Origin of the sequence: Arsenicibacter rosenii (assembly GCF_001870735.1) — a bacterium.
GTDB lineage: Bacteria > Bacteroidota > Bacteroidia > Cytophagales > Spirosomataceae > Arsenicibacter > Arsenicibacter rosenii.
Genome location: NZ_MORL01000006.1, coordinates 57,672 through 115,342, shown reverse-complemented (window position 1 = coordinate 115,342; position 57,671 = coordinate 57,672). Strand labels below are relative to the sequence as shown.

Below are 57,671 nucleotides of genomic sequence, written 5' to 3'. Positions count from 1 at the left end.
GGCACCGACTGCCCCCGCCGGTGGTATCAGCAGCCAGACACTTACGGTTGGTTTTCCGTTCGCCAAAACCATTCCGTCGTTTACTGACACCTATCCGCTTACTTACAGTATGGCCGGGTTACCGGCAGGGCTGACCTATAATGCAACCACGCGGGTGATTTCCGGTACGCCGGCAATAGTCGGTACGTCTTCGGTTACTGTTACAGCCACGAATACGGCCAATCTGTCAACCAGCGTTGTTTTTACATTATCCGTTATTCCGCAAGGGCCACTGGTGTTGCTTGAGCCTTCCTACAACTGCCTTACCCGGCAATTCGTTTTTCAGTATACCGGGGGTAATACGGAACCGGTTCAGTTTATGTCGGTTGGTGTTACAAACTGGACAACCGCAACAACATTTACGCTGGATGCCGGTTTAGTCAATGACCCTAACCTTGCTCCGCTGGTTATCTTCGCCCGTCAGGGTAATACTAGCCTGAGCCGGACGTTCGACATCCGGACGTATTGTAAAGACAAAACCCCCAACTCCGGCCCTGTTGCCCCGACACTCACTAACCAGAGCGCTACACTTGGCCAGTTTTTTACGTATCTTTTCCCTGAATTCACCGATTCACAACCCGTTACCTATCAGGCTCTGGGCTTGCCAAACGGCATTTCTCTGAATACCAGGCTAATCAGCGGCGTTCCATCCGCTACAGGCGTCTCATCTGTCACAATCGTTGCAACAGACGCAGACGGGTTAAGTACCAGGGCCCTGTTCAATCTGACCGTGTTTGCCTACACCCCACCGTCTCTTTCGGTAATTGCCCCAACTTATAATTGTCAGACCGGTGCCATTAAGTTCAATACGGCCGGCGGTGACGGGACAACCATTGAATACATGGCCATTGGCGTAACCGGCTGGACAACCAACCCGAATCAGGTAGTTGAAGCCGGTGTCCGGAACGATCCTAACTCCAATACCATATTGATCAGAGCCCGACAGAGCAATATCGTAACGAATGCTGAATTTAATATCCGGCAATACTGCATTGCTAATGGTCAGAACCAGCTACCGGTTGCCCCGGCTGTACCTAACCTGACCGCACTGGTCGGCCAGGCATTCAGCTATACGGTACCGGCATTTATTGATGATCAGTCTTTGTATTATTTAGTGGTCGGCATGCCGTACGGGCTATCTTTTAATTTCCAGACGCGGATTATTAGTGGTACGCCAATGTATACCGCCAACTACAATGTCAGCATTACAGCCTATGACCCATACGGTTTGTCTGCCAATATTTCATTTGTCATTTCGGTAGTGTCATCGGCTCCATCGGTATTTACCCTTATTGATCCGCTTTATAATTGCAGTACCAGACAGCTAACTTTCCGCACAACCGGAGGCACAGGTACCACCATTAAGTACATGGCTGTCGGCGTGACCGGCTGGACAACGAATCCGGTTCAGACGATTGAAGCAGCGGTCGTCGCTGACCCGAACAACAACTATGTTATCTTAAATGCCCAGCAAGATGGCAACATCGTTAGCCGGACCTTCAACTTCCGTCAGGCCTGCGGTTCGGCCAGGGAGGCCGTCATAGAACCATCAACCGGTCTGACGATACGGGTGCTGGAAAACCCGACGACGCAGCCCGCCGTTTCGGCGCGTATTGCCGGATCGGCCGGATTGCCGCTCACCGTTGAGCTGCTCGATCTGCAAGGGCAAACGTTGACGGAGCTGCTGGTTAATAATCCGTCAGACGACGAACCGGTCACGCTACGGCTGACGAAACCTGCCGGGCTTTATCTGCTTCGGGCCCGAAACCAACAGCAGGTTAAAACGGTCAAAATCATTAAAGGACAATAGTTCTGAAACAGAAAAGCCAGGCAGATTGCCTGGCTTTTCTGTTTCAGAATGTATTTACGCCACACGTACCAGGATGATTACACCCGACGCCCAGTTCATTTTAAGGCGTTTAAAGCGCAGATCGTTTTCGAGCGTTTCGATCAGGTTCTGTACCTTCTGCGCATGGCCTTCCGGCCAGTTGGGCTGTGGCAGCATATCGTCAATCACATAAAAACCACCGGTTTTTACCAGTTGAAGCGCTTCTTCCAGATGATTGTATTTTCCCGGCCAGGTGTCCGCAAAAACCATATCAAACGCCGACGGTTCCAGCCGGGTTAATACCGCCTCACCCCGCTCTTCCAGTAACGTCAGCCGCGAGTCGTGCCCCAGCAAGGTACGGGCAATACCAATCAGGCCGGCATCAAACTCCACCGAAATCAGGTCCGCATCCGCACTCATTCCCTGCAACAGCCAGGCGGTGGCCCGGCCTGCACCCGTGCCCAGTTCCAGAAACCGACCACCCGGCTTACAGGCCGCCAGCACCTGTAGCAGTGCTCCCGATAAATCATCTGACTTTTGATTAAAGCCTATCGCCTGCGATTGTGCATCAATCGCGGCAATAATTGCCGGGACATCCCGGATGTCGGTTTCGTTCATTCCTGACATACTGATCAACTAAATACGTTAACGGGCGTGAAGTCGTCACGCCGCCGTCAAATGTAACGTTAAAAATCACCGGTAGCCCTATTTCAGCTTAAAATGCCAGCCAACGACGTTGTGTCGTCCCAATAGCAGCGCAGGGCCGGACTCACGGTTCCGTCGAGGTTTTCGTGCATGACCTGCTCTACCTCCTGCCCGCCCAGATGCCGGTATACCTCCCGCGCCCGGATGTTATCGGCATATACCCAGAGATACATATGGCGGGTGCCATACGTTTCGTACATCCATTGCGCGGCGCGCTGAAGCAACGTTCTGCCTAGCCCTGTTCCGCGCGCTTCTTCGCTCACGTGCAGATTGTCGACCAGGCTGCCGTAGACCGGATCATCCTTTCCATATACACAGATGAATCCCTGCAGCTTATCCTTTTCTCCGGCCACCAGCACCCACTGATTTTCGTTGGGGTTCACCAGCCGGCTTGTCCAGACGGCCAGCCGGTCGGCAAGAACACGGTTATCCAGAAAATCGTCGGAGAAAATACCCCGGTAGGTTTGCTGCCAGCTACGGCTATGTAGCCCGGCAATGGCATCAATGTCGGCGGAAACAGCGTTTCGGAAGGTCATGGTTTCGGGTAGTGTTAGTCTGCGAAATAAACAAAAACGGCCCACCATCCGGTGAGCCGCCCTGCCTTTTTTGTATCCGGACCGGTTTAGACCACGGTCTTAATTTTCAGTTCATCCAGTTGCTTGTCAGCAATTGTCGACGGCGAATCGATCATCACATCGCGGCCCGAGTTATTTTTCGGAAACGCAATGAAGTCACGAATCGAATCAGCCCCGCCGAAGATCGAACACAGCCGGTCGAAACCAAAAGCGATACCACCGTGTGGCGGCGCTCCGAATTCAAAGGCATCCATCAGGAAGCCAAACTGTGCTTTTGCTTCTTCGGGCGAGAAGCCCAGCAGATCAAACATCCGCGCCTGCAGATCGCGCTGGAAAATCCGGATTGAGCCCCCACCGACTTCGGTTCCGTTGATAACCATATCGTAGGCATTGGCCCGTACCTGACCCGGATCAGTGTCGATCAGGGCAATATCTTCCGGCTTCGGCGAGGTGAACGGGTGGTGCATGGCAAACCAGCGGCCCTCTTCTTCGCCCCACTCCAGCAGCGGGAAATCAAGTACCCACAGCGCCTTGAATTCATCTGCCTTGCGCAGGCCGAGGCGGCTACCCATTTCCAGACGCAGCTCGTTCAGTTGTTTGCGGGCCTTGCCGGTTTCTCCGGAAATAATCAGCATCAGGTCACCGGGCTCGAAGTTTTCGCCTTCGCTCTTAAAGCGGGCTACCCAGTGCTTCAGCTCTTCTTCAGAATAGAATTTATCAACTGATGATTTCAGGCTGCCATCTTCGTTATACCGAACGTAGATCAGGCCTTTGGCACCAATCTGCGGGCGTTTCACCCACTCGGTCAGTTCATCGACCTGCTTCCGGGTATAACCGGCGCACCCTTTGGCATTGATACCCACTACCAGTTCGGCGCTGTCGAACACGGCGAAGTTTTTGCCCGATGTCAGGTCAACGGTATCGAACGTGCCTTTCAGCTCCACAAAACGCATTCCGAAACGGGTGTCCGGCTTGTCGGAACCATAGAAACGCATCGCGTCGGCATACGTCATCCGTGGTACTTCGGCCATGTCGATGCCTTTTACCGTTTTAAACAGGTGACGTACCAGCCCTTCGAACATGTTCAGGATATCTTCCTGCTCAATGAACGACATTTCGCAGTCGATCTGCGTAAATTCCGGCTGACGGTCGGCCCGTAAGTCCTCATCACGGAAGCATTTTACAATCTGATAATACCGGTCAAAACCCGACACCATCAGCAGTTGCTTAAACGTCTGCGGCGACTGGGGCAGGGCATAGAACTCGCCCGGGTTCATGCGGCTAGGCACCACAAAGTCACGGGCCCCTTCCGGCGTAGACTTAATCAGTACCGGTGTTTCGACTTCAATGAAGCCTTGTCCGTCCATATAAGTCCGGGTTTGCTGCGCCATTTTATGGCGTAGTTCCAGGTTTTTACGGACGCTGTTCCGGCGCAGGTCGAGGTAACGGTATTTCATCCGCAGGTCGTCGCCGCCGTCGGTTTCATCTTCAATCAGGAAAGGCGGCAGTTTTGCCGGGTTCAGTATCTCCAGGTTACTGAGCCGGATTTCGATATCACCAGTCTGGATATTCGGGTTCTTGGATTTACGCTCAATGACCGTTCCGGTAGCTTTTACCACATATTCACGTCCTAGTGAACGGGCTACCGAAAACAAATCTGCCGAAGGAATAGCGGTTGTATTAGCCACGCCCTCATCCAGAATAAGCTGCGTAATGCCATAACGGTCGCGGAGGTCAATCCAGAGAACGCCTCCTTTATCGCGGATGGTTTGAACCCAACCCGTCAAAATTACATCGGTATTTACGTGTTCAAGGCGTAGTTCGCCACAGGTATGTGTACGGAGCATTGCGAAGTATGATTGGGTGACCGACAAATGAGCAACTAACTGACTTACGCACAGTGCAATGGCTCATTTAATCGCACACTCAGTTAATTAGGGCGCAAAAGTACAAAAAAAGCAAACGTAAGTTGTAGACCTTTCCTGTCAAAATGCCAAATATGTCGTTGTTTTTTACCGTTTTTGCTTGTTTTAATTCAAAAAACGCAAAAAATTAACAGATCAACGTGATTATTTGTAATTCGGCTACCAGTGGGTGTCGACCGGGGCCATCAACACGATGTACTGCGTTATGCGGGTTATTTTCGTCCGAAATCTGCCGGGTTTTCGCCCCAGTAATCGGTTTCCCACTTCAGGACCGGATTGGCATAGGCATGGGTAGCCAGCCAGCGCTCGGCGCGGTCAATGAGCTCAAACAACACCGCATTGTGGGGCGTCGGGTCAAGCTTTGTGTTTGCCTTCTTTTTTTTGACCCAGCTGATAGCCGTTCTCGAATCGGAGTATACGGGTATATTGCTTTTCTTCTGATGCAGCAACGCCAGAGCGTGAACAATGGCCAGAAACTCGCCGATGTTGTTAGTCCCGTCGGCATAGGGTCCCATCCGGAAAATATACTGTTTGGTGGCCAGATAGATGCCCTGGTACTCCATGTCGCCGGAGGCTGTATTCCAGGCCGCATCAACGACCATACTGTCTTCGATGGGCTTGCCGGCAAAAGCCGGTAAGCTGGCAGCTGCCGCGGCCCCTTTTGTTGTACCGGCACCGATATGGAGGTGCGGTTTTTCAGAAAATGCTTTCTGCGCCACGGCTTTCGAATCGAACGATTTGTACAACGCTCCGTCAAATCCTTCTACCTGTTGTCTGCAGTCGTCCCAGCTGTCATACACACCGCTTTGCCGGCCCCGCCAGACAACGTAAAATTTAGGCTTTTTGGCCATAACATGTCACTTGGTATCCGGCAAAGATACAGCCTCTTGAGAATGGATTAAAATTTCTTTACAATTCACTGATTTACAGGTAATTAAAAATACGTTAAAGCATTGCATTCCCCTTGCGGATGCTGTAATTTTGAGGAACCAAACCCACCCCGCAAAGGTTATTCAGATAGCATATACGATGAGTTGGGTTTTAAGCGTTATTTGATTGATTTAACCACTAGATACTGTCGCTTTTGCGATCCGATACAATGAAAGTCAAAGCCATAATTTCCAGTTTATTCATTGCGGGCATGATGGCGGCTTGTTCTCCAGCCATCACCGTACAATACGACTACGACCCGAAGGTCAATGTCCGTCAGTTCGCTACATACCGGATTGAAGCAGATCGTCAACGCAATGCCGACCCGATTGTGGGCAGCAACCTGAACCAGCGCCGTATTGCCGACGCGCTCGACCAGTCGTTGAAAGGCCGTGGCTATAAGCCGGTGCAGGATGGTGAAGCGGACCTCGTTGTCCGGTTCTTTACCGACTCACGGGACCGCCAGCAGGTACAGTCAAACAATACATGGAGTCCCTACTGGGGTTGGGGCTGGGGAATGCCAAACAATCAGGTATATACCCGTAACTACGAAGAGAACCGCGTTGTCATTAATGTCTATGATGCCCGTACGAATGACATCATCTGGCAGGGCTGGGCAAAAGGTCAGCTGAATACCAAAAAAGAACGCGAACGCGATACGGCTTTCCGGGAAACCGTAGCCAGCATAATGAAAAACTTCCCTGAAAGCGCGGGACAGGATTACGGAGCTGCTCGCTAACTTTTAAGCCGGAAAATTGATAAAAACCCCGACTCTGGCGAGCCGGGGTTTTTATTTCGTCTCAGGTTTTGTTTTTTTGAGGCTGATTATCAACAACTATTCATGGCAATACCGACCAAACGTCCCTTCATGTACTCACTCCTTGCAGCATTAGGCTTGCTGTTGCTGGGTCTGGCGGGGTTGCTATGGATCAGCTATTTGCGCGAACAACGCTATCAGGACGAAGTGAAGAGTCTGCAGTTTGAACTCTCCCGAAAACAGGACAGCCTGCAACGGTTACAGGAGCAGTTACTGTTTCCCTTACCGGATAAACCCGCCCGTGATACCAGCGATGGCTGGAATAATCCGCCGGAATCGGCTAAGCTTTCGGTGGATAAATAAAGGAACCCATTTGTTTTTCGCCTCCGAGTTGTATTTTAGGCCTTATTTCCACCTTAAAGTAACTTGCTTGCCTGACTATGTTCAGCTACCAGTTTGCGGCACAAACGAATATCGGCGGTCGTAGGGAAAACCAGGACAGTTACGGTTCCGGTATGACCCCCTATGGTTTCGTCGTGACCGTGTGCGACGGCATGGGAGGAGCGGCCGGTGGCAAACGGGCGGCCGAGACCGCCGTGAACCTGATCATACGCGATCTGAAGACCAGTGCGCATGATACACCGGCACTCGCCATTGTGGCTGCCGTCGAGACCGCGAATCAGGCTATTTTTCAGATCAGCCGGTTAAAAACCCACCTCCACGGTATGGGGACTACGGCGACGGTTCTGCTGGTTAACAAAGAGGCCGTCTATATTGCCCATGTCGGCGACAGCCGGATTTATCATCTTCGTAATCAACAGATTTTATTCCGGACGTTTGATCACTCAGCTGTTTTTGAACGGGTATTAATGGGCCAGATGACCGAAGAGGAAGCCCGCCTCTCCCCCGAATCCAATATCATTCTACGTGCCCTGGGCGTGGATGCGGAAGTCGATATTGACCTGCATGAATCAACCTGGCGACCCGGCGACCGCTTTGTGCTCTGTACGGACGGGGTATCGGGCATTATGCCGGAACCGGAACTACTGGCCCGGCTCACTCAACCCAAGATTCCGGCTCGTATCGCCGATGAGCTTACCGAACACATCAACCACATTGGCATTGCGCAGGGTGGCCGCCACGACAACCTCACGGTTGCGGTGATCGATATGGGCTAATCAGAGCCTTATCCAGCCAACCATCCGGTTCCGCTGCCGGATAAGCTGGTATCCGTTAAATGCCCCCAACACATCCACTACAGCGCCGGCCGGTAATCTGTCTACCACGGCGGCCGAAGGAACAGCGGATTCAACCAGATCGGTCGGTTTGTTCAGTGTTAGCTGCCGCAGGCTACGGGCAGCCGTTTCTACCGCATTATTGCTCAGGTACCCAGTGATTCCATCCGGCAACGCTACCCGGAGCCAGTCTGCTGTTCCGCCCAGAATAGTCAGCGCCGCTGTTTTAGGCAGGCTGCGGACAATGAGCCCGTCTCCATGGGGTGCATTCCGCAGAAAGGCCTGGTTTACCGCTACCCTGACCGAGTCACCTAACCGGCCTGCAGCCAGTAACGGCTGACGGGCAGGGCCAGACCCCAGCCGGATAAACGGCAGCGGATCGACCGCTCCTTCTCCACCCGAATAAATACCGAAATGAAGGTGTGGGCCTGTAGTACGCGCATTGCCGGTATTACCGACAAACCCGACCGTATCCCCTGTGGATACGCGCTGCCCGTCTGTGACATGCCAGCGGTCGAGATGAGCATAGTATAGCCGCTGATTCCGGGCGTTATCCGACAGAAACACAATATTCCCGCCCAGTTCGTTGACACCCACCCGCGAGATAATACCATCTGTAACGGCCAGGGCGGGGGTGCCGCGCGGCGCAAAAATGTCTACCCCTTCGTGCCGGCGCTGGCCGCCGTCGCGGGAGGCGCCGAAAAAGCTGCTGATTTGCCGGCTGGTTCGGCCCTGAACCGGAAAGCTCAGCAGGGGCTCACGGCTTATGGCAATCGTATACCGGCCACTGCGCAACAACTCCGGCTGAATCCGGATCAGGTGCATCCGCGTCCGCCGTACCTCCCATTCCAGTTGATTAGTGTCGGCCTTCGACGAAACGACCAGATTCGGGCGATTCGCCGGAGCGCGGTCATCCAGTTCAAAGACGTCGATAAATACCTGTCCTTCTTTCTGCCCCTGGATATCAACCCGGATAATGAGTTTATCCCCTCGCTGTGCATTGAGGCGGTAGCCGACCGCAAAGGGCCTTCCCGCCGCGAAATACCCTGATTCCCGATAAGGAATCGAAATTTGTAACGAGTCACGCAGCGCCCGTTGGGCAACATCCAGCCAGTCAATGCCCAAAGCTGTCCGGTCCAGCTTTGCTGATTTCAGCGATTGTTCATATTGTTCATGTGGGGACGTACTACGGAATAACCCTGTGGCCGGTCCGACTCCGTTACAAGCCTGCAGCAAGACAATTGCACCCGGCACCGCGAATGATACCAGTTTATGTAATAAGACATATCTGCTCCTGTTTTTCATACATCATTGAGTAAGCTTATAAAACCGAAACCAAAACAGATACGTATGGTTGATAATGTTCCTGAAAAACATTGAGTATTATAGCCACAAAAGCAGGTGTGGAAAGAAGTACACAGTTCCCCGAATTTATGTTCTGAGGGCGCTAAGCAGCTCTTTTGTATGCATGTTTCCGGCTTTTATAGACATGTTTTTTTTGCAACAAACGAATATCTGTACTTATTCACATAACACATAACCCTAATAAATAACTAAAAATCAGATAATTATATATACAAGTTTATCTTTTCAAAGAAAAGTAAAAAAAATATCTCTAACTGCTATTACATTTCCTATTAGTTGTGTAGATTTGTACACATAATTCTACAATATGGGGAAAAAACTCCCCAATGTGTCTTTTTTTATCTGCCGTATTTGATTTTCATCCATCGTAACCATATACAAAAAGCCGTCTTTGAGAGACGGCTTTTCTTATGTAGACCAATTACACAAAAATTTGATATTGAGGCTATTATCTCAAAACGGGCATTGCATTTGTTAAAAAAAAGGCAAAAAAATAAGCTGGTCAATGTGCCAGCTCTTTTTTTACCCACCGTAACTTGTACTATTGTATTATTTAGAATCGCAAACCCCGTGCCAGTCACATTAAGGGGTTAAATTTATTTTTACGCATTACTGCGCTTTGTCCAGATATATACCGGAATGCCTAATCCGGCGATCAGTAAGCCCATACCGGTATTAAATGTTTTTGTCCACAACAGAATACCGCAGATGGTTAAACCGGCAACAATATAAAGAGCCGGCACCAATGGGTACCCAACAGCTTTGTAGGGCCGCTCGGCATTGGGTTCTTTACGACGGAGAACAAAAATACCCGTAATGGTCACGATATAAAACACCAGCGACGCAAAGGTACAGTAATCCAGCAAATCGCCGTAGGTACCCGATAAGCAAAGCAGCGAGGCCCACAGGCATTGCAGCCACAGGGCGCGGCCAGGAACCGCATTGCGGTTCAGGTGCGAGGCTTGCTTCAGAAACAGACCATCCTGCGCCATGGCATAGTACAACCGCGCTCCGGCCAGAATCAATCCGTTATTGCAGCCAAAGGTAGAGACCATAATCAGGGCGGCCATAATGCCTACCGCTACATTCCCGAAAATGGTCTGCGCCGCCGCCGTAGCGACCCGGTCAAACTCCGCAAACTGAATCCCGCGGCCAATTACGTCTGTAGCGACCGGTGACCCCTTCAGTGGCAGAATTGACAAGTACGAGACGTTAGCCAGGGTATAAATCACGGTGACCATCAGCGTACCGAAAAACAGGGCTAACGGAATATTTTTGCGCGGATTCTTGATTTCGCCGGCAATAAATGTCACGTTGTTCCAGGCATCAGCCGAAAACAAGGACCCCACCATCGACGTTCCGAACGCCAGCACCAGCGCCATGCCAGCCAGCGGCATCACCGACCCGTCGGCCGATGTGGTGGTGGCCTCCCAGGCATGCTGCAGGTTGGCACTCAACGTATCCTTGCCTAAACCCACCCCGATACCCAACAGGATAATCCCGAACAGGGCAATCAGTTTAGCCGAGGTAAATACGTTCTGAATGATTTTGCCGCTCTGAATCCCCTGGCTGTTGATCCAGGTCAGCAAGACCAGGCTACTGATGGCAAACAACTGCCCCAGCGATACCTTAATGGCCCCAAGGGTAAACAATACGTTCTGGGGATTAAACGCCGGAACAAACACCGCCGTGTAGCGGGCAAAGGCCACCGCAACCGCCGCAATCGTTCCGGTCTGAATAACCATAAAAACGGTCCAGCCATAGACAAACCCCCACAAAGGCCCGAACGCCCGCTGGATGTATACGTACTGCCCGCCGGCCTTGGGCATCATCCCCGCCAGTTCGCCGTAGCTGAGCGCCGCCGTTACGGTAATGATACCGGTTAAAACCCACAAAAGCAGCAGCCATCCGGACGCACCGAGGTTACGGGCCATGTCGGCTGAGACAATAAAAATACCGGACCCAATCATGGAGCCGGATACAATCAGGGTTGAGTCGAGCAGACCCAGTGAGCGTTTAAAATCGGTCTTTTCGTCGGTAGAGGCCGGGGTCATAATGTCTTGCGGTAATAGGAGATGTTTGTTGAACGGAATGATTATGGGCACTAATCAGTGCAAGAAACAACAAAAGTGGTACTTTTGCCAATTCGTTATACATCATCAACGCGGAATTTTTACGTGCAATTTGCTTAATTTGATTCATTCGTTTTCATGATTATCCCTCTTGCCCATCGCGCAGGACAAACGCAGGAATACTACTTCTCGGTCAAACTGGCCGAAGTCCGCAAACTCCTGGCCGCCGGCCACGATGTCATTAATATCGGCATTGGAAATCCTGACATGATGCCGTCAGTGCAAACCCTTCAGACATTGGCTGATGCAGCCTATCGTCCGGACTCACATGGCTATCAATCGTATAAAGGAACGCCCGCTTTACGGCAGGCCATTGCCCGTTTTTATGCACATACGTATGGCGTTGACCTGGAGACAGAAACGGAAATCCTGCCCCTGATCGGCTCTAAAGAAGGGATCACGCACATTTCCATGACGTTTCTGAACGACGGCGACGAAGTGCTGGTGCCCGAACTAGGTTACCCTGCCTATCGCGCGGTAAGCCGCATGGTGGGTGCCGTTGTTAACGAATATCCGCTCGACGAACAACGCGGCTGGCAACCGGACTGGGATAGCCTGGAGGCCCGCGTTTCGGATAAGACAAAAATCATCTGGCTCAACTACCCGCATATGCCTACGGGCGCTCCGGCTTCGCGCACACTGTTTGAGCGGTTTGTCCGGTTTGCTCATGACCATCAGGTACTGCTTTGCCACGATAACCCGTATAGTCTGGTCCTGAACCAGAAAGCTCCCATCAGCCTGTTATCGGTTGACGGGGCGCGGGAAGTAACGATTGAACTTAACTCCATGAGTAAGTCGTTCAACATGGCGGGTTGGCGGATCGGCTGGATAGCCGCCGACAAACCGTACATTGATGCCGTGCTGACCATCAAGAGCAACGTCGATTCGGGCATGTTTAAACCGATGATGGATGCTGCTGCCGTAGCCCTGGGCAACTCCGACGAGTGGCACGCGGAACGGAATGCGGTGTATGCCGGCCGTCTGGAAGCCGTGCATGCGTTCCTGGACGCGCTGCACTGTACATACGCCACCGATCAGGAGGGTATGTTTATCTGGGCCAAACTGCCGGAATCGGTTCCGTCGGCCGAAAAGCTGGTCGATGATCTGCTGTATCAGAAACACATTTTTATTGCACCGGGCTTTATTTTCGGGCCCAAAGGCAACCGGTACATCCGGATTTCGCTTTGTATGCCCAAAGAACGCATTTGGGAAGCCGTTAACCGTCTGAAAGTATGAACGTTTCGATCATAGGCATTGGTTTACTGGGTGGATCGTTTGCCCTGGCCGTCCGCGAAAAATACCCGAAAATGCACTTCATCGGCGTTGACACCTCGCCGGTGCATGGCCAGCTGGCCATTGCCAAAGGCATTGTTGACGAGTGCCTGCCACTGGAAGAAGCCGTTGCCAAATCCACGCTGGTATTGCTGGCCACCCCGGTAAATATCATCACGGATATGCTCCCTAAGCTGCTCGATCTGCTGCCCGAAGGGGCTACACTGACTGATCTGGGGTCGACCAAGGAACTGATCTGCGATGCCGCCGATCAGCATCCGAAGCGCGCGCAGTATGTAGCTGCTCATCCGATGGCGGGCACCGAAAACTCGGGGCCGGGCGCCGCATTCCGCGACCTGTTACCAGGCAAAAACCTGATTATCTGCGACCGCGAAAAAAGTGCCCCCGACAGCATTAAACTGGTCGAAGCGCTGTTCCGCGACATCGGGATGAAGATTTTCTACATGACCCCGAAAGAACACGACCTGCACCTGGCCTATGTCTCGCACCTGAGCCACGTGAGTGCATTTGCGCTGGGCCTGACGGTTCTGGAGAAAGAAAAAGACGAAAATACGATTTTCGAGATGGCCAGTACGGGTTTTAGCTCAACCGTACGTCTGGCAAAGAGCTCGCCGCAGATGTGGGCACCGATTTTCGATCAGAACCGGCAAAATGTATCAAAAGCCCTCGGTGATTACATTGAGTTTCTACAGCAGTATAAAGCCATTATCGACAATCAGGATATTGCCGGTTCGCTGGATTATATGCAGCGGGCTAACGTCATCCGGCGGGTGCTGGAAGGAATTGAGAAAAAATAAATCCTGCTGTTATGTTAGAGTATGAGAGCCTTGCCCGAACCGGCGAGGCTTTCTTTATAAGCCTCAAGCGTCTGACCGGTATACTCAACAAACGCTTTTTTAAAGGCCTTCCGGCTTGCAAAACCGCACTCATGCGCCAGCAGGAACAAGTTCATTTCCGCCATTTTCGGATTCTTCAGCAACACTTTCATAGCCTCTATCCGGTATTCTGCCAACAGCCGGTCGAATGGTTTACAGATGCCGCGCATCAGTACCTCCGCCAGCTGGCAAACTGTCATTTGCGCGTGGGCCGCTAAGCATTCCGGGGTCAGTTCCGGATTAAGGTATAACAACTCGCGATCGAGTACATCCTGCAACCGGCCCGATAAAACCATAAGATCAACCTCCGTTAAACAATTGGTCATCGGTTGCTCCTGTTTTGCGGATCCGGCCTGCGACACACCCTGCCATATACCGGCGGCATACTCCCGGACGGAAAGCACTGTCTTGTAAAAAGCGGTACCCAAAAGTGACTCTGCCATGACTGGAAATGAAACGTGCATATATTTTGGATGCTTAACGGGCTGTAAAGGTTGTAAACGTTATGACAAATTTCATACCGCCTTTATATTCACCTATCTATCAATTAATTACGCAAAACAAAGCAACTTTAATATGTTCGGTTCCGAACAAAATGTGTACGAAACCGAACACCTTTTCCTGAAAAACCGTTGCCTCATCAACAGGCTGGTGCGTATGCCGCCATGCTAACGATAAGCTTACCAACACTCAATTCACTCTACCATGAAAGTAAATATTGGTATCAACGACAACAACCGGCAGGCGGTTGCCCATGAGCTGTCTAAATTGCTGGCTGACGAATATGTGCTTTACACAAAGACCCGTCATGCCCACTGGAATGTAGAAGGCCCTGACTTTTACGACAAGCACAAGTTTTTTGAAAGTCAGTACGAACAACTGGATACGTTCATTGATGATATTGCGGAGCGCATCCGTGCAATTGGCCACTATGCACCGGCCTCACTGAGCAACTTCCTGAAAATGACCCACCTGACAGAAGAAATCCGCAGCGAAAACAGCAGCAAGGGGTTTATTGCCGAGTTACTGACCGACCACGAAAGCATCATTATGAACCTGCGCGGGCTGGCCAATACCTTTGCCGGCGACTACGGAGACCTCGGTACCAGCGATTTCGTTACGGGCCTGATGGAAGAACATGAAAAAATGGCGTGGTTTCTGCGCGCTCACCTGCGCTAGGCCATAACAATAAACCACTCACTTTCAATTTCTTAAATTAAATTACCGCATAGTCACATTAGACCACAAAGAAGATAAAAACTATGTTTTCTGATGTGGCTCTGTGGTAATCCGCACCTTTCCTCTCTCCCTGTGTTTCCATGCTATAACGATAAAGCGGCTTGTCCTGCGTATTTTTGCGGTGCATATCAATTTTCGTTAAGCCAGTGACTCCAACAATCGGCATTTTAGGCGGTGGCCAGCTGGGCCTCATGCTCCTGCAAGCCTCCATCGACTGGAACCTACGCGTTCATATTCTCGATCCTGATCCGGAAGCCCCCTGCCGCCACCTTGCAACCCAATTTGCGGTAGGCTCGTTGCTCGACTATGATACCGTGTATCGCTTCGGTCAGTCGGTCGATGTATTGACCATTGAAATCGAAAAAGTAAACGTTGAAGCCCTGGAAGCGCTCGAGCGCGAAGGCAAAAAGGTATATCCGCAACCGGCTGTCATCCGGACTATTCAGGATAAACGACTCCAGAAAGCGTTTTACCGTCAGCATGGCCTACCAACCGCTGATTTTATCCTGACTGATAACCGCGCCGATGTCGCCGGGTATGCTGATTTTCTGCCGGCATTCCATAAACTTGGCCGCGACGGTTATGACGGTCGCGGGGTGCAGCGCATTGCTTCTGCCGCTGACCTCCACAAGGCCTTCGACGCGCCGGGCGTCCTCGAAAAAGCTGTTGATTTTGAGAAGGAACTGGCTGTCATCATAGCCCGTAATGCCAATGGGGAGATGCAGACCTTCCCGACGGTTGAAATGGTCTTTCATCCCGAACTCAACCTTGTCGAATACCTGTTCGCACCGGCCGAAATTACGGCGGAGGTCAACGAACAGGCCCAGCAGATTGCCCGTCAGACCGCCGAAGCCTTTGGTATCGTCGGACTGCTGGCCGTTGAGCTCTTCCTCGATAAAGACGGGAAAGTGTTGATCAATGAGGTAGCTCCCCGCCCCCATAACAGCGGCCATCATACCATCCGCGCCAACGTGACCTCGCAGTTTGAGCAACACTGGCGGGCCATTCTGAATCTGCCGCTCGGTGATACAGACTTTTACCAGCCCTCGGCCATGCTGAATCTGCTGGGCGAAGACGGCTTTACCGGCCCGGCCAGATACGAAGGTCTGGAGACGTTGCTGGGCATGTCGGGCGTTTTTCCGTTTTTCTATGGCAAGGCCATTACGAAGCCGTTCCGGAAGATGGGCCACGTAACGGTGATGGATACTGACATGGACCGGCTACGCGAAAAAGTCGCCGTCGTTCGCGACAGTATCCGTGTTATCGCCTGATAATTTTGTAAAAAATTGCGGAGTGGCCGCAAGTTTCGGGGCCTAATGTGGCCTAACGATCAGTTAGCAGCATTATTAACCCTGAAATTATCATGAAACCAACCACTCCCGTACTGGCTGGCTGTGCCCTGCTGTCGATTGGCAGCGTGGCACAGGCCGCAACAATGGGCTTGTACGTCTCGCACGCAGACCACGTTTTAGGCACCTCACTCGATCTTAAGCTAATCGCTTCTTCGGAAGCCGGCGCCAGGCGGGCCGAACAGAAAGCGATGCAGGAAATTAACCGGCTTACCGGGATTCTGAGCGGCTATGACACCCAAAGCGAATTCAGCCGGTGGGCCGCTACCCAACACGAGGCCATTCCGGTTTCGGAAGATCTGTTTTCGGTTTTACAGCTGTTTGACCAATGGCACGGCCAGACAAACGGAGCTCTGAGTGCATCAGCTCAAACCATCAGCCAGTTATGGCAACAAGGTGCCATTGACGGACAAACGCCATCGGCAGCCGCAAAGGCAGAAGCCATTGACCTGGCCGGCCAAACTCACTGGCTTCTGGAGCCAGCTTCCCGAACGGCGACCCGCGTCAGCACGGCTCCGTTACGGCTGAACACCTTTACCAAAAGTTATATTATCAACAAGGCGTGCGAGGCGGCCATGACAGTCGATGGCATTGATGCCGTGGTGGTTAACGCGGGTGGCGACATCATCGTGCGGGGTAAACATGCCGCCCCGATTGCCGTCGTAAATCCGCGGGCCAGTGCCGAAAACGACGCGCCAATGGCCCGGCTATCGGTGCAGAATCAGGCCGTAGCTACCAGCGGAGACTATCGGCGGGGAGTACAGATTGATGGCAACTGGTATTCTCACGTGGTTGACCCGCGCACGGGCGAACCGGCGTCGGAGGTGATCAGCGCAACGGTCGTTCATCCGGACGCGGTGGTGGCCGGAGCCTTGTCGACCGCTTTCAACGTAGCCAGTGCTGGTGAACGTGAAGAACTGACCCGCGCTTATCCTGAGGCCGCTTATCTGCTGGTGACCAAAGACGGAAAGCAGCTGAGCAATGCAAAATGGAGCGATCTGGCCGTAACGATGCCCGAATCAACGGCGGTACTGGTTGCCGATGCGTCCGACCGGCTGATGTCGGCCAAAGTACTGGGTATATCCGCCGCCAAACCCTGGAACCCCGACTACGAACTGTCGATTAACCTGGAGCTGGCTAAATTTGAAGGCCGCTTCCGCCGACCGTTTGTAGCGGTATGGGTAGAAGACGAAGACCGGAACCCGGTCCGTAATATTGCGTTGTGGTATAACAAGCCCCGCTGGCTGCACGAACTAAAATCCTGGTATAACAACACCCGGCAGCAGGAAGGCTTTGATCCGGCATCGATTGCCGGCGCGACGCGCTCGCCGGGAGCCTACACCCTGAAATGGGATGGGAAGGATGATAAAGGCCAGTTTGTGAAAGCAGGCAAATATACCGTGGTGATCGAAGTGGCCCGTGAACACGGCACCTATCAGATCATGCGGAAGGAAATGAGTTTCAATGCGAAAGCCAAACAAGAAACCCTGGAAGGTAATGTCGAAATTTCAGCCGCGTCCCTGGACTACCACAAAAAGACAGGCAATCCATAAGGACGGTGTGAAGGCCGCGCATCAACCCGCCTGGAAACGACAACTGGCCTCCGCCGCCCGCTGGCTGCACATCTACCTGTCGATGATCAGCTTTGCGATTCTGCTGTTCTTTGCGGTAACAGGACTCACACTGAACCATACCGAGTGGTTCGGCGAGCACGTAACCACGGTCGGGCACAAAGGGAAACTGGACGCTAAGTGGGTTAATTCGCCGGATACCAACCAGATTGCCAAACTGGAGATCGTTGAATTTCTGCGTAATACGCACGGCATTAAAGGCTCACTTGGCGATTTCCGGATCGATGATCAGGAGATTTCCCTGTCGTTCCGGGGCCCCGGCTATACGGCCGATTCGTTTATCGACCGCGAGTCGGGTGAGTATGAACTGACCGAATCGCGGATGGGGTTTGTGGCCGTGATCAACGACCTGCACAAAGGCCGCGATACAGGAAGTTCATGGTCGCTGGTGATTGATATTTCCGCCATTCTGATGACGGTTGTCTCCCTGACGGGTCTGGTGCTGATGGTCTTTCTGAAGCGCAAACGCCTCGCCGGCTTGCTCATCGCCGCCATCGGTACGCTCATCAGCTACCTGATTTACGCCCTGCTGGTTCCTTGAAAAGAATGAATAATGAATAATGGGTAATGAATAATGGATAATGAGTAATGGGTAATGAATAATGGCTACGCAGCGCTCATTGTACATTATCCATTTTACATTGTTCATTCTACATTACCCATTATCCATTTAATTAGGCTACCGTATTCTCCAGCGTACCGATGCCTTCAATTGAAATGCGGACCACGTCGCCGGAGGCAAGGGTGAAGCTGTCGGGCGGTACGATGCCGGTGCCGGTCATCAGGTAGCAGCCGTTCGGGAATGAACACTCGCGGAAGAGGAAGCCCGCCAGCTCATCGTGTTTACGCTTCATCTGATCTATCGCAATCTGATTTTCAAAGACTACCTCACCACCACGACTGATTTCCAGCCGGATGACGGTCGACGGAGCAATCGGTTCGGCCGGCACGTAGAGACAAGGGCCCAGTGCGGCACTCCCGTCGTAGGTCTTGGCTTGTGGCAGATACAACGGGTTTTCGCCTTCGATACTCCGTGAGCTCATGTCGTTCCCGCAGGTATACCCCACAATTTTACCCGAGCTGGTGATAAACAGCGTCAGTTCCGGCTCAGGCACATCCCACACCGAATCTTTCCGGATACGCACCTGGCCTTTCGGGCCAACCACCCGCGAGGCCGTCGATTTAAAAAACAATTCAGGGCGCTCCGCGTCGTAGACACGGTCGTAGAAATTACCGCCACCGGCTTTTTTTGATTCTTCCATCCGGGCATCACGGCTCCGCAGGTAGGTTACTCCCGAGGCCCATACTTCCTGCTGTCCGATAGGTGCCAGCACCTCCTCCGTTGCCCAGTGGGCGTACTCATCTGACTCGGCCGACGACGGAATGGCCTCTAACAGAAACGAATGCAGATCATCCTGATTAACCAGGTAATCCCAGTCATCGGAAGGAGCACGGTGAAACCGGCCATCATGCTCGACTACCAGTCCTTGGCGGGTTTTGTATAGCTTCATATTAATTGTACGGAATTTATTTTGAAAGGACTATTGACTTATATTTTACTTTTATCGTAATATTGCGATCACAATCATTAACTCAATCATTCAGCATGGGCGTCACCAAAACCGAAGTTTTTACCGACGAGCATAACCGGATAGCGGAGCTGGCCAAGGCCTTTGCGCATCCGGCGCGGGTAGCCATTCTGCAGTTGCTGGCACAGAAAAAAGCGTGCGTCTGCGGTGATCTGGTCGATGAGTTGCCGCTGGCGCAGGCAACTGTCTCGCAGCATCTGAAAGAGCTGAAACGCATCGGCATTATCAAGGGCGAAATAAATCCCCCACGGGTGTGCTATTGCATCAATGAAGCTGTCTGGCAGGAAGCCCGGGAACTCTTCGGGTCTGTGCTTGACACATTTACCCCTAACAACTGCTGTTAATTTTTTTACCCATATCTATCGTATTATTACAATAAACCGATTAAAACTATGCAAACTGACGAACAACTCAAAGCTATTGTACGCGAAAAGTACACAGCCATTGCAGGCCAACCAGCGGAACAAAACGCGGCATCCTGCTGCGGATCAGGACCGGTAAGCTGTTGCTCACCGGCAGATGTCCCGATCATGGCCGATGATTACACCCAGCTGGATGGCTACGTGGCCGATGCCGATCTGGCCCTCGGATGCGGCTTGCCCACCAAATTTGCCCTGATTAAGGAAGGCGATACCGTAATTGACCTGGGCTCCGGTGCCGGCAATGACTGCTTTGTTGCCCGCCACGAAACCGGCCCGACCGGCAAGGTGATTGGCATTGATTTTACCGAAGCGATGATTCAGCGGGCACGTACCAATGCCGAAGTACGCGGGTTCAACAACGTCGAATTCCGTCAGGGCGATATCGAGCAAATGCCGGTGAGCGATAATGTCGCCGACGTTATTGTCAGCAACTGCGTACTGAATCTGGTGCCGAATAAGAAAAATGTTTTTGCCGAAATTTTCCGCGTACTGAAGCCGGGCGGGCATTTCAGTATTTCGGACATTGTTCTGCTCGGCGATTTACCGGCCAACCTGCAACAGGCCGCCGAAATGTATGCCGGCTGCGTATCCGGAGCCATTCAGCGGGCCGATTACCTGCGACTGATCGACGAAGCCGGTTTTACCGCCGTGTCCCTGCAAAAAGAAAAGGCCATTGACTTGCCGGATGACATCCTTCAGCATTATCTTTCGGCCGATGAGATTGCCGCCTTCCGGGATTCCGGCACTGGTATCCAAAGCATTACAGTATATGCCGAAAAACCGGGTGGCCCGCAATCGGGTGCCGCACAATCGCCGAAGCCGAAGCGGCAGTTGGAATCCCTGGCCGGCACATCTGCTGAAAATTGTTGTACACCGGGTAGTGGTTGTTGTTAATGACGATGAAACGAATTCTGGTTCTTTGTACGGGAAACTCCTGCCGCAGCCAGCTGATGCATGGCTTTCTGGCGCAAATGGCCGGCGACCGGGCTGAGGTATACAGTGCGGGCGTTGAAACGCACGGCGTCAACCCGAAAGCCATTGCCGTTATGGCCGAGGCCGGTATTGATATCTCAGGCCATACGTCAAACCATGTAGATGAATATCAGCACATTCCGTTTGATTATGTGATCACGGTATGCGATAACGCGAAAGAACGCTGTCCGTGGTTTCCGACAACGGCTGAGCTGTTCCATCATAACTTTCCGGACCCTGCCAAAGCCACCGGCACGCCCGAAGAGGTAATGAATGTCTTCCGCGAGGTACGGGACATGATCCGGAACTACGCGCAGAACTTTGTAAACGAAACGATTGTCTAACGCCAGTACTGCATGTATATGCCACGACCAGCCCGGTTTTCGGACCGGGCCTCTCTCTGCCAGCTGTTGCAGGCCGTCGGCCTGCCAATCGAGGACTTACCGGAAGACCCCGGCCATTTTTTTGTGCTGACCGACCAGCAGACCGTAATCGGTTCGGCCGGTATGGAACCCTATGACTCCGTAGGGTTATTGCGTTCGGTGGCCATCACACCCGACTACCGGAAAGCGCAGCTTGGCAAGCGCCTGATCGATGCCATTGAGGTACATGCCCTCGTGACCGGGATTCAGCAGCTTTATCTGATTACCACTACAGCCGACGGCTATTTCAGCAAACTGGGCTATTCGCCCGTCGACCGCACGGCTGTTCCACCGGCCATTGCGGCGACACAGCAGTTCAGCGGCCTATGTCCGTCGACGGCACGGGTGATGATGAAAGAGCTGGGGGCAGGGGGATTGCAGCAAAGGGTTTAGTGGTGGCACGACTTGAAGTCGTGCCACCACTACTGTTTCATAAGTAGTATTTATCGTTAATTTTCTTCTACACAATATCTCTTTTATTTACAAAAAGATAACTTTCGTTCACTTGCCGCGTGCGCTGACAATACCAACTTTGTATCGTTATGGCCGATCAGCAGATACTTGATAGCGAACTGATTGCCCGGCTTCGTCAGGACGACGATCAGGCTTTCCGGGTGTTGTATGAACGATACTGGTACCATTTTTTCCTTATTGCCAAACGTAAACTCCGCGACGAAGCCCTTGCCGCCGATCTGACGCAGGAGGTATTTCTAAAACTGTGGCAAAAACGTAACACGCTGCTTATCAGCAACCTCTGTGCATACCTGACTACTTCGCTAAAGAACAGCATTATCGACCATGTCCGTAATCAGCTACAGGGCGAACAATATGCCAGCCATTATCTACAAGCGGTTCCTTTACACAGCACCTGTACTTCAGATGCGGTTCAGTATGAACAGCTTACGGATTCGCTACATCAGGCCTTACAGCATCTGCCCGATAAAACGCGCGAAGTATTTGTCATGAGCCGATTTGAACAACTCTCTATCCGCGAGATTGCCGAGCGGCTCGGCGTTTCTGAAAAAGCCATCGAATACCACCTGACGCGTTCGCTCACCTTCCTCCGCACTCACCTGCACGACTACGCTACCGCCGTTATTGTCGCTACTATTTTCAGTCGTTAACAAATTCTTAATAAATCGTCTTAGGGTATTTACTGAGTTGTCCGTCTAGCCAGCAGTAACGGGGATAAACCCCTGGTTGCTACCGGATAAGCATGGACCCTCATTTACTCCAGACCCTTTTAGCCAAATACCGGAACGGAACGGCTACCGACGAGGAAAAGCAATTTATTGATGCCTGGTATGACGCCCTGGACCAGCAGGCCGACAATGCTCCTGCCCTGTCGACGGCCGGGCAAACCGCCTTCGTAAACCGGCACTGGCAGCAAATGGCAGCGCAGATTGCCCCGGCGCCTGCCCGCCGACTGACCAGTATCTATTACCGTATAGCTGCCGCAGCAGCAATACTTCTGCTGCTCGGTATCGGCTGGTACGGCTACCGGCAGCAAACCGGACCGGCCGGCAACAATGCCGCCATCAGCCAAACAGAACCGGCATCACTTATTGACAGAACCAATCAGGGTAACAAACCCATAACCCTCGCCCTCAGCGATGGCAGCCGGATTACCCTCCAGCCCGGCGGCCGTGTACAATATCCGGCGCGGTTTGCTGCCGGCCAGCGGGTTGTCCGGCTGGAAGGCGTTGGCTTTTTCGATGTACAGAAAGACCCTGACCGGCCGTTTATGGTCTTTGCCAATGGCATGGTAACCAAAGTATTGGGCACCAGCTTCACCATTATCGCCCGAACCGGTAAACCCACCGCCGAAGTGGTTGTCCGGACCGGTCGTGTGGCCGTTTTCCGCCAGACCGACGACCATGCCTCAACCTCGAACCTGGTGCTGAAGCCCAACGAGAAAGCCACGTTCTACCGCACCGACAACCGGATTGTAAAAGCCCTGGCCGACCAGCCGGTAGTCCTGCGGCCCGAAGCGATTAAAACGCATTTTGTCTACAACGACACACCGGTGGCCGAGGTATTCCGGGAATTACAGGACGTATACGGTATTACGATTGTCTTCGATCGGGAAGCATTTGCCAACTGCACGCTCACGGCTAACCTCGCCAACCTGTCCCTGAACGCACAACTCAACATGATCTGTCTTCCGATCGGTGCCCGACACCAGACGCAGGGTACGCAGGTCTACATCGGCGGCCCCGGCTGTCCTTAATCACGCACAAGATTACCCCATCCCAACCCTTCCCCTGATGTCAGGGGAAGGGTTGGGATGGGGTAAGACAAAACGAATTACAACTTAATCCTCTATCAATTAATTACTTAAACAACATGAAAAACTTTTTTTTACTCCTGCTCAGCCTCTTGCTGAGTACCGGTCTGACCCGGGCGCTGCCGGTCACGGCCCAGGAACTCCTTAACCGGCCGGTGTCCATTTCGGCCGAGGGAGAACCCCTCCGCAATGTGTTACAGGAACTGGAAAAAGCGGCCAACGTGCAGTTTGTGTATAGCCCCCGCATCATCGGTGCCGACAAACACATTTCGATCAATGCCCGTAACGAGCGGCTGTCGAGCGTACTGCAACGGTTGTTCGGGTCAATAGATGTATCGTGGGAAGTAGTAAACGGGCAGATCGTGCTCAAAAAAGTGAACGCCCACAGCAGCCTGCTGTCGTTTCCGTCGCTGCAACTCAACACACGGATTATGGCCCCGCAACAGCCGCAGCGTACGGTGACGGGCGTGGTCCGTGACAATACCAGCAACCACCCCCTACCCGGCGTCAGCATCGTGATTAAAGGCACAACGCGCGGCACCACTACAGGTGCCGACGGCAGTTTTTCAATCAACATTCCCGAAGGCGGGGCCGTAACCCTCACGTTTTCATTCATCGGTTACGAGCCTATGGAAATGCCGGTGAGCAGCAGCCAGAGCAATATTACCGTTGCGATGAAGGAATCGAGCAGCGCCCTGAGCGAGGTGGTTGTGGTCGGCTACGGTACACAGAAAAAAGTAAACCTGACGGGTGCCGTTTCGCAGGTACAGGCGAAAGATCTTGAAAACCGGCCAGTCAACAATATGTCGCAGATTTTGCAGGGCATGGTCCCGAACCTGAACATTACGTTCAGCACCGGTCAGCCAGGGCAGGGCGGCAGCCTGAACGTCCGGGGCGAAACCTCCATCAACGGCGGTGGGCCGCTCGTGCTGATTGACGGGGTACCGGGCGACATTAACCGCATCAACCCGGCCGATGTTGAAACCGTATCGGTCCTGAAAGACGCCGCTGCTTCGGCCATCTACGGGGCGCGGGGTGCGTTCGGGGTTATTCTGGTTACGACTAAAACGGCGAAAAACGGCAAGACCAGCGTCACGTACACCAACAACTTCGGCTGGTCGACACCGACCGTCAGCACGAAGTTTATGACCAACGGCTATGAATCGGTCCGCCTCAACGACGAAGCCTTTATCCGCGCTACCGGCAATAGCTACACCCGCTATTCGGAAGAAGACTATAAGGAACTGGAAGCCCGCCGCTACGACAAAACCGAAAATCCGGCACGGCCATGGGTGGTCGTTAAAAACGTGAACGGCAAGGATATTTACAACTACTATGGCAACTACGACTGGTGGAACACGATTTTCAACATGTCGCAGCCATCGCAGCAGCACAACCTGAACATGTCGGGCGGCACCGATAAGGTCAACTACTTTTTGTCGGGCTCCTACTTCGGCAAAGACGGCATCATGCGCACCAACACCGACAAATTCCAGTCGTATACCCTGCGCAGCAAGATCAATGCCCAGCTGACGCCGTGGCTGAAGGTGAGCAACAACACCCAGTATTTCGACTCGAAATATGCCTATCCGGGACTGGAAGGCGGTGCCAATGCCAACTTCGTCGCCATTACGGTGCACGCCTTACCGGCCTATGCCCCGCTGAACCCTGACGGCACGGCAACGTACAATACCCTGAAAAACAACTACTCCATCGGCGACGGCTTGTTTGCCAACCTGCTCAAAGGCGTTGCCGGCGGCGAAAAGAAAGTGCATGAGCTGACAACCATCAACTCGGTTACGATTGATTTCATGAAGAACTGGAATCTGGTGGCCAACCACTCGTACTCGTTCTACATCGCCGATGACTGGTACCGCTCAGCAGTAGCCCAGTATTCGGTGCAGCCGGGTATTCTGGCAACGGTGCCGAACTACAACGTCGATCAGCTGAAGAAAACCATGTGGTTCGACCCGACCATGTCGACCAACGTATTTACGTCGTATAACCACATCTTCGGCAAACACTATGTCGCTGCGACGGCCGGTATTAACTACGAGACCAAAAAACACCAGCGCCTGTTCGGAGCCCGCAAGAACCTGCTCTCAGAAAGCCTGAACGACCTGAACCTGGGCACCGGCGAACAGCTTTCGGGCGGTGATTCATACCAGTACTCGCTGTTCGGGGCCTTTTTCCGGGTCAACTACGATTACCTTGGCAAGTACCTGCTGGAAGTCAATGGCCGCTACGACGGTACGTCACGCTTCGGCGAAGGCCGCCGCTACGGGTTCTTCCCCTCGGTGTCGGCGGGCTGGCGGATCAGCGACGAGGCGTTTTTCTCACCGTTGCGGAACGTGGTTAATAACCTGAAATTACGGGCATCGTATGGTACGCTGGGCAACCAGTTGCCGTCGAATACCAACTCATCGAGCTTTTACCCGTATATCGCCACCATTCCGACTGCCCAGTCGAGCTGGATCAATGGTGGCCAGAAACAGTTCTATGTGAACAGCCCGAACCCGATTTCGCCGGGTCTGACGTGGGAAAAAGCCACCACCACCAACTTCGGTCTGGACGCCGTTTTCCTGACCAACCGGCTGAACCTGTCCGTCGATGCCTATATCCGCAACACAACCGATATGCTGGTGCCGGGGCAGGTGCTGCCATCGGTCTACGGGGCGTCGGTACCGACTCAGAACGCGGGTGATCTGCAAACCAAAGGCTTTGAGCTGGCCCTGTCATGGCGCGATCAGTTTAAACTGGCTAACAAACCGTTCCAGTACAATGCCGCGCTGGTAGTATCAGATTCTAAATCGGTGATCACCAAATTCGATAACCCGAACAAGATTCTGTCAAACCGCTATGTGGGTCAGGTAATCGGCGAAATCTGGGGGTATACCATCGACGGCTATTTCAAAACCAACGAGGAAGCCCAGAGCTACCCTGTTGACCAGACGCTGGTGAACAAACAACGGCTGAGCGCCCCCGGCGACTGGAGCAAAATCCAGGCCGGTGACCTGAAATTCGTTGATCTGGATGGTAACGGCAAGATTGACCAGGGCGCCAATACGCTCGACGACCACGGCGACCTCCGCATTATCGGCAACAGCCGCGCCCGCTACCGCTACGGCATTAGCCTCGGCGGTTCGTGGAACGGTTTCGACCTGTCGTTGCTGGCACAGGGCATTCTGAAAAAGAGCTGGTACCCGGGCAACAACGCCGACAAATTCTGGGGTCCATACTCCCGCCCGTACTACTCGTTTGTTCCGGAGAAATTCGCCGATGACGTCTGGACGCCCGAAAACCCGGATGCGTATTTCCCGATTCTGCGCGGCTACACGGCCCTCAATGGCGGCGGCGACCTGAACGCGGTCAACAACCGGTATATGCAGAACGTCGGCTACCTGCGCCTGAAAAACGTGGTTATCGGCTACACCCTGCCGGAGCGGCTCTCGAAAAAAGTACGGATTCCGCACCTTCGTGTGTATGTCAGCGGTGAAAACCTGCTCACCTACACGCCGCTACGTACCAAATACATTGACCCTGAACAAATCGATGGCGACGGGACCAACGGCCGGACCTATCCGTTCTCGAAAACGTTCTCGGCCGGCTTAAACCTGACTTTCTAACCTTCCCGCAACGTTACGATCATGAAAAAAATAATCAGTCTTTTCGTCCTCACGCTCTGCCTGGCATCGTGTAATCTGGATTTGCTGCCACAGGACGCCATCTCGCCGGAAACGTTTTTCAAAACCGAAAACGACCTGCTGTTATACACCAATTCATTTTACAACGCCCTGCCGTCGGCCGAAGACGTGTATAACGAGGACGTAGACAATGTGGTGAAAAACAGCCTGCGCGATGAGCTTCAGGGCACCCGCGTAGTACCGACCAGCGGCGGCGGCTGGAGCTGGGGAACACTCCGGAACATCAATTACTTTCTCGAAAACTCAAAGAAGTGCCCTGACCCAAAGGCCGTAGCGAAATACAACGGGCTGGCGCGCTTTTTCCGGGCTTATTTTTACTTCGGGATGGTGAAGCGGTTCGGCGATGTGCCCTGGTACTCCCGCCCGATCGAAACCAACGACCAGGATTTGCTGACCAAAGCCCGCGACCCGCGTACGATGGTGATGGACTCGGTCATGGCCGACATCAACTACGCCATTGCCAACCTCGATGCGTCCCGCCAGCTGAATACGGTGACGAAGTGGACGGCTCTGGCGCTGAAATCACGTATCGCGCTGTATGAGGGTACGTTCCGGAAATACCATCCGGAGTTCAGCCTGCCAAACGCCGATAAGTTTCTGGACGATGCCATCGCAGCTTCCGATGAACTGATGAAAAGCAGCGGCTACACCATCTATAAGGCCACCCCGGCAACGGCTTACCTGAAACTGTTTTCGTCGGACAACGCCATCCCCGATGAGATTATCCTGGCCCGCGATTTCAGCGATGAACTCCAGACCTACCACAACCTGAATTATTATACGATGACCGCCTCGTATGGTAAGCCCGGCCTGGAAAAGAAACTGGTCAACAGCTACCTGATGGCCGATGGCTCGCGGTTTACCGACATCAAGGGCTACGAAACCATGCAGTTTTACGACGAAGTGCAGAACCGCGACCCGCGTCTGACGCAGACGATCCGCACGCCGGGCTACACGCGGATCGGCGAAACAACGCCACTCGTGCCCGAATTCGGCGCGACCGTAACCGGCTACCAGCTGATTAAGTTTGTCTCAACGCCGAAGTGGGATACGTTCAACAAGGACATTACCGACATGCCGATCTTCCGGTATGCGGAGGTGCTGCTCAACTTTGCCGAAGCCAAAGCCGAACGGGGGACGCTTACCCAAGCCGACCTCGACCGCTCCATCAAACCAATCCGTGACCGGGTGGGCATGCCGAACATGGATCTGGCCAAAGCCAATGCCCAGCCCGATCCGTATCTGGTGGGCCAGTATACGCAGGTCAAAGGCAGCAATCAGGGCGTCATTCTGGAAGTCCGCCGGGAGCGCCGGATCGAACTGGTTATGGAAAACTTTTTCCGTTGGGACGACCTCATCCGCTGGAAAGAAGGCCAGCTGCTGACGAAGCAGTTTAAGGGCATGTACTTCCCGGGCCCTGGCAGCTACGACCTCGACAAAAACGGCAAGGTCGATCTGGTGATTTACGAAGGTACGAAACCAACTGTTCCGGGGGCGCAGTTGCTGAAACTGGGCAGCGAAATTCAGCTCGAAAACGGCAATAAAGGTGGCAACATCGTGGTAAATGGCCATATTACGAAGAAATTCAACGAGGCCCGCGACTACCTGTATCCGATCCCGAAACAGGAACGCCTGCTTAACCCGAACCTGACCCAAAACCCGAACTGGGAATAAAAACGGGCGACCCCGTGGGGTCGCCCATACAGTTATGCATTCAGACAGACGCGCTTTTTTACAGAAAATGTCACAGGCGGGGGCGCTGAGCCTCTTGCCTGTGACCGGCACGCTGGCCGGTGAGGCTGCGGTCGCCGACGAAAAAAACAGGTTTGTGGTGGGGCCTTACCTCCAGCACATTGGCCCCAATGAGGCCACCATTATGTGGATTACCGGCAAAAACTGCTTTAGCTGGGTCGAATACGGGGCCGGAACCTATACTTCTAAACGCGAATTCGGGTATGTGAACGGGTTGATTGAGGCCAATAACCGCATTAATAAAATCACCCTGACCGACCTCAAGCCCGGCACCGAGCACAAATACAAAATTGTCTCGACCGAGGTGCTGGGTTACAAAGGGTCAAAGGTGGAGTTCGGCGAAAGCATCAGCAGCCCGATGTATGGTTTTAAAACCCCGTCGGACAATCAGGAGGAGGTAAAGCTGGTGATCATGAACGACATTCATGACCGGCCGCAGACGATTCCGCAGCTGCTCTACCGCCACGGCTATACCGGCAACAAGCGCGACTTCGACTTTGTGGTTTTCAACGGCGACTGTTTCGACTGGGTTTCGAGCGAGGAGCAACTAATTGACCACCTGCTGCAACCGGCCGTCGAGGTGTTTGCCAGTGAGGTGCCCTTCCTGCTCACCCAGGGCAATCACGAGTGTCGGGGCAGTTTCTCGCGCCAGTTGCCGGCTTACTTCGGGTATCCTGATAACAAATATTACTATGCCTTTACGCAGGGGCCGGTGCGGTTTGTCGTCATTGACTCGGGCGAAGACAAGGCCGACACCAGCGTCGAATACGGCGGGCTGTCGGCGTTTGACCGCTACCGCGAAACCCAGAAAAAATGGCTTGAACAGGAGATTGACAGTCCGGCGTTCAAAAAAGCGGCGTTCCGCGTGGTGCTGATTCACATTCCGCATTACCATTCCGGCGACTGGCACGGGCCAATGCATTGCCGCGAGGTGTTTGGTCCACTGCTGAACAAGGCGAATATTGACCTCCAGCTTTCGGGTCATACACACAAGTACGGTACCCACGATCCCGACAGCAACCACAATTTTCCGATTGTGATCGGCGGGGGGCCACTGGAAGGCAACCGGACCCTGATCAAGCTGCACGCAACGACCAAAAACCTGACCATGACCATGATCCGCGACGATGGCGAGGTGGTCGGCAAGTACAACCTTCCGCGTAAAAACCGTAATTAACGTCTCAGAACCGAAACCAATATGCTCAACCGTATTTCGTATTTTCTTTTCCTGATTGCCCTCCTGCCCTCACTGGCGGTTGCCTGCACGATTGATGCACCCGCCAGGGTCAAACGCATCACCGTGATGACCTACAACATCCACCACTGCAATCCGCCGTCGGCAGGGGCCAAAATCGACATGGAAGCCATTGCGCGGGTGATTAACAAGGAAAAGCCTGATCTGGTGGCGTTGCAGGAGGTTGATGTCAACACCGAACGGTCGGGCAAGGGCTTGCATCAGGCGCGGGAACTGGCGCGGCTGACGGGCATGCACGCGTATTTTTCGAAAGCCATTGATCACCAGGGCGGCGATTATGGGGTAGCGGTGCTGTCGAAATTCCCGATTGTGGATTCGTCGCGGATTATTCTGCCCATCGACCCGGCCATCGGGGGCGAAGTCCGGACCCTGGCAACCATCACGGTCGATGCCGGACGCGGACAAAAGCTCATCTTTGCCTGCACCCACCTCGACCTGAAAGAAGCCAACCGGCTCACACAGGCCGGCCTGATTCTGAAACATCTGGAAGGGTCTACACTGCCGGTTATCCTCGGCGGCGACTTCAACGCCCTGGCCGACAGCAAAGTGCTCCGGCAGCTGGAGCAGCGGTTTACCCGCACCTGTCAGGACTGCCAGCCGACGATCCCGGTCGAAAAGCCGAACCGCGCGATTGACTTTATCCTGTACAGCAACGGTGGTCGTGTGAAACCCCTTTCGACCCGCGTCATCGACGAACAATACGCCTCCGACCACCTTCCGGTCGTCGCGGAACTGACGGTGAAGTAAAGGACGTATAGTGGTGGCACGACTCAAAGTCATGCCACCACTAACCAGCTATACGCATACGCCTGGCCACCGCCCCGTTCGTGCCACCACTGCCTGTTTACTCATTCCACGCGTGGCCGACCTCTGCCAGCGGCATACAGGCAGTAAAACCGCCCGGCAGCGGATCAAAACGCAGAATTTCCTTACCGACTTTCTGTGAAGTGTAATACCCCAGCAAGGTCAGCTCCTTTAGCCGGCGGAAAAAAGCAGTCGGCGACGGCGGCGCCAGCCGGATGCCCCATACCGATGGTGGCAGTTTGGCCGCTTCCTTGTCCAGCTTCAGCAGCAGTTCTTCCCGTTGTTGTGTTGTCAGCTCTGTGAACGCCTTTCCGTATACGTCTTTGCTGGTGTCGTCTACTTTTTCCAGGCCTGCCACGAAATTCTGCTGCTCTTCTTTCGACAGCAGGTCTTTTACCATTTTGTCGACAAACTGTGGTACGCCCAGCTCCTTTGCGCCCGGCGTTTTGGTTTTCGGCAAAATGGTCTCCGCCATTTCGGCCACCGTATTTGCCTGATTAGTCGACAGAAACTCCGGTTTCCAGTCGAGTTGGGCCTCCCGCGAACAGGCCACAAAGGTTTCGGTCAAGGCCGCAGTCGATACGGCATAGCCAAAAAATAACGCGGTATGTTTGAGTGCTTCTCTTCGTTGCATGTCTTTCTAATGAATGGATAATGTAAAATGAATAATGGATAATGAAGAACCATCTTCCATTGTTCATTTCACATTATCCATTTTACATTTTTAAATATTCCCCTTTTTACTCTCGTTTACGGCGAAATCCACGGCGCGGGCGGTCAGGGCCATGTACGTGATCGACGGGTTCACACACGACGACGAGGTCATACAGGCGCCGTCGGTGACAAATACGTTTGGTACCGCATGAATCTGGTTGTTGCCGTTCAGGACCGATGTTTTCGGATCGCGTCCCATACGGGCCGTGCCCATTTCGTGTACCCCTACCCCGATGCCGCCGGAGTAATCAAACGGCGCTACGTTTTTCAGCCCCGCCGCTTCGAGCATCTCAACCGCATCGGCCTTGATCTGCTCCCGCATCTTCATTTCGTTGTCCTTAAATTCCGCGTCGATCGTCAGCGTCGGCAGGCCCCACTTATCTTTCTTGTCCTGATTCAGCGTCACGTGATTTTCGTGGTAAGGCAGGCACTCGCCGAAACCCACCAGCGACATGCCCCACCCGCCCGGATCGAGCAGTGCGTCTTTAAACGCACCGCCAACGCCTTCGGTATTGACCCCACGGCCCCAGTTACCACGCCCGGCAGCCCCCTGGTAGTCGTACCCCCGCAGGAATTTATCGGTACGGGTGGCAGCGTCGAGGTTGCGGAAACGCGGAATAAAAATACCGTTCGGCCGGCGTCCCTTGTAGTATTGGTCCTCAAAGCCATCGTAGGCACCCATCGCGCCGAGGCGGTAGTGGTGATCCATCAGGTTATGGCCCAGCTCGCCGCTGTCGTTGCCCATTCCGTTCGGGAAGCGGGTTGACGTCGAATTCAGTAAAATGCTGGTTGTTCCGAGGGTAGAGGCGTTACAGAAGATGATTTTCGCGTAAAATTCGATCATCTCCTTCGTTTCGGTATCGACAATCCGGACGCCGGTGGCGCGTTGCGTTTTCTCGTCGAAAATAATGGAATGCACCGCCGAGCCCGGCCGGACCGTCAGGTTTTTGGTCAGGTTAGCGGCAGGCAGCGTGGCGGCATTGCTGCTGAAGTAGGCCCCGTACGGGCATCCGCGTGAGCAGCGGTTGCGGTACTGGCACTGCGCCCGGCCCAGTTCGAGGTGCCACGGCTGCGGTTCGGTCAGGTGCGCTACGCGGCCGACGGTCATGTGGCGGCCCTTGAATTTGCTCTCGATCTGCTTACGAACGTGCTTTTCGAGGCAGTTCATTTCCATCGGCGGCAGAAAATAACCGTCGGGCAGGTGCGACAGGCCCAGTTTTTCGCCGCTGATACCGACAAATTTCTCGGCGTAGGTATACCAGGGTTCGATGTCCTTGTACCGGATCGGCCAGTCAATGGCGATGCCTTCTTTGGCATTTGCCTCAAAATCAAGATCACTCCAGCGGTAGCACTGTTTACCCCACATCAAAGAACGCCCCCCTACCTGATTGCCCCGTATCCAGTCGAAGCGTTTGGTTTCGGTGTACGGTGCATCCAGATCGTTATTGAAAAAATGCTTGTTGGTTTCGTTGACAAAACCGCTCCGCGTCTGCACGTGGTAAGCCTGTTTGTCTTCGTCGGTAAGCGCGCCCCGGTGCGGAAATTCCCAGTGTTCGAGGTTGGCCGTCGGGTAGTCTTCCACATGGTTTACCATGCGTCCCCGCTCAAGTACCAGTGTCTTTAAGCCCTTTTCACAAAGCTCTTTAGCCGCCCATCCGCCGCTGATGCCGGAGCCGATTACAATGGCATCATAGGTATGTGTTTTATTGACGGTGGTATTTAAATTAGACATTATAGGAATTGGTTTAGAAACATATCCCGAAGATAGGAGAAATACTCAATCGAATCTTTACAGAGGTTAGCAAACATTCCGGGCTTTCCGCTAATTTTGAACGTTTATTGAAGCCTAACTGACCAATCCGATACACATCCTACTATGGCTGAACTAATCCGGATGCCCAAAATGAGCGACACCATGACCGAAGGTGTCATTGCCGAATGGCATAAAAAAGTGGGCGACAAAGTAAAATCAGGCGATATTCTGGCCGAGGTTGAGACCGACAAAGCCACAATGGACCTTGAGTCGTACGAAGAAGGTACGTTATTATACATTGGCGTTGACAAAGGACAGGCCGTGCCTATCGACGCTGTGATTGCGGTAATCGGTGCCGAAGGCGAAGATTACAAAGCGCTGCTGAACGGTGAATCAGGTGGCAGTCAGGCACCCGCCGCTGAACCTGCACCCGCTCCGGCTGCCGAGGCCCCGAAAGCAGAAGCCGCTCCGGCTCCGGCAGCCCCTGCGGCGCCGGCCGAAGACGTGAATGCGACGGTTATCCGGATGCCGAAAATGAGCGATACGATGACCGAAGGAACCATCGTGGCGTGGCACAAAAAAGAAGGCGATACCGTAAAATCAGGTGATATCCTGGCCGAAGTTGAAACCGATAAGGCAACGATGGACCTGGAAGCCTACGAAGAAGGTACCCTGTTGTATGTTGGAGTGAAAGAAGGCGAATCTGTAGCCATTGACGCTGTAATCGCCGTGATCGGTGAAAAAGGTGCCAACTACCAGGCCCTGCTGAACGGTGGCAGCACACCGGCACCGGCCGCTGCTGAAGCGCCGAAAGCAGAGGTGGCTCCGGTTGCTGCGGCTCCGGCAACCTCAGACAACGGCGACGGCCGTGTAAAAGCGTCTCCGCTGGCGAAAGCCATCGCCGAACAAAAAGGCATTGACCTGAAACAGGTGAAAGGATCGGGTCCGGAAGGCCGCATCGTGAAAGCCGATGTAGAAGGCTTCTCGCCATCGGCTGCCCCTGCACCGGCCGCTGCAAAACCAGCGCCTGCGGCTGCTCCGGCTCCGGCCGCAGCGCCTGCACCAGCGCCGGTTGCGGCACCTGCCCCTGCCGGCGAGTACGAAGACCTGCCGGTTACGCAGATGCGGAAAACGATTGCCCGCCGGCTGAGTGAAAGCCTGTTTACAGCGCCGCATTTCTACCTGACCATGGAAATCAACATGGACAAGGCCATCGACCTGCGCGGCAAAGTAAACCAGGTAGCATCGGCCAAGGTATCGTTCAACGACTTTGTCATCAAAGCCGCTGCCCTGGCCCTGAAACAACACCCTGCGATCAACTCTTCGTGGCTGGGCGACAAGATCCGTCGCTACAAGTACGTGAACATCGGTGTAGCAGTAGCCGTAGACGAAGGGCTGCTCGTACCGGTTGTGCGGAATGCCGACCAGAAAACATTGTCGACCATTGCCGGTGAGGTGAAAGACCTGGCGGGCAAGGCCAAAGAACGTAAGCTTCAGCCGAAAGACTGGGAAGGCAGCACCTTCTCCATCTCAAACCTGGGCATGTTCGGCATTGACGAGTTTACGGCCATCATCAACCCGCCGGATGCCTGCATCATGGCCATCGGTGGTATCAAGCAAACCGTTATTTTCGACGGTGACACCCCGAAACCAACCAACGTCATGAAAGTAACGCTGTCGTGCGATCACCGTGTGGTAGACGGTGCTTCAGGCGCGGCCTTCCTGCAAACGTTCAAGCAATTGCTGGAAGATCCGATGCGTATGTTGGTGTAACCCAGGCCGATATACATTCCGAAGCCAGATCCTGTGCGGATCTGGCTTTTTTTTATCCCTGTATCAGACCATCTCTTTGTTCTGTTTACTAACAGTTGCGTTGCTGTAACAACGCAACTTATTAAGCGCTTCTTCCGTTGTCTCTCTACCATGACAACAATTCACGCAACTACCGTAGTCGGTATCCGGCATAACGGACAGATCGCTCTTGGGGCCGATGGACAAGCCACGATGGGCAATACAATTGCTAAAAGCAACGTTCGTAAAGTAAGAAGTTTGTTAAACGGCAAGGTACTGGCCGGGTTTGCCGGCTCTACGGCTGACGCCTTTACCCTGATCGAACGGTTTGAAGAAAAACTGAATGCCTTTGGCGGCAATCTGAAACGCGCCGCCATTGAGTTAGCCAAAGACTGGCGGACAGATCGTTACCTGCGCCGCCTGGAAGCCATGATGATCGTTGCCTCTAAAGACGACCTGCTGATTATTTCGGGAACGGGCGATGTACTCGAACCGGATCACGATGTGGCCGCTATCGGTTCCGGCGGTACCTATGCGCAGTCAGCTGCCCTTGCACTGAAAAAACACGCGACGCACTTAACGGCGGAGGAAATGGTACGCGAAAGTCTGCATATTGCCGCTGATATTTGTATCTATACAAATCATAACCTCGTGCTTGAAACCATTAAGTAATTTCAGCAATTTTGTTAACGGTAAATTACATTAATTAAACAAAATTTGTTGATCGTCGCTGCGGTTTTACAGCAATCTACTCACTAACGCTATGAAGGCTCTAACACGCTACCTGCCGGATCAGGCCAGGCAACGGATTGCGATTGGCTTTATTACAGCCATGCTGCTCATAGCTGTCGGGTTTGGTCTGTCGTTTTACAGCTATAACCGCCATAGTGAAGACAATTCGCTGAGCCGCCGGACAGATGTCGTCATCAATGATCTCAACGAGCTGCTTTCTTCTCTTAAAGATGTCGAAACAGGTACTCGTGGTTTTGTACTGACGCAGGACTCCATTTACCTGGAGCCGCGCCACGCAGCACTGCCCTTATTGCCCAAACGCCTGAAACACCTTAATGAACTGATTGTTGATGATCCGGCACAGAAGCAACGCCTTGACTCCCTGGAGAAACTGGTAAAAGCAAACATTTACCGTACCGACCAACTAATCGGCCTCTCGCCTACCCGTGGTAACTGGACACAGGTAAAAAGCTATCTCCTGCTGGGGAAAATGCGGATGGACGACGCCAGACGTTTGGTCGCTACCATGATCAGCGCGGAGCGCGCGCTCACTCAAACGCATGATCAGCAAGCCAGTAAGTCGTTTAATGCAACCATTATTATCATTCTCCTGCTGTCGGTGCTGACGTTTATTGTGCTGATTGTTTCCTACAATGCCCTGGAAGGCGAACTCACCCACCGGCAGCGGGTTGAAGACCAGCTGCGGGGGTATGAAGCCGAACTGAAGGCCAAAATACAGCAGTTAGAGACATCCAACGAAGAACTCGAACGGTTTGCGTTTGTGGCGTCCCATGACTTGCAGGAACCGCTCCGGAAAATTCAGTCGTTTGGCAGCATTCTCCAACAGCGCAGCCAGCAATCGGCGGATACCGAAACCAGTGAGTACATGAGCAAGATCATGCAGTCGGCCGAACGGATGTCGAAGATGATTAAGGATCTGCTACACTTTTCGCGCTTATCTGCCGGTTTGGGAAATGAGCTTAAAACCATCCGGCTGAATGACCTTGTCCGCCGGATTCTGGCCGATAAGGAACTGCAGATCAAAGGCCTCAACGCGAAGGTTGATGTTGGTGCCCTGCCTGTGATCAAGGGCATTCCGTTCCAGATTGAACAGCTGTTCAACAACCTGATTGCCAACGCGCTTAAATTTATCAGACCCGGGGTGGCTCCCCGCATTCAGATTAAGGCAGAGTCGATCGACGGTAATCTGTATCCCGAACTTGTCTCCGGTCAACCTTACACCCGAATCATGATTTCTGACAACGGGATTGGTTTCGATGAAAAGTATTTAACCCATATTTTCCAGATTTTTCAGCGCCTGCACAGCAAGACCACGTATGAGGGTACCGGTATCGGGCTGGCTATCTGCAAACGGGTTATCCAGACGCATAAAGGACACATTACGGCCATCAGTCAGCCCGGTAAAGGGGCTGCTTTTATTATTATTTTACCCGAATATCAACCACTACAAGCGTATGATAGCCCCATTTCAAACGAGGTTTATTCATATCCTGCTAGCTGACGACGACGAAGACGACCGGTTTCTGATTAAAGAAGCCTTTCAGCGTCAGTTTACGAACTGCCAGGTATCCACTGTCGATAACGGCGAAGAACTACTGGATTTTTTAAATGACTATGATCAGGAAGAAGCCTTTAACCGGCAGTTACCGGATCTGATTCTGCTGGATCTGAATATGCCGCGGCTTGATGGCCGTAATGCATTGAAGCTTATCAAGCAGAATCCGGCATGGCGGCACATCCCGATCATTATCATGACCACGTCTGACGCCTCGCCCGACATCGAACTGTCGTACCTTAACGGCGCCAACAGCTTTATTACCAAACCCGCAACGTTCCAGCAACTGACGCATGTCGCCTCCGTCATCGGTCAGTACTGGTTCGACGTCGTCACGACCTGCAATCATACGGTGGAAAAGTAAAGAGCGAAAGATAGAAAGAGCGAAAGAGCGGCTGCCGCCTATAGACAGGCGTTAGCCCGCTCTTTATCTGAACTTGATATTGGCTGCGCGCTGGGCAGGAAACCATGAGGTCAGGATGGTAAACACCGTAACAACAATGCCGGTTACGGCGATATCTCCCCATTCAATTTTTACCGGATAGGCGTCAATGACGGTTTGCTGCGTACCAAATTTTACGAAGCCAAACTGCTCCTGCAAATAGCAGATCAGCAGACCAAGCAGCAGCCCCGTCACGGCACCGGTCATGGCCACGATCACGCCTTCGGCGAGGAAAATGCGCCGTACCAGCTGACGTGTAGCCCCCATCGCAAAGAGTGTTTTAATATTTTCCTGCTTTTCGATTACCAGCATCGACAGCGAGAAGAAGATATTAACCGATGCAATCAGGATGATAAATGCCAGTGTCAGGGTGACAAACAGCTTTTCGATCCGGATAGCCCGGAAAAGGTCTTTATTCAGGTCGTCGCGGGTCTGAACCAGAAAGGTATCCCCCAGCACATCCTGCAGGGTGAGTTTAGCCTCTTCTTCGTCAACCGTGTCTTTAAGCTGAATTTCAACGCGGCTGATCTCATCAGGGCCATACCCTACCAGCTCACGGGTAACCCCGATCGGTGCAATGACGTAGTTATCGTACTGCGCTTCGATGAAAAACACACCTGATACATTCAGGTATTGCTGGTTAAAGGCATTTTCAGACATCAGATTCAGGGTCTTTTGTCCGGGCTTTGCATTGGGATACCACAACTCCAGCGGCGTCAGAATATCCTCGGGTGAAACGCCCAGATCCCGCCGGATGCCGTCGCCTACAATGGCATAGTTAACCCCGTTACGCAGCAGGTAAAAACGGCCTTCGACCAGCACCGAATCCAGCTGACGACGCTTCAGGTATGAATTATCAACGCCTTTCACCCGCACAACCGTTTGCCGGCCGGCATAACGGGCCAGCGCATTGTCCTGAATAACGGGGGTAATCAGCTCCAGTCCCGGTGTCTTGCGCATCGTCGCCCAGAGAGCGGGCGACGCCGTAAACCGCTTGCCGGCTTTCGGCGTAACGGTCAGATCGGCTTCAAAGGTTTTAAAGATAGAACGGTTTAGTTCCTCCATCCCGTTAAAAACCGACAACACAATCACCAGCGCCATCGTACCGACGCCTACGCCCAGCATCGACAGTACCGACAACCAGCTGATAAAACTCCGTTTTTTCCGGGTAAAGAAATAACGTTTGGCAATCCAGAAGGGAAGATTCATGGTTTGTGTGTGATTGCCACCGGAATGGCCGTACAAGAACTTAGAGGCAGCCACTCCGGTGCGACATGCCTACTCATCATCGTCATCATCCGGATCGGCCGGCGGGATGTCGAGGCCGGCAAAGAGTTTTTCCATTTTCTCGGCATACTCGGCCGTATCATCGAGGAAAAACGTCAGATCAGGGACAATCCGCAGCTGGTGACGCACGCGCTCACCCAGATGCTGACGAACGGTTTTGCTTTTTTCACGGATCGTATCCAGCAATCCTTCTTTATCCTTCACGGCCAGGAAGCTCAGATACACCCGTGCCACGCTCAGGTCCGGCGAGACGCGGACACTGGTCACGGTAATAAAAGCCCCGGGGGTAAACATATGCGACAAATCACGCTGAAAGATTTCACTCAGGTCTTTCTGCAATTGCCGTGCTACTTTTTGTTGTCGTTTCGATTCCATTTTCAATTCATTCATCAGGGTCTGTTGTATAACCCGCTGCTCTGACAATAGTTCCGCTGCGGCCGGCAGACGATTCCCTGCCGGTAGTTTGCCTAATGATACTGCAAATATCCGTACCTTTTTTTATTCTGCCGTAAACTAGCGTAAATTCGCATGACAGTCGGGGTAAAATGACAAACCAGTATACGGTCTGCCCCCCCGGCGCTTCACGCATAACTGCTAACTGGCTTTGCTTAGCTTTTTTCGTTCGTACGCTCCTTATCAATACGTTAGCCTGCTGGTGTTATTGTTTGCCATGCGGCTTCCGTTTGTTTTGAAACCGTTGCCGCTACTCATTCCGGAACTGAACTGGATGCTCGTCGGAGAGCAGATGAGTCAGGGGTATTTGCTATATCGCGACATCTGGGACAGTGTCAGCCCGCTCTCGGCGCTGATCTACTGGTTTATTGATACTATTTTCGGGCGCTCGCAGGGGGCTTATCATGTGGCGGCCACGCTCATCGCCATTTTTCAGATCGGCTACTTCAACTATGTCATGAACAGCCGGGATGTATTTCCGGACCGCAGTTTCTGGCCCGGCCTTATCTATGCCCTGTTTCTACACCTCTCGTTCGATTGCCTGACCTTATCACCGGTACTGCTTTCCACCAGTTTTTTGCTCCTGGCTTTTGGCACACTGATCAAACAAATGGACCGGCAAGGGGCCACTGATGAAGTGTTTGAAGTGGGCATTTACATCGGACTGGCCGCACTCTGCTATTTGCCCTCAACGATTTTCGTCTTCTGGGCCGCCCTTTCGCTTTTATTTTTCACGGGAGCTACGTTCAGGCAGCACTCCCTGCTGCTGTTTGGTTTTGCCTTTCCGGTGGCGGCAACGGTCTTTTTCTATTACCTGACCGATAGCCTCGACGATTTTAACCGCAACCTCTTATCGTCTGTGTTTCGTGTCCGGCAGTATGACCTCTCAGATTTTCAGTCGCTGCTGACGTCGTTGTTTCTGCCGTTGACGATGGGAGTTTTAGGTTTTTTCAGCTTGTTTAATACCAACAACCGGTATGTCAATTTCCAGCAACGCTGCCAGCAGATCATGCTGTTATGGTTTTTCGGGGCGGTCCTGACCATCATTCTGATGCCTTATCTGGCGCCGATGATGTTCCTGAGTTTTGTGCCGCCGATGGCTTTTTTTGCGGTACTTTATTTCCAGAACATGCGGAAAGCGTGGCTGGCCGAAATCCTGTTTACGGGTGTTTTCGGGGCCATGATGTTTGTCTTTTATCAGGGTGGCCTTCAACTCCTGCCCGGCATTGATGCAGGACGCCTGACAAGCTTACAAGTTAAACCATCGCCCTTGCCGGGGGGGATTAAAAATCAGAAAATTCTGGTTATCGGCGACGATCTGAGTGCCTACTACGATAATCGCCCCGCAACGCCTTACCTGAACTGGAATCTGGCTCAGTATGACCTTAAAAACCTCGATAATTACGACGCGGTGATTAATGTCTACAACCATTTCCGGCAGGATCCGCCAGCCTACATCATCGACCGCGCCGATGTAGTTGAAAAACTTTTCCAGCGCGCGCCGGCCCTTGGTGCACGCTATAAAAAAACCGGCATGGCCGGCGTTTATCAACGGAAGTAAATCAAGGTTGGTATATGCAGAGCCGCAAGAGCTTGCGGCTCTACAGGCTAACAGCTCATTTTCGCAACACGGCGTTCGTGGCGGCCACCTTCGAATTCCGTCGCCAGAAACAAACGCACACTTTCGATAGCGGTTTCGAGTGACACAAAACGCTCCGGCACACAAATCACATTGGCGTTGTTGTGCTGACGGCTGAGCGGGGCCAGCTCCGGACTCCACACCAGCGCCGCCCGGATACCCTGATGTTTGTTGGCCGTCATCGCTACTCCCTGACCGCTGCCACAGACCAATACCCCCCATTGGGCACTACCTGACTCAACCGCATTCGCCACCGGATGGGCAAAATCGGCATAATCGGCCGAATCGGCTGAATAGGTGCCGAAATCCTCTACCTGATACCCTTGTTCCTGCAACCAGTTTTTAATAGCCTCTTTATAGAGAAAACCGGCGTGGTCTGAGCCAATCGCAATCCGTATATCCATATTGTCGGTATTTCTATTGTTTAGCGAACAAATTTCCGATAAAAATACGTTATTACATTCCCCTCTTTCAGAAAAGTAAAGAACAGGGGACTTAGACAATCGTTCAAAAGCAGAAGGATGACCGGCTTCCGGACAGCTCTTCGCTACACTAAATCCAACAACTATGGAATCTAAAGAAAATGTGTACCGTTCTGAAACACAGACCACAAAAGAAATTTCGCAGCAACTGCCGGAACGTGATGAATTACTGCTTACCCCCGACGAACAGCGCATTAAGGAAGCCTTTCAGGACCGTGACTGGAATGAGATAAAAAGTGCCGATTCCTGGGTAATTTTTAAGGTGATGGCCGAATTCGTGGAAGGATTCGACAAACTGGCGAAAATTGGTCCCTGCGTGTCGATTTTTGGTTCGGCCCGTACCAAGGCTGACAACCCGTACTACAAAATGGCGGAAGAAATCGCGGCTAAGCTCGTACGGCACGGCTATGGCGTTATCACGGGCGGCGGTCCGGGGATCATGGAGGCCGGGAATAAAGGGGCCTTCGAGCAAGGTGGTAAATCAGTTGGCCTCAACATTAAACTGCCGTTCGAACAATCCAGCAACATCTACATTGATCCGGATAAGAGTATCAACTTTGATTTCTTTTTTGTCCGCAAGGTCATGTTCGTTAAATACGCCCAGGGCTTCATCGTGATGCCGGGTGGTATGGGTACGCTCGATGAACTGTTTGAAGCCATTACGCTGATCCAGACCAAGAAAATTGCCCGTTTCCCGATCGTGCTCGTGGGCCGGTCCTACTGGCAGGGGCTCATCGACTGGATTGAAACCGTGATGCTCGGTCAGGAACATAATATCAATCCGGAAGATATGAAGCTGATCAATCTGGTAGATACCCCTACGGAGGCGGTTAAAGTCATCGACGATTTCTACCATAAGTACTTACTGAAACCAAACTTCTAATCACAGAACGGCGCTTTTGACCTTGTCAGAGCGCCGTTTTTGTGATCAGAAGGCCAGATAAGGGGTTAGCCGCTCAATCGTCCGGACATCCAGAACACGGATTGGTTTCAATGACTCCGGCGACGTAAAAGCCCCGTGCTGCTCCCGGTATCTGACAATGATCTCCGCCTGACGGCGCGACAGATACACATGCCGGTCCAGTTCTTCGGCCGATGCCGTGTTGATGTTGATTTTCTTCGGCGCCGACCGGATATGGCCAACGTTTCTGAGTTCTGCCAGTGCCAGCGAATCCAGCCCATAAATATCGCCAAACTGCTCCGTCGACACAAACCCGCCGAGGGCATCTCTGAACTTGATAATCCGGTTGGCCAGCTTGTTACCAATGCCTTTCAGAGCCGCCAGCTGGAGGGTATCGGCAGTATTGATATCGAACGGCTGCACCGGTAGTGGTTTTGTCCGTTCGGGACGGCTGCTGCTCTCAAAGCGCTTACCCGATTCGGCAGAAAAAGGCCGGTTGGCCGCATAGTGTTCCGGCGCGGCAGATCGTTCCGGAAGTGTCATGTATGGTTCAAGCTCCTGATACAGCGCCGGCGGAAAATCGTATATCTTCTGCACGTCTTCTTTCTGCCTGAACTGCCCGCCCCGGCTCCGGTATTTCTCAATCCGCTCCGCCAGCCAGCGCGGTACACCCAGCGCCTGCCATTCTGCCACACTGGCCCGATTGGGGTCAAAGGCATGGAGCGGCATCCGGCGTGCGGGAGGGTCACTGTGCATCTGATTGCCGCTCTCTCCGTCACGATGCAGCCTCGAGGCCGCTGCCTCTTTATCATCGTGTTCCATCAGCGCCACCAGACTATCCAGTTTACGCTGGTCAGCCGCCGTTGTATCCGGCAATGGCTCCGGCTCCCGGAAGCGATACAGAAACGTAATGAGCAGAAATGAAACAGCCAGCAGGATCAGTACCAATGCGCCGCGTGCCTGCCGGTTAGATAGTCCGAAATAATCCCTGAATCCCGACCACATACTTCGTTTTTTATGGTAGGACGCGGGAAAACCGGTTTGGTAATGGGCAAAAGCAAACTCCCCGACGGTTTTAAACCGTCGGGGAGTTGAAAAACCTCCGGGAGGTTCGAAGGTATGAACAGAATATCAGTTCAGAATTCCTGATGTCGGATCGGCATTTTTGCGTTCATCCCGTTCGCGGCGTTTTCGTTCGCGGCGTTCCTGCCGGAGCTGACGGCGTGTTTTAACGGTATCGGCAGCCGGTGCCAGCGGTACGTTAGCCTCTTCCTGGGCTGGCTGAACCGTTTCTTTCGGTTTGGCATTTTCGTCGTTGCCATCCTTGTCACGGTCGCCGTTGAAGAGCCGTTTAAAGAAACCGTCGAGGCCTCCGCCCTCATCCGTCGGATCGGTCATCAGGCTGTCGAGGCCGGCACTGTCGGCCGGCATAATCTGACGGCGTAAGCCTTCACGGAGCCGCACACTATAGAATCCATAGGCTCCGCTATCCGGCTCCGTCAGACCACGGCGAGCCATAATCTTACCGATAATCCGGAAATACCCCCGGACGTTGCGCACCTGTAGCGAGCCATCCGGCTGGAACCAGTTCAGGGCCCGCTTCGGACTTGGAATCACAAAGGCAAGGAAAATACTTTCGCCCAGGTCCAGTTCAGACGGGTGCTTACCGAAATAATACCGGGATGCTTCGCCAATGCCATAAATGTTTTTACCCCACTCGATAAAGTTCAGGTATACTTCATACATGCGCTCCTTCGATACCAGCCCCTGGTTTTCAATCAACCAAACGATCAGAATTTCTTCAACCTTACGCGACAGTGTTTTATTGCGGTTCAGGAAGGCGTTTTTCACCAGCTGCATGGAAATGGTACTGGCCCCGCGCTTGAATTTTTTCGTTTTGAAATTCGTCGCAATCGATACGCGGAAGGCCTTTTCGTTAAAGCCCTTATGGGTGAAGAAGTTAAAGTCTTCAGACGTCAGTACCGCATTTTTCAGATTGTCGGAAATACCCGTTAGCGGCACAAAGTCCGGATTTTCGGGCCCGATGATGATATCACGGACCGGCTTGTCTTTTTCGTAGGGTGTATAGACAAACGAATTATTGATCCGGCGGAAGTCCACCGCACCCATTTGCAGAATCTTAAAGTCAATCGGGGTCAGGCCGGCATCGAACTTTACCGAATCGGGCTGCTCCGCATCAAGGTGTAAGGCCAGATCATACTTCAGTTTACCCGACACCTGCATGCCTTCGAGCGACTCAAACAGGCCCTGCGGAAACGAGTTAAACAACGACTGCGCGTTCAGTTCATCCGTATGCAGCTGAAGGTCATACACTTTCGTCGGATAGATGGTGTACTTCACAAACGGCCGTGCACTGACCTCCCCCAGATAAATAACCGATGAACTGTCGACGCCCACGTAATTTTCCCCGACAAACACATTGGCATCCATGGCAGCGCTCGGCACCAGTACGTCCGTGCGGGCAATGGCCGGATGGTTGACACGCAGGTTGCGTACCGACCCCTTGCCTTCCATATGAAATTCGCCACCCGACCGGTCGACATCTTTCAGCTCCGCCCGCACCGTATCGGCCTGTACTTTCAGGTTAAATTTTTCTTCGAGGTATTTCAGTTCCAGCGGCTTGCCATCGGCATAAAGTGCCAGATCATATTCCCGGCTGCCAGGGTCGGCCGTACCGGTCACGTGCCAGGTCGCTTCATTGCCATTCAGCCGCAACGTCGACGTAACATCTTCATTATCAATTACGGCAGCTTCGGTCAGCAGCGAAATACGTTTTTCGTTATCGGTGAGACGGAAAGCCAGATTCCGGACATTCATGTCGCTCGGAATTTTCGACAACACCTGATCAATCAGGTTTTCGGCCACATCCGACAAATCGGCGCGGCGATCCGTGCTGGTTTCGGTGGAATCCCGTTTGCGGCGGTGCAGAATAAAATCAATGTTGGTCAGTGAATCCCGGCGAATGACCTGCACCATGCCGTTTTCCAGATCGAGGTGCGACAAGGCCACCTTACCTAACAGCAGCGGCCACAAGCTCAGCCCCACCTCTACCTTGTTGATGCGGGCAAGGCTGTCCCGTTCTGCCGGAACCACCGAAATACCCGTAAAGGCAACGGACGATAAACCGGTAAACCGTGCCGATCCGATTTTTACGTCCAGATCATAATCCCGTTTTGCTTTTTTGACAGCTCTTTCTAAAACCACCTGCAACAGACTTTCCCGCTTAGAATAGGCAATACCGACGCCCACACTTCCTAACAAAAACAGCCCCAACAGGGTCCAGCCGACTATGCGCAGTACTTTTCGTTGACGATCCGTCATTCTATGGCTTACAATTGCGATGGTGCAAAGATAGGGAACAAAGAGCGAAAGAGCGGCCGCTTAAGCGGCTAATGAGCGAAAGAGCGAAAGAAGTTCGGACGCTGCGGGAAATAACACGCTCCCCAACTCATCCAGGCTTTCGTTCTTTCACCGCGCGGGGGCCGCTCAATCGCTCTTTCACTCTTTGATTTAAAAGTCCAGGTGGCAGTTTGTCCAGCCATCATCGAAGCGGGTACCGAATTGTTTGTAGAAACCGATGGCAGGCTCATTCCAGTCAAGGACCTGCCACATCATACCGGTACAATTCAGTTCACGTGCTTTTTTGATGGTAGCATCAAGCAGCATTTTACCAATGCCATATCCACGGTGGCTTTCGGTAACGATAATATCTTCCAGATACAGCCGCTTGCCTTTCCAGGTCGAATAGCGGAAATAATATAAGGCGATGCCAACGATTTTATTGGCTTCGGAATCTTCGGCAACCAACAGCTGAAACAACGGCTGAGGGCCAAAACCATCTAATACCATCTGCTCCAGTGAATTTGATACCTGATCGGCAGCGAGCTCATAGACGGCAAGCTCCATAACCAGTTCAAATACCTGAGGCATATCTTCTATGACGCCGGGACGAATTGAAATCATACGCTAAAAGGCTGTTTTTTAGGGTTAGTGACGTTTATTAAAAGCTGCAAAAATAGCTGAATCCTGCGAGCAGACCGAACTAATGCTGGGCAGAAGCGTACAGTTTCCGCCATTTTTCGAGAGCAGCCGTAAAATCAGCCGGTAAATCAGAATCAAACTGCATCCACTCCCGTGTTTTCGGATGAGTGAAGCCCAGCGATTTGGCGTGCAGCGCCTGACGCGGTACCAGCGCAAACGCATTTTCGACAAACGCTTTAAACGAGCCGTTGACGCTGCCGCGCAGAATCCGGTCGCCGCCATACATAGCATCGTTGAACAGCGGATGGCCGATATGCCGCATGTGCGCCCGGATCTGGTGCGTCCGGCCGGTCTCCAGATTACACTGAATTAACGACACAAACTGGAGCGTCTCCAGCACTTTATAATGCGTTACCGACCACTTCCCTTTCGTTTCGTCGTCGTAAATCGTCTGAACCTTCCGGTCTTTGACACTACGGCCGATATAGCCCGTAATGGTTCCCTCAGATGCCTTCGGTACGCCCCATACCAGGGCCTGATACGTTCGTTCAATGGTATGTTCGTAAAATTGCCGGGCCAGATGCGTCATGGCAAACTCGGTTTTGGCAATCACCATAAGCCCCGACGTATCTTTGTCGATCCGGTGCACCAGCCCCGGACGGATTACGCCGTTGCGCGAGGTCGGCAGGTTCTGAAAGTGATATACCAGCGCATTCACCAGGGTACCGTCCCAGTTTCCGTGGGCAGGGTGCACCACCATACCGGCCGGTTTGTTGAGTACCAGCAAGTCATCGTCCTCAAAAACAATGTTGATCGGAATATTCTCCGGTAAAACCTCCGTATCACGCGGCGGATGGGGCAACGAAACCGTGATCACGTCGTCGGGCTTAATCCGGTAACTGGCTTTGGTCAGCTTGCCGTTTACCCTTACCGATTCGGCATCAATAGCCGCCTGAATTTTGGTACGGGTTGCATTGGGCAACCGGTCCATCAGAAACCGGTCGATCCGGACCAGAGACTGGCCTTTATCTACGACAACCCGGTGATGTTCGTATAAGTCGTCTTCTTCCTCTTCTGAGAAATCGTCAATATGCTCTGTCATAAAATTGGTAGAACGGAATACGATTCCGTCTTACACGTGCAGCCGAAGCCACACATTGATTGTTAATTAGCGGTAAAATTACGGTTTTATGGACGAACTCAGGCAGTTGCCCGACCATTTTAGCAACGACACCCCGCTCGAACGGCTCCATGACCCGTTTCCGGAGCCGGTGCCTGTCCGGCTTTATCTCAAGCGCGACGACCTGATTCACCCGCAGGTTTCGGGTAACAAATGGCGCAAGCTCAAATACAACCTGGCCGAAGCGCAACGGCAGGGCCATACGGCGCTGCTTACCTTTGGCGGTGCGTTTTCAAACCATCTGGCCGCAACGGCAGCTGCAGGAAAACTGGCTGGTTTCCGGACCATCGGCATTGTCAGGGGGGATGAACTGCGGCCCGACCAGAACCCGACACTCCGCTTTTGTCAGTCATGCGGCATGCGCCTGCACTTTGTGGGCCGGGAAGCGTACCGGCAAAAAGAAGACGAATCGTTTATTGACGGCCTGAGGGCCGCCTACGGCGATTTTTATCTTATTCCGGAAGGTGGCACAAATGCGCTCGCCATGCGCGGTACGGCCGAAATCATACCGGAAATTACAGCACAACTAGGCTATGCTCCTGAGGCCGTCATGAGTGCGGTTGGTACCGGCGGTACGGTAACCGGCATGGCCCTGGCTGCTCTGCCGCAAACGCGTGTATTGGGCGTTCTGGCGCTCAAATCGACCGGCGCGTTCGCGATGCCCGCGCCCTCTGCGGCCGAACTGCTGTATGAGTATCATTTCGGCGGCTATGCCCGCACCACCCCTGTACTGCTGGACTTCATCCGCGCCGTTGAATCGCGCACGGGCATTTTGTTTGAGCAGGTCTATACCGGCAAAATGCTGTATGCTCTCTACGACCTCGCCCGAAAGGGCTTTTTCCCGCCCGACGCCACGGTCGTCGCCGTCCATACCGGCGGATTGCAGGGGAGGAATTTTTAGTTTTTTGTGGTTCAACCGTCCTTCTGTTGCCGGAAAGTTCTGAACTTTCCGGCAACAGAAGGACAAACCATCATCTGGCCGCCGCGCGGTTGAGGCGGTCGTTGATAGCACGCCCCAGACCATCGTCGGGCAATATTTCAGCATAAATCATCTCTATATTGAGCCCGTCGAGCTCGCGCAGGTAGGCAAACAGATTCTTTGCCGCTTCGGCCATATTACCGGTCGGCGACAGGATACGCTGGTTTTCGGGCAGAATGCCCGGCAGAGGTTGCTTAAACGCCAGTGCACCCACATCACGGAGGCCTTCCAGCGACAGACGCGACCCGTCACTGGCATAATGCGTCGGTAACAAAACCAGCGGTTTGCGCGGGGCATAATGGCTGCTCAGCATACCCGGCGCTTTCGGATTAGAAGAGGAATGACTCCGCACGGTTGCCTTTCCGACTACCTTTTCAATCTGCTCGACAGACATGCCGCCCAGCCGGTAAATCACCGGTTCATTGTCCTCAAATCCGACAATGGTCGACTCCAGACCGATTCCGCAGGCCCCGCCATCGAGGATATAGGGAATCTGGCTGCCCAGCTGATCGGCAACGTGCTGAGCGGTTGTCGGGCTGATGTAGCCGAACGGATTGGCGCTCGGAGCGGCCAGCGGAAAAGCCAGGCTTTCCAGCAAACGCAACGTCAGCGGGTGATTGGGTATACGCACCGCCACCGTTGGTAAACCCGACGTAACCAGATCGGGTATGATTTTTTTCCTGGGTAATAAAATAGTCAGCGGTCCCGGCCAGAAAGCATCTGCCAGACGCAGGGCCGGCTCCGGGATCGTTTCAACGTAGGCGGCGAGTTGCTCCAGCGAAGCAACGTGCATAATCAGGGGATCAAACGCAGGGCGCTTTTTTACCTCAAAGATGGTGAGAACGGCATCTTCATTCAAGGCGTTGCCAGCCAGACCATACACAGTCTCGGTTGGAATCGCTACTACTTCTCCTTTCTCCAAAAGCTCTTTAGCGAGCTCAATATCAGTACCAATTCGGGCCATAGCGCAAAGATACGCACATCAGCCGTCTCCACGTATGATTCCGGCAATACGCCCGCGCAATTCTGCCTGATTGATTTCCTTAATGAGCTGCCCAAACCGCCAGCAAGGCAAGTATGGCCGGTAATGCCTGCACAAAAAAGATGGACTTCTGAGCTGTTAATGCACAGTATATTCCGGCCACTACCACGCATCCAAGAAAAAAGTAAGCCACATTGGCCGACCAGACCGGATCACTAATGAGCAATGACCAGATCAGGCCGGCTGCCAGAAAGCCATTGTACAGGCCCTGATTAGCCGCCAGCACTTTAGTAGGTTCAAAAATGTGTTTGGGTAACGAACGGAACGTTTTCGGGCCACGGGTGGTCCAGGCAAACATTTCAAGCCACAGAATGTAGACATGTTCGACAGCAACCAACCCGACAAGGATTTTAGCAAGGTACAGCATACAGATAAGCGTGTTAAAGGTTGGCTGCAAGTTACATGTTTCCTGCAACCAACCAACTTGCTTCAGGCCCGGATTAATTGCCAGATGGCGCGCGCAGCCCGACGGCCGGTTTCAGCCCCGCCATTCATGTATCCCTGGTAATCGGCGCTACAGTGCTCACCGGCAAAAAACAGCTGACCGGCCGGTTCGGTCTCGGCCCCGCCGATACTGGTCCACTGGCCGGTTTTATAACAGGCATAACTGCCGAGTGTGTATGGATGAGTGGGCCAGTGGAAGCGCTCCACATTCCCGTTATAGCGCAGCAGCGAACCCGGAAAAATCTGATTCAGCAGTGGCAGGTACTGGATCATTTTGGCCTGTTCGGAGCCGTTACCGAGCTGAGCGCCGCGTGAACCACCCAGATAAACCGTATAGCCGCCATTAGCCCCACCCTGCAACTGGCTGTTGTCCCAGCCCGACTGAAGGCCGTTATCGGAGAAAACGTAGCCCGAATAACCCAGATTCCGCCACGGACGGCCCGAAAAGCCCATCATCAACTTAGCGTTGGTACCGTAGCCCAGGTTATTGATTGAATTCTTTTTCACCGACGGCAACGATACATTAATATCCACCTGCCGGAGTTTGGTAAACGGTAAGGTCAGGAGTACAAAATCGGCCCGGACGGCTGGCGCATTGGCAAACCGCAGCTCAATCTTACTGCCCGCCTGGTTAATGGCCTGCAGAACACACCCCGTCTCTATCGAATCCTGATATAGTCTGGTTAATCGATCCGTAATCTGCTGGTTGCCGCCTGCAATCTTATACCGTTCATCACTGTCCCCGAAAATATCAAACTTCCCGCCGCGGGTATCGGTCGAGATCAGAAACAGCAGGTTAATGCACGACTGCTGATCCGGCGAAAGGCCGTATTCCGTTTCATAAGCTATTTCCAGTAATTCCTTGATGAGCCCCGATGCTCCGATCCGCGACAGGTAGGCCGAAACCGACAGCTGGTCAAGCTGCCGGGCGATGCCCGTTGTTGTATAGTCAATGGTATCAGGCAGGCTATTGATATCGGCCTCCATCCGCAGGGCAATGGTCCGGAAGGCCGCGACCACGTCGGCCAGCGAATACATACGGCCATTAAAGTAATAAGCATCCTTAATCAGCGTTAGCTCAGAAGGTGCCTGTGTGTCGAGCAGCGTCAGGCCGAATTCCTGCGCCAGATTCAGCATATCCTGATGGCCGCTGTCAATAAACTCACCGCCAAGCTCGGTTGTCAGGCCGGGTGCCATGATGTTTTTTGCGGTAAACATCCGGCCGCCGGTTCTGGCAGAGGCCTCGTAAATCGTGAAATTGGTAAAGCCTTTTTTCGTAAAGGTATGCGCTGCCATCAAACCGGCGATACCACCTCCGACAATGGCTACAACCGGCGTATTGGTGCCGGTCCGGCCGGCACCTGTTTGCGCAGGGTTTACCGGCTCAAGCGGCGTACGGCAGGCATTTACCGCACTGAGCCCACCGGCCATCAGTGCCACTTGTCCCGAAGAACGCAGAAACGCACGCCGGCTCCTGACCTCTTTCAGCTGATCAATCAGTTCATCGGTCGGGAGGGCATCCGGTTTGTTGGCGGCATGGGCCAGGTTCCAGGCTTGCCGCAGAAAAGCCATTAAGGGGGTTTTAGAGGTAGACATAGGTGTACATTGTTTCTCCGATCAAATCTATATCAATTAGTTAAATTAACACAGTCGTATTATCGTATCTGTTTATTTTATTTTTTCATTATTTTTTATCCTTATTCCCGGCAAAAAATGTGTACACTTTTTCGCCTCTGCGGAGCGTATTTTCAATAGTCTTTTTCATCATTTCTTACGTAACCGTTAAAAAGCGTATAATTTTTGCTTTATAAATAGTATAAGCTATGTTCGCGTCGTTTTTTCGACGTTCATCTGCTTAATGGATACATCCGGCAGGCTGACAATTCGTTTACTCAAACCTTTCGTTAATGAATACATTCCAGATCAAAGAAGCGCCTACCGTTTACGATGTTGCCATCGTTGGGTCGGGTGCCGGTGGCGGTATGGCCGCTTACCAGCTTACCAAAGCGGGCGCTAAAGTCGTGTTGCTGGAAGCAGGGGGTTATTTCGATCCTGCTGACCCTAAGTATATTACCCAGCTGAAGTGGCCCTATGAATCGCCGCGCCGTGGAGCGGGCACCACACGGCCGTTCGGTGATTTCGATGCAGCCTGGGGCGGCTGGGACATCGAGGGCGAGCCATACACAGCAGCCAAAGGCACGGAATTCTTCTGGTTCCGGTCGCGGATGCTGGGTGGCCGGACCAACCACTGGGGCCGGATTTCGCTTCGTTTCGGGCCGGACGATTTCAAACGCCGGAGCCTGACAGGTGTTGGCGAAGACTGGCCGATCAGCTACGAAGACATCAGCCCATACTACGATGCGGTTGACAAACTCGTGGGTATTTTCGGGTCAAAAGAAGGCATCCGCAACGAACCCGACGGCTTTTTCCTGCCTCCTCCGAAGCCGCGTCTGCACGAGCTGATGCTCAAAAAAGCAGCCACCAGCATCGGCATTCCGGTGATTCCGTCGCGTCTGTCGATCCTGACGAAACCGATCAACAAAGACCGTGGCCAGTGTTTCTACTGCGCCCAGTGCGGCCGTGCCTGTCAGGCCTACGCCGACTTCTCGTCGTCGTCGGTATTATGTATCCCTGCGATGAAAACCGGCAACCTGTCGCTGATCAACCATGCCATGGTACGCGAAGTACTGACCGACCCGAATACCGGTCTGGCAACGGGTGTCAGCTACGTGGATACCATCTCGATGCAGGAGAAAACAGTACGCGCTAAAACGGTGATGCTGGCTGCCAGTACGTGCGAAACGGCCCGTCTGCTCCTGAACTCTAAATCATCGCGGTTCCCGAACGGGCTTGCCAACAGCAGCGGTGTGATTGGTAAATACCTGAATGACTCAACCGGTGCCTCACGGTCGGCCTTCATTCCGGCCCTGATGGACCGTAAGCGCTACAACGAAGACGGTGTCGGCGGTATGCACGTCTTCACACCGTGGTGGCTCGACAACAAAAAACTGGATTTCCCGCGCGGCTACCACATCGAGTACGGTGGAGGTATGGGTATGCCGGGTTACGGTTTCGGTGGCGGCATTGAAAACCTCAACGGCCGGATTCCGGGCCGCAATGGTCAGAAAAAGGCGGCCGGCGGCTACGGTGCCGGCCTGAAAGACGATTACCGCCGTTTCTACGGTGCCTATATCGGTATGGCCGGTCGCGGTGAGCCTGTCCCGCTCGAAAGCAACTACTGCGAAATCGACCCGAACAACGTTGATAAATACGGTATCCCGACCCTGCGCTTCAACTACAAGTGGTCTGACTACGAAGTGAAGCAAGCCAAACACATGCAGGATACGTTCGAAGAGATCATTCACGCCCTGGGTGGGATTGCCCTCGGTTCGAAACCAGGCCCGGAAAGCAACCACGGCTATGGTCTCGAAGCCCCTGGTAAGATCATCCACGAGGTTGGTACCGTGCGGATGGGGAACGACCCGAAAACATCGGCGCTCAATAAATACCAGCAGGCCCACGACGTGAAAAACCTGTTTGTGGTTGATGCCGCTGCGTTCCCGTCGCAAGGCGATAAAAACGTTACCTGGACGATCCTCGCGTCGTCATGGCGGACGTCGGAATACCTGTTTGATCAAGTGAAAAAGAAAAACCTGTAAGCAGCATGAAACGCAGAGACACCCTTAAAGCAATATCCCTCGCGGGTTTTGGCCTGGCGGTCGAACCCGTTGAAGCCGCTGTTCCCGCGCCGCCGGAGAAAAAGCCAGTCATTCCGGGTGGCCGGCAACCGTTCGAAGCCGAGCGCGACGCCAAACTGAAGGCAGAAAAGTTTTTCACGCCGCATGAGCTACAGACCGTCACGGTTCTGTGCGATATCATCATTCCGGCCGATGAGCGGTCGGGCAGCGCCTCGCAGGCAGGTGTACCGGCTTTCATTGAGTTCATGATGAAGGATCAGCCCCGTAACCAGACGCCGATGCGCGGTGGTATCCGGTGGCTGGACAACAAATGTGTGGCCATGTTCGGCAAGCCGTTTGTACAGTGCACGAAAGCGCAGCAGATTCAGATCGTTGACAAAATTGCGTATCCGGAGCAGGCCTCCAAAGACATGACGCAGGGCGTTTCGTTCTTCAGCATGATGCGTAACTTTACGGCCGCCGGTTTCTTCACAAGCCAGATAGGCATCAAGGACCTTGGCTACGTGGGCAACACGCCAAACGACTGGCAGGGCGTTCCGGATGATGTCCTGAAGCAGTACGGCCTGAGCTACTAATTGGTCAAAGAGAGAAAGAGTGAGAGAGTGAAAGAGCGGCACCATCCGGTTGCTTACCGCTTTTTCACTCTTTCTCTTTTTAACAGCGTGGCAGCTATTCGTTCACTCCTTAAAACGCCATGTGCCATACTGTTGCCGCACTCTTTCCCTCTTTACCTCTTTCGCTCTTTCACTCTTTAAATCCTATCTTTGCTGTAACTGCTAAATTCTTCTATGAACCAACCCTCGTTTTTTCAGCGTATCCGCCCGCATCTGATCGTGGTGCTGGGCTTTTTGCTATTGACATCCATTTATTTTCTACCGGCCTGGCAGGGAAAAGAACTACAGATGAATGATGTCCGGCAAGGCAGTGCAGCAACCATGGAGCTGCGCAATTTTAAAGCCCGGACCGGAGAATTTCCTTTGTGGACCGATGCCGTTTTCAGCGGTATGCCCGCCTACATGCTCGCATTTGATTATCCGAATACGTTTGTCGGCAACACCGTCAGTGCGGTGCTGAGCGTTCTGCCCAGCTCAGTGGCGCTGATTTTTGTCTGTATGCTGGTTACCTATATTCTGCTTCAGGTGATAGGCATCAACCGCTGGGCGTCTGCTCTGGGCGGGGCCGCCTATGCTATGGGCTCCTATATCTTCATCAGCCTCGACGCGGGCCACGTTTCAAAAGTAATGGCCCTGGCCTATGCGCCTGGTATTCTGGCCGGTATCATTCTTACCATGCGCGGCAAATACATTGTCGGCGGTGCGCTGACGGCCTTGTTTATGTGTCTGGAGATTGGTGCCAACCACGTGCAGATTACGTATTACCTCTTCATGACCATCGGCATCTATGTGCTGCTGGAAGGCATCCATCTGATCCGGAGCGGCAAAGGCAAACAGCTTGGCATCGCACTCGCCGTCTTGCTGGTGGCCGGCGGCATCGGTGCCGGCAGCTTCAGTAAGCGTTTGCTGGTGCTGAACCAATATTCAAAAGAATCGATCCGGGGCGGCACCGAATTAACCGCAAAAACAACCGCACAAGGAAAACCGGGGCAGGCAACGGCCAAGGCAGCCCCTCAGAATGGTCTCGACGAAACCTATGCCTTTTCGTACAGCTACGAACTGCCGGAAATCCTGACGCTCCTGATTCCGAACGTCTACGGCGGTGCGTCGAACGGTGGTCTGGATCAGTCATCGGCATTTTACAATGCCATGGTTAACCGGGGCGTCGATCCGTCGGCGGCCAAACAATTTGCCGAACTGGGTGCACCGGTTTATTGGGGCGATATGCCGATCAACGGCGGGCCGGCCTATGCCGGTGCGGTGCTGGTGTTCCTGTTTATCCTGGGCATGGTCTTTTCCGAAAACCGGATTAAGTGGTACCTGCTGGCCTCAACGGTGTTGATGCTGATCATTGCCTGCGGTAAAAATCTGATGTTTATCAACGGGTTATTCTTCGACCTGCTGCCTTATTTCAACAAGTTCCGGGCCGTGACGATGGCGCTCAACCTGGTGCAGTTGTTCATCGCCGCCGGAGCAGCTCTTGGTATCCAGGCGCTGGTTGATCAGAAGCCAACCTTTGCTCAGCTGCGTAAACCATTAATGATCAGCTTTATCGCAACCGGCGGTCTGGCGCTGATTCTGGCTGTATTGGGCGGCACGTTCTTTAGCTTCCGTAAAGCAACCGATCAGGCGTTTCTGGAGCAGTATTTCGGGCAGGCAGCCGGTGAATTTATCAATGCGCTGGCGCAGGACCGGCTTAGTGTACTACGCAGCGATGCGTTCCGCTCGTTTATCTTTATTGCGCTGGCAGCCGGTGCCCTGTTCCTGTTTGCAACCAACAAACTGAAACCGGTTATCTTTTACCCGGTCATTCTGGCCCTGGTGGTAATTGACCTGTTCGCCGTAGACAAACGCTACCTCAACAATCAGGACTTTATTTCAAAATCAGAAGTTAACGTTCAGTTTGAGCCGACTCCGGCCGATCAGCAGATTTTGCAGGACAAATCGCTGAACTACCGTGTCTGGGAGCAGGCCGGTGACTTCATGAACAGCAACCGGGTGTCGTACTTCCACAAATCAATTGGTGGGTATCACGCGGCCAAACTGCACCGGTACCAGGATCTGATTGAGTATGTATTCCCGAAAAATACGCTGGCCGTCCTGAACATGCTGAACGCCAAATACATCATTCAGCAAAGCATGGATTCGACGGGTCAGGGCGGTGCACCGGTTGCGCAGCTGAACCCCGAAGCGCTGGGCAATGCCTGGTTTGTTAAGTCGGTACAGCAGGTTGCCAACGCCGACGACGAAATCGCGGCCATTCAGTTGTTTAATCCACGCACAACGGCCGTTGTCGACAAGCGTTTTGCCAGTCAGCTGACGGGCTTACCGGCCTCGCTCGACACAACCGGTACGATTCAGCTAACGAAGTATATTCCGGATAACCTGACCTACGAAAGCAATGCGCCGGGCGAACGCTTTGCGGTATTTTCTGAAATCTACTACCGTGGCGACAGTGACTGGAAGGTAACCATCGATGGCAAGGAAGTGCCGCACGTCCGGGCCGATTACACACTGCGGGCCATGCGGATTCCGGCTGGCAAACACACGATCAACTTCCATTTCGATCCGCCGGTTGTGCGCCTTGGCGACACCCTGGATCTGGTGATCAACGCTGTATTAATCCTGTTCCTCGGCTTTGCCGCATTCGTCGGCCTGAAAAAACCTTAACCGGGACCTGTACGGGCGACCCCGCATGGTCGCCCTATCACCGCATGGTCGCCCTATCACCACGTGGTCGCCCTATCACCGCATGGTCGCCCTAAATGCATTTTGTTAATTCCAATCTGGGCGACCGTAACCGTAATCTGGGCGACCACGTGGGGTCGCCCCTACGGGTTAATCGCCTGAAGATTTG

At 53.1% G+C, this 57,671-nt stretch carries 51 protein-coding genes (2 of these 51 cut by a window edge); 30 read left to right on the top strand and 21 right to left on the bottom strand.

Annotated elements, in window-relative coordinates; translation table 11 throughout:
- On the top strand, positions 1 to 1,849 hold the 3' portion of the coding sequence (locus BLX24_RS13465) for a putative Ig domain-containing protein (protein ID WP_083421961.1). 1,664 nt of this gene lie to the left of the window's left edge; the window shows 1,849 of its 3,513 coding nt (coding positions 1,665-3,513); its start codon lies beyond the left edge, outside the window; the stop codon is at positions 1,847 to 1,849.
- 54 nt (positions 1,850 to 1,903) lie between these two features.
- Here the strand turns inward: BLX24_RS13465 and BLX24_RS13460 are convergent, their stop codons facing one another.
- The 4 genes from BLX24_RS13460 to BLX24_RS13445 form a co-directional block, all read right to left on the bottom strand.
- Complete coding sequence (locus BLX24_RS13460; protein WP_071503679.1) at positions 1,904 to 2,485, bottom strand: O-methyltransferase; 582 nt, start codon at positions 2,483 to 2,485, stop codon at positions 1,904 to 1,906.
- 92 nt (positions 2,486 to 2,577) lie between these two features.
- Complete coding sequence (locus BLX24_RS13455; protein WP_071503678.1) at positions 2,578 to 3,108, bottom strand: GNAT family N-acetyltransferase; 531 nt, start codon at positions 3,106 to 3,108, stop codon at positions 2,578 to 2,580.
- Positions 3,109 to 3,194: 86 nt separating this feature from the next.
- Positions 3,195 to 4,994, bottom strand: a complete 1,800-nt coding sequence (gene aspS / locus BLX24_RS13450; RefSeq protein WP_071503677.1) for an aspartate--tRNA ligase — start codon at positions 4,992 to 4,994, stop codon at positions 3,195 to 3,197.
- 290 nt (positions 4,995 to 5,284) lie between these two features.
- Positions 5,285 to 5,923 carry a ribonuclease H1 domain-containing protein gene (locus tag BLX24_RS13445; RefSeq protein WP_071503676.1) on the bottom strand — a complete coding sequence of 213 codons (639 nt, stop codon included), beginning with the start codon at positions 5,921 to 5,923 and terminating at the stop codon, positions 5,285 to 5,287.
- A gap of 248 nt (positions 5,924 to 6,171) precedes the next feature.
- Between BLX24_RS13445 and BLX24_RS13440 the strand changes: the two genes are divergently transcribed.
- The 3 genes from BLX24_RS13440 to BLX24_RS13430 all read left to right on the top strand — a co-directional run bounded on the left by BLX24_RS13440 (position 6,172) and on the right by BLX24_RS13430 (position 7,937).
- Positions 6,172 to 6,741, top strand: coding sequence for a DUF4136 domain-containing protein (locus tag BLX24_RS13440; RefSeq protein ID WP_071503675.1), 570 nt, complete (start codon positions 6,172 to 6,174; stop codon positions 6,739 to 6,741).
- A 129-nt stretch (positions 6,742 to 6,870) separates the two neighbouring features.
- On the top strand, positions 6,871 to 7,122 hold the full coding sequence (locus tag BLX24_RS13435) for a hypothetical protein (RefSeq protein WP_071503674.1): 252 nt from the start codon (positions 6,871 to 6,873) through the stop codon (positions 7,120 to 7,122).
- 77 nt (positions 7,123 to 7,199) lie between these two features.
- On the top strand, positions 7,200 to 7,937 hold the full coding sequence (locus BLX24_RS13430) for a PP2C family protein-serine/threonine phosphatase (protein WP_071503673.1): 738 nt from the start codon (positions 7,200 to 7,202) through the stop codon (positions 7,935 to 7,937).
- Here BLX24_RS13430 and BLX24_RS13425 read toward each other — a convergent pair whose 3' ends face one another.
- Both BLX24_RS13425 and BLX24_RS13420 read right to left on the bottom strand, forming a co-directional pair.
- Complete coding sequence (locus BLX24_RS13425) at positions 7,938 to 9,299, bottom strand: M23 family metallopeptidase (protein ID WP_071503672.1); 1,362 nt, start codon at positions 9,297 to 9,299, stop codon at positions 7,938 to 7,940.
- A gap of 662 nt (positions 9,300 to 9,961) precedes the next feature.
- Complete coding sequence (locus BLX24_RS13420) at positions 9,962 to 11,413, bottom strand: APC family permease (protein WP_071503671.1); 1,452 nt, start codon at positions 11,411 to 11,413, stop codon at positions 9,962 to 9,964.
- A gap of 156 nt (positions 11,414 to 11,569) precedes the next feature.
- Between BLX24_RS13420 and BLX24_RS13415 the strand changes: the two genes are divergently transcribed.
- Together BLX24_RS13415 and BLX24_RS13410 are read left to right on the top strand one after the other, a co-directional pair.
- Complete coding sequence (locus BLX24_RS13415) at positions 11,570 to 12,727, top strand: pyridoxal phosphate-dependent aminotransferase (RefSeq protein ID WP_071503670.1); 1,158 nt, start codon at positions 11,570 to 11,572, stop codon at positions 12,725 to 12,727.
- Positions 12,724 to 13,581 carry a prephenate dehydrogenase gene (locus tag BLX24_RS13410; RefSeq protein WP_071503669.1) on the top strand — a complete coding sequence of 286 codons (858 nt, stop codon included), beginning with the start codon at positions 12,724 to 12,726 and terminating at the stop codon, positions 13,579 to 13,581. The genes BLX24_RS13415 and BLX24_RS13410 overlap by 4 nt, the downstream gene beginning before the upstream one ends.
- Before the next feature lie 14 nt (positions 13,582 to 13,595).
- Here BLX24_RS13410 and BLX24_RS13405 read toward each other — a convergent pair whose 3' ends face one another.
- Positions 13,596 to 14,102, bottom strand: a complete 507-nt coding sequence (locus tag BLX24_RS13405) for a helix-turn-helix domain-containing protein (RefSeq protein WP_071503668.1) — start codon at positions 14,100 to 14,102, stop codon at positions 13,596 to 13,598.
- Positions 14,103 to 14,364: 262 nt separating this feature from the next.
- On the opposite strand from BLX24_RS13405, the gene BLX24_RS13395 reads away from it, so the two are divergent.
- The 4 genes from BLX24_RS13395 (at position 14,365) to BLX24_RS13380 (ending at position 18,419) form a co-directional block, all read left to right on the top strand.
- Positions 14,365 to 14,838, top strand: a complete 474-nt coding sequence (locus tag BLX24_RS13395; RefSeq protein ID WP_071503666.1) for a Dps family protein — start codon at positions 14,365 to 14,367, stop codon at positions 14,836 to 14,838.
- Positions 14,839 to 15,044: 206 nt separating this feature from the next.
- Complete coding sequence (locus BLX24_RS13390; protein WP_083421959.1) at positions 15,045 to 16,169, top strand: 5-(carboxyamino)imidazole ribonucleotide synthase; 1,125 nt, start codon at positions 15,045 to 15,047, stop codon at positions 16,167 to 16,169.
- A gap of 92 nt (positions 16,170 to 16,261) precedes the next feature.
- The gene (locus BLX24_RS13385) at positions 16,262 to 17,800 is read left to right on the top strand and encodes a DUF2271 domain-containing protein (protein WP_071503665.1); all 1,539 of its coding nucleotides are present in this window, start codon (positions 16,262 to 16,264) and stop codon (positions 17,798 to 17,800) included.
- The gene (locus tag BLX24_RS13380) at positions 17,745 to 18,419 is read left to right on the top strand and encodes a PepSY-associated TM helix domain-containing protein (protein ID WP_071503664.1); all 675 of its coding nucleotides are present in this window, start codon (positions 17,745 to 17,747) and stop codon (positions 18,417 to 18,419) included. The genes BLX24_RS13385 and BLX24_RS13380 overlap by 56 nt, the downstream gene beginning before the upstream one ends.
- Positions 18,420 to 18,552: 133 nt before the next feature.
- Here the strand turns inward: BLX24_RS13380 and BLX24_RS13375 are convergent, their stop codons facing one another.
- Positions 18,553 to 19,389: a fumarylacetoacetate hydrolase family protein gene (locus tag BLX24_RS13375; RefSeq protein WP_071503663.1), complete on the bottom strand. Its 837-nt coding sequence runs from the start codon at positions 19,387 to 19,389 to the stop codon at positions 18,553 to 18,555.
- A 95-nt stretch (positions 19,390 to 19,484) separates the two neighbouring features.
- Between BLX24_RS13375 and BLX24_RS13370 the strand changes: the two genes are divergently transcribed.
- The 10 genes from BLX24_RS13370 (at position 19,485) to BLX24_RS13325 (ending at position 31,028) form a co-directional block, all read left to right on the top strand.
- Positions 19,485 to 19,811, top strand: a complete 327-nt coding sequence (locus BLX24_RS13370; RefSeq protein WP_071503662.1) for an ArsR/SmtB family transcription factor — start codon at positions 19,485 to 19,487, stop codon at positions 19,809 to 19,811.
- A gap of 48 nt (positions 19,812 to 19,859) precedes the next feature.
- Positions 19,860 to 20,783 (top strand): arsenite methyltransferase, encoded by a 924-nt coding sequence (locus BLX24_RS13365; protein WP_071503661.1) that lies wholly within the window; start codon positions 19,860 to 19,862, stop codon positions 20,781 to 20,783.
- A gap of 5 nt (positions 20,784 to 20,788) precedes the next feature.
- Positions 20,789 to 21,205, top strand: coding sequence for an arsenate reductase ArsC (locus tag BLX24_RS13360; RefSeq protein ID WP_071503864.1), 417 nt, complete (start codon positions 20,789 to 20,791; stop codon positions 21,203 to 21,205).
- 18 nt (positions 21,206 to 21,223) lie between these two features.
- The gene (gene arsN2 / locus BLX24_RS13355) at positions 21,224 to 21,676 is read left to right on the top strand and encodes an arsenic resistance N-acetyltransferase ArsN2 (protein ID WP_177225832.1); all 453 of its coding nucleotides are present in this window, start codon (positions 21,224 to 21,226) and stop codon (positions 21,674 to 21,676) included.
- Positions 21,677 to 21,825: 149 nt separating this feature from the next.
- Positions 21,826 to 22,407, top strand: coding sequence for an RNA polymerase sigma-70 factor (locus BLX24_RS13350; RefSeq protein ID WP_071503659.1), 582 nt, complete (start codon positions 21,826 to 21,828; stop codon positions 22,405 to 22,407).
- 92 nt (positions 22,408 to 22,499) lie between these two features.
- Positions 22,500 to 23,513 (top strand): FecR family protein, encoded by a 1,014-nt coding sequence (locus tag BLX24_RS13345; RefSeq protein ID WP_071503658.1) that lies wholly within the window; start codon positions 22,500 to 22,502, stop codon positions 23,511 to 23,513.
- A gap of 116 nt (positions 23,514 to 23,629) precedes the next feature.
- The gene (locus BLX24_RS13340) at positions 23,630 to 27,196 is read left to right on the top strand and encodes a SusC/RagA family TonB-linked outer membrane protein (RefSeq protein WP_071503657.1); all 3,567 of its coding nucleotides are present in this window, start codon (positions 23,630 to 23,632) and stop codon (positions 27,194 to 27,196) included.
- A 21-nt stretch (positions 27,197 to 27,217) separates the two neighbouring features.
- A complete protein-coding gene (locus tag BLX24_RS13335; RefSeq protein ID WP_071503656.1) occupies positions 27,218 to 28,948 on the top strand; it encodes a RagB/SusD family nutrient uptake outer membrane protein in 1,731 nt (576 codons plus the stop codon).
- A 34-nt stretch (positions 28,949 to 28,982) separates the two neighbouring features.
- The gene (locus BLX24_RS13330) at positions 28,983 to 30,203 is read left to right on the top strand and encodes a purple acid phosphatase family protein (protein WP_071503655.1); all 1,221 of its coding nucleotides are present in this window, start codon (positions 28,983 to 28,985) and stop codon (positions 30,201 to 30,203) included.
- A 21-nt stretch (positions 30,204 to 30,224) separates the two neighbouring features.
- Positions 30,225 to 31,028 carry an endonuclease/exonuclease/phosphatase family protein gene (locus tag BLX24_RS13325; RefSeq protein ID WP_071503654.1) on the top strand — a complete coding sequence of 268 codons (804 nt, stop codon included), beginning with the start codon at positions 30,225 to 30,227 and terminating at the stop codon, positions 31,026 to 31,028.
- Between the two features lie 97 nt (positions 31,029 to 31,125).
- On the opposite strand, the gene BLX24_RS13320 is transcribed toward BLX24_RS13325, so the two are convergent.
- Together BLX24_RS13320 and BLX24_RS13315 are read right to left on the bottom strand one after the other, a co-directional pair.
- The gene (locus tag BLX24_RS13320; RefSeq protein WP_071503653.1) at positions 31,126 to 31,719 is read right to left on the bottom strand and encodes a gluconate 2-dehydrogenase subunit 3 family protein; all 594 of its coding nucleotides are present in this window, start codon (positions 31,717 to 31,719) and stop codon (positions 31,126 to 31,128) included.
- Positions 31,720 to 31,809: 90 nt separating this feature from the next.
- Positions 31,810 to 33,531, bottom strand: a complete 1,722-nt coding sequence (locus BLX24_RS13315; RefSeq protein ID WP_071503652.1) for a GMC oxidoreductase — start codon at positions 33,529 to 33,531, stop codon at positions 31,810 to 31,812.
- A 144-nt stretch (positions 33,532 to 33,675) separates the two neighbouring features.
- Between BLX24_RS13315 and BLX24_RS13310 the strand changes: the two genes are divergently transcribed.
- From BLX24_RS13310 to BLX24_RS13295, 4 genes are all read left to right on the top strand, one after another.
- A complete protein-coding gene (locus BLX24_RS13310; RefSeq protein ID WP_071503651.1) occupies positions 33,676 to 35,325 on the top strand; it encodes a pyruvate dehydrogenase complex dihydrolipoamide acetyltransferase in 1,650 nt (549 codons plus the stop codon).
- A gap of 150 nt (positions 35,326 to 35,475) precedes the next feature.
- A complete protein-coding gene (hslV, locus tag BLX24_RS13305; protein ID WP_071503650.1) occupies positions 35,476 to 36,015 on the top strand; it encodes an ATP-dependent protease subunit HslV in 540 nt (179 codons plus the stop codon).
- 91 nt (positions 36,016 to 36,106) lie between these two features.
- A complete protein-coding gene (locus BLX24_RS13300) occupies positions 36,107 to 37,597 on the top strand; it encodes a sensor histidine kinase (RefSeq protein WP_071503649.1) in 1,491 nt (496 codons plus the stop codon).
- The gene (locus tag BLX24_RS13295; protein ID WP_071503648.1) at positions 37,551 to 38,015 is read left to right on the top strand and encodes a response regulator; all 465 of its coding nucleotides are present in this window, start codon (positions 37,551 to 37,553) and stop codon (positions 38,013 to 38,015) included. The genes BLX24_RS13300 and BLX24_RS13295 overlap by 47 nt, the downstream gene beginning before the upstream one ends.
- A gap of 63 nt (positions 38,016 to 38,078) precedes the next feature.
- Here the strand turns inward: BLX24_RS13295 and BLX24_RS13290 are convergent, their stop codons facing one another.
- Together BLX24_RS13290 and rbfA are read right to left on the bottom strand one after the other, a co-directional pair.
- Complete coding sequence (locus BLX24_RS13290; RefSeq protein ID WP_071503647.1) at positions 38,079 to 39,302, bottom strand: ABC transporter permease; 1,224 nt, start codon at positions 39,300 to 39,302, stop codon at positions 38,079 to 38,081.
- Positions 39,303 to 39,371: 69 nt separating this feature from the next.
- On the bottom strand, positions 39,372 to 39,755 hold the full coding sequence (gene rbfA, locus BLX24_RS13285; RefSeq protein ID WP_071503863.1) for a 30S ribosome-binding factor RbfA: 384 nt from the start codon (positions 39,753 to 39,755) through the stop codon (positions 39,372 to 39,374).
- Between the two features lie 229 nt (positions 39,756 to 39,984).
- On the opposite strand from rbfA, the gene BLX24_RS13280 reads away from it, so the two are divergent.
- Positions 39,985 to 41,394 (top strand): hypothetical protein, encoded by a 1,410-nt coding sequence (locus BLX24_RS13280; RefSeq protein ID WP_071503646.1) that lies wholly within the window; start codon positions 39,985 to 39,987, stop codon positions 41,392 to 41,394.
- 47 nt (positions 41,395 to 41,441) lie between these two features.
- Here the strand turns inward: BLX24_RS13280 and rpiB are convergent, their stop codons facing one another.
- Positions 41,442 to 41,876 (bottom strand): ribose 5-phosphate isomerase B, encoded by a 435-nt coding sequence (rpiB, locus tag BLX24_RS13275; protein ID WP_071503645.1) that lies wholly within the window; start codon positions 41,874 to 41,876, stop codon positions 41,442 to 41,444.
- A 163-nt stretch (positions 41,877 to 42,039) separates the two neighbouring features.
- Between rpiB and BLX24_RS13270 the strand changes: the two genes are divergently transcribed.
- Positions 42,040 to 42,837, top strand: a complete 798-nt coding sequence (locus BLX24_RS13270) for an LOG family protein (RefSeq protein WP_071503644.1) — start codon at positions 42,040 to 42,042, stop codon at positions 42,835 to 42,837.
- 45 nt (positions 42,838 to 42,882) lie between these two features.
- Here the strand turns inward: BLX24_RS13270 and BLX24_RS13265 are convergent, their stop codons facing one another.
- The 4 genes from BLX24_RS13265 to BLX24_RS13250 form a co-directional block, all read right to left on the bottom strand.
- On the bottom strand, positions 42,883 to 43,860 hold the full coding sequence (locus BLX24_RS13265; RefSeq protein ID WP_071503643.1) for a ComEA family DNA-binding protein: 978 nt from the start codon (positions 43,858 to 43,860) through the stop codon (positions 42,883 to 42,885).
- Positions 43,861 to 43,986: 126 nt separating this feature from the next.
- Positions 43,987 to 46,197 (bottom strand): biosynthetic peptidoglycan transglycosylase, encoded by a 2,211-nt coding sequence (locus BLX24_RS13260; RefSeq protein WP_071503642.1) that lies wholly within the window; start codon positions 46,195 to 46,197, stop codon positions 43,987 to 43,989.
- Between the two features lie 189 nt (positions 46,198 to 46,386).
- Positions 46,387 to 46,839, bottom strand: a complete 453-nt coding sequence (locus BLX24_RS13255) for a GNAT family N-acetyltransferase (protein WP_071503641.1) — start codon at positions 46,837 to 46,839, stop codon at positions 46,387 to 46,389.
- A gap of 79 nt (positions 46,840 to 46,918) precedes the next feature.
- A complete protein-coding gene (locus tag BLX24_RS13250) occupies positions 46,919 to 47,959 on the bottom strand; it encodes an RluA family pseudouridine synthase (protein ID WP_071503640.1) in 1,041 nt (346 codons plus the stop codon).
- Positions 47,960 to 48,047: 88 nt separating this feature from the next.
- Here BLX24_RS13250 and BLX24_RS13245 point away from each other — a divergent pair, with 88 nt between their 5' ends.
- The gene (locus BLX24_RS13245; RefSeq protein ID WP_071503639.1) at positions 48,048 to 48,938 is read left to right on the top strand and encodes a 1-aminocyclopropane-1-carboxylate deaminase/D-cysteine desulfhydrase; all 891 of its coding nucleotides are present in this window, start codon (positions 48,048 to 48,050) and stop codon (positions 48,936 to 48,938) included.
- Positions 48,939 to 49,008: 70 nt separating this feature from the next.
- Here BLX24_RS13245 and BLX24_RS13240 read toward each other — a convergent pair whose 3' ends face one another.
- The 3 genes from BLX24_RS13240 to BLX24_RS13230 form a co-directional block, all read right to left on the bottom strand.
- On the bottom strand, positions 49,009 to 49,980 hold the full coding sequence (locus tag BLX24_RS13240) for an L-threonylcarbamoyladenylate synthase (RefSeq protein ID WP_071503638.1): 972 nt from the start codon (positions 49,978 to 49,980) through the stop codon (positions 49,009 to 49,011).
- A gap of 79 nt (positions 49,981 to 50,059) precedes the next feature.
- Positions 50,060 to 50,425, bottom strand: coding sequence for a DUF1304 domain-containing protein (locus tag BLX24_RS13235; RefSeq protein WP_071503637.1), 366 nt, complete (start codon positions 50,423 to 50,425; stop codon positions 50,060 to 50,062).
- Positions 50,426 to 50,487: 62 nt separating this feature from the next.
- Positions 50,488 to 52,098, bottom strand: a complete 1,611-nt coding sequence (locus BLX24_RS13230) for a flavin monoamine oxidase family protein (RefSeq protein ID WP_071503636.1) — start codon at positions 52,096 to 52,098, stop codon at positions 50,488 to 50,490.
- A 311-nt stretch (positions 52,099 to 52,409) separates the two neighbouring features.
- Here BLX24_RS13230 and BLX24_RS13225 point away from each other — a divergent pair, with 311 nt between their 5' ends.
- The 3 genes from BLX24_RS13225 to BLX24_RS13215 all read left to right on the top strand — a co-directional run bounded on the left by BLX24_RS13225 (position 52,410) and on the right by BLX24_RS13215 (position 57,484).
- On the top strand, positions 52,410 to 54,161 hold the full coding sequence (locus tag BLX24_RS13225; protein WP_071503635.1) for a GMC oxidoreductase: 1,752 nt from the start codon (positions 52,410 to 52,412) through the stop codon (positions 54,159 to 54,161).
- Positions 54,162 to 54,166: 5 nt separating this feature from the next.
- Positions 54,167 to 54,775 (top strand): gluconate 2-dehydrogenase subunit 3 family protein, encoded by a 609-nt coding sequence (locus tag BLX24_RS13220; RefSeq protein WP_071503634.1) that lies wholly within the window; start codon positions 54,167 to 54,169, stop codon positions 54,773 to 54,775.
- A 213-nt stretch (positions 54,776 to 54,988) separates the two neighbouring features.
- Complete coding sequence (locus BLX24_RS13215) at positions 54,989 to 57,484, top strand: glycosyltransferase family protein (RefSeq protein ID WP_071503633.1); 2,496 nt, start codon at positions 54,989 to 54,991, stop codon at positions 57,482 to 57,484.
- Between the two features lie 161 nt (positions 57,485 to 57,645).
- Here BLX24_RS13215 and BLX24_RS13210 read toward each other — a convergent pair whose 3' ends face one another.
- Positions 57,646 to 57,671: the 3' end of a tetratricopeptide repeat protein gene (locus tag BLX24_RS13210; RefSeq protein ID WP_083421958.1), read on the bottom strand. Its footprint extends 1,912 nt past the window's final position; only the last 26 of its 1,938 coding nucleotides appear in the window; its start codon lies beyond the right edge, outside the window; it ends in the stop codon at positions 57,646 to 57,648.

What these genes read in the sequence shown, in the direction of transcription:
- BLX24_RS13460 (WP_071503679.1), bottom strand. Translation starts at nt 2,485, where the DNA reads ATGAACGAAACCGACATCCGGGATGTCCCGGCAATTATTGCCGCGATT.
- BLX24_RS13455 (WP_071503678.1), bottom strand. Translation starts at nt 3,108, where the DNA reads ATGACCTTCCGAAACGCTGTTTCCGCCGACATTGATGCCATTGCCGGG.
- aspS (WP_071503677.1), bottom strand. Translation starts at nt 4,994, where the DNA reads ATGCTCCGTACACATACCTGTGGCGAACTACGCCTTGAACACGTAAAT.
- BLX24_RS13445 (WP_071503676.1), bottom strand. Translation starts at nt 5,923, where the DNA reads ATGGCCAAAAAGCCTAAATTTTACGTTGTCTGGCGGGGCCGGCAAAGC.
- BLX24_RS13440 (WP_071503675.1), top strand. Translation starts at nt 6,172, where the DNA reads ATGAAAGTCAAAGCCATAATTTCCAGTTTATTCATTGCGGGCATGATG.
- BLX24_RS13435 (WP_071503674.1), top strand. Translation starts at nt 6,871, where the DNA reads ATGTACTCACTCCTTGCAGCATTAGGCTTGCTGTTGCTGGGTCTGGCG.
- BLX24_RS13430 (WP_071503673.1), top strand. Translation starts at nt 7,200, where the DNA reads ATGTTCAGCTACCAGTTTGCGGCACAAACGAATATCGGCGGTCGTAGG.
- BLX24_RS13425 (WP_071503672.1), bottom strand. Translation starts at nt 9,299, where the DNA reads ATGAAAAACAGGAGCAGATATGTCTTATTACATAAACTGGTATCATTC.
- BLX24_RS13420 (WP_071503671.1), bottom strand. Translation starts at nt 11,413, where the DNA reads ATGACCCCGGCCTCTACCGACGAAAAGACCGATTTTAAACGCTCACTG.
- BLX24_RS13415 (WP_071503670.1), top strand. Translation starts at nt 11,570, where the DNA reads ATGATTATCCCTCTTGCCCATCGCGCAGGACAAACGCAGGAATACTAC.
- BLX24_RS13410 (WP_071503669.1), top strand. Translation starts at nt 12,724, where the DNA reads ATGAACGTTTCGATCATAGGCATTGGTTTACTGGGTGGATCGTTTGCC.
- BLX24_RS13405 (WP_071503668.1), bottom strand. Translation starts at nt 14,102, where the DNA reads ATGGCAGAGTCACTTTTGGGTACCGCTTTTTACAAGACAGTGCTTTCC.
- BLX24_RS13395 (WP_071503666.1), top strand. Translation starts at nt 14,365, where the DNA reads ATGAAAGTAAATATTGGTATCAACGACAACAACCGGCAGGCGGTTGCC.
- BLX24_RS13385 (WP_071503665.1), top strand. Translation starts at nt 16,262, where the DNA reads ATGAAACCAACCACTCCCGTACTGGCTGGCTGTGCCCTGCTGTCGATT.
- BLX24_RS13380 (WP_071503664.1), top strand. Translation starts at nt 17,745, where the DNA reads ATGTCGAAATTTCAGCCGCGTCCCTGGACTACCACAAAAAGACAGGCA.
- BLX24_RS13375 (WP_071503663.1), bottom strand. Translation starts at nt 19,389, where the DNA reads ATGAAGCTATACAAAACCCGCCAAGGACTGGTAGTCGAGCATGATGGC.
- BLX24_RS13370 (WP_071503662.1), top strand. Translation starts at nt 19,485, where the DNA reads ATGGGCGTCACCAAAACCGAAGTTTTTACCGACGAGCATAACCGGATA.
- BLX24_RS13365 (WP_071503661.1), top strand. Translation starts at nt 19,860, where the DNA reads ATGCAAACTGACGAACAACTCAAAGCTATTGTACGCGAAAAGTACACA.
- BLX24_RS13360 (WP_071503864.1), top strand. Translation starts at nt 20,789, where the DNA reads ATGAAACGAATTCTGGTTCTTTGTACGGGAAACTCCTGCCGCAGCCAG.
- arsN2 (WP_177225832.1), top strand. Translation starts at nt 21,224, where the DNA reads ATGCCACGACCAGCCCGGTTTTCGGACCGGGCCTCTCTCTGCCAGCTG.
- BLX24_RS13350 (WP_071503659.1), top strand. Translation starts at nt 21,826, where the DNA reads ATGGCCGATCAGCAGATACTTGATAGCGAACTGATTGCCCGGCTTCGT.
- BLX24_RS13345 (WP_071503658.1), top strand. Translation starts at nt 22,500, where the DNA reads ATGGACCCTCATTTACTCCAGACCCTTTTAGCCAAATACCGGAACGGA.
- BLX24_RS13340 (WP_071503657.1), top strand. Translation starts at nt 23,630, where the DNA reads ATGAAAAACTTTTTTTTACTCCTGCTCAGCCTCTTGCTGAGTACCGGT.
- BLX24_RS13335 (WP_071503656.1), top strand. Translation starts at nt 27,218, where the DNA reads ATGAAAAAAATAATCAGTCTTTTCGTCCTCACGCTCTGCCTGGCATCG.
- BLX24_RS13330 (WP_071503655.1), top strand. Translation starts at nt 28,983, where the DNA reads ATGCATTCAGACAGACGCGCTTTTTTACAGAAAATGTCACAGGCGGGG.
- BLX24_RS13325 (WP_071503654.1), top strand. Translation starts at nt 30,225, where the DNA reads ATGCTCAACCGTATTTCGTATTTTCTTTTCCTGATTGCCCTCCTGCCC.
- BLX24_RS13320 (WP_071503653.1), bottom strand. Translation starts at nt 31,719, where the DNA reads ATGCAACGAAGAGAAGCACTCAAACATACCGCGTTATTTTTTGGCTAT.
- BLX24_RS13315 (WP_071503652.1), bottom strand. Translation starts at nt 33,531, where the DNA reads ATGTCTAATTTAAATACCACCGTCAATAAAACACATACCTATGATGCC.
- BLX24_RS13310 (WP_071503651.1), top strand. Translation starts at nt 33,676, where the DNA reads ATGGCTGAACTAATCCGGATGCCCAAAATGAGCGACACCATGACCGAA.
- hslV (WP_071503650.1), top strand. Translation starts at nt 35,476, where the DNA reads ATGACAACAATTCACGCAACTACCGTAGTCGGTATCCGGCATAACGGA.
- BLX24_RS13300 (WP_071503649.1), top strand. Translation starts at nt 36,107, where the DNA reads ATGAAGGCTCTAACACGCTACCTGCCGGATCAGGCCAGGCAACGGATT.
- BLX24_RS13295 (WP_071503648.1), top strand. Translation starts at nt 37,551, where the DNA reads ATGATAGCCCCATTTCAAACGAGGTTTATTCATATCCTGCTAGCTGAC.
- BLX24_RS13290 (WP_071503647.1), bottom strand. Translation starts at nt 39,302, where the DNA reads ATGAATCTTCCCTTCTGGATTGCCAAACGTTATTTCTTTACCCGGAAA.
- rbfA (WP_071503863.1), bottom strand. Translation starts at nt 39,755, where the DNA reads ATGGAATCGAAACGACAACAAAAAGTAGCACGGCAATTGCAGAAAGAC.
- rpiB (WP_071503645.1), bottom strand. Translation starts at nt 41,876, where the DNA reads ATGGATATACGGATTGCGATTGGCTCAGACCACGCCGGTTTTCTCTAT.
- BLX24_RS13270 (WP_071503644.1), top strand. Translation starts at nt 42,040, where the DNA reads ATGGAATCTAAAGAAAATGTGTACCGTTCTGAAACACAGACCACAAAA.
- BLX24_RS13265 (WP_071503643.1), bottom strand. Translation starts at nt 43,860, where the DNA reads ATGTGGTCGGGATTCAGGGATTATTTCGGACTATCTAACCGGCAGGCA.
- BLX24_RS13260 (WP_071503642.1), bottom strand. Translation starts at nt 46,197, where the DNA reads ATGACGGATCGTCAACGAAAAGTACTGCGCATAGTCGGCTGGACCCTG.
- BLX24_RS13255 (WP_071503641.1), bottom strand. Translation starts at nt 46,839, where the DNA reads ATGATTTCAATTCGTCCCGGCGTCATAGAAGATATGCCTCAGGTATTT.
- BLX24_RS13250 (WP_071503640.1), bottom strand. Translation starts at nt 47,959, where the DNA reads ATGACAGAGCATATTGACGATTTCTCAGAAGAGGAAGAAGACGACTTA.
- BLX24_RS13245 (WP_071503639.1), top strand. Translation starts at nt 48,048, where the DNA reads ATGGACGAACTCAGGCAGTTGCCCGACCATTTTAGCAACGACACCCCG.
- BLX24_RS13240 (WP_071503638.1), bottom strand. Translation starts at nt 49,980, where the DNA reads ATGGCCCGAATTGGTACTGATATTGAGCTCGCTAAAGAGCTTTTGGAG.
- BLX24_RS13235 (WP_071503637.1), bottom strand. Translation starts at nt 50,425, where the DNA reads ATGCTGTACCTTGCTAAAATCCTTGTCGGGTTGGTTGCTGTCGAACAT.
- BLX24_RS13230 (WP_071503636.1), bottom strand. Translation starts at nt 52,098, where the DNA reads ATGTCTACCTCTAAAACCCCCTTAATGGCTTTTCTGCGGCAAGCCTGG.
- BLX24_RS13225 (WP_071503635.1), top strand. Translation starts at nt 52,410, where the DNA reads ATGAATACATTCCAGATCAAAGAAGCGCCTACCGTTTACGATGTTGCC.
- BLX24_RS13220 (WP_071503634.1), top strand. Translation starts at nt 54,167, where the DNA reads ATGAAACGCAGAGACACCCTTAAAGCAATATCCCTCGCGGGTTTTGGC.
- BLX24_RS13215 (WP_071503633.1), top strand. Translation starts at nt 54,989, where the DNA reads ATGAACCAACCCTCGTTTTTTCAGCGTATCCGCCCGCATCTGATCGTG.